Annotated in this window: 52 protein-coding genes, 1 tRNA gene and 1 other RNA gene (1 of these 54 cut by a window edge); 27 read left to right on the forward strand and 27 right to left on the reverse strand. The window is 56.3% G+C overall.

Going from position 1 to position 57,671, the window contains the following annotated elements; all coding sequences use genetic code 11:
- The 10 genes from K227x_RS16630 to K227x_RS16675 all read left to right on the forward strand — a co-directional run bounded on the left by K227x_RS16630 (nt 1) and on the right by K227x_RS16675 (nt 3,265).
- Nucleotides 1-210 carry a hypothetical protein gene (locus K227x_RS16630; protein ID WP_145171181.1) on the forward strand — a complete coding sequence of 70 codons (210 nt, stop codon included), beginning with the start codon at nt 1-3 and terminating at the stop codon, nt 208-210.
- A 273-nt stretch (nt 211-483) separates the two neighbouring features.
- Nucleotides 484-762 carry a hypothetical protein gene (locus K227x_RS16635; RefSeq protein ID WP_145171183.1) on the forward strand — a complete coding sequence of 93 codons (279 nt, stop codon included), beginning with the start codon at nt 484-486 and terminating at the stop codon, nt 760-762.
- A 162-nt stretch (nt 763-924) separates the two neighbouring features.
- Nucleotides 925-1,176, forward strand: a complete 252-nt coding sequence (locus tag K227x_RS16640; protein WP_218933307.1) for a hypothetical protein — start codon at nt 925-927, stop codon at nt 1,174-1,176.
- A 59-nt stretch (nt 1,177-1,235) separates the two neighbouring features.
- Nucleotides 1,236-1,297, forward strand: an RNA gene (locus K227x_RS16645) — hammerhead ribozyme type II.
- Between the two features lie 29 nt (nt 1,298-1,326).
- Nucleotides 1,327-1,806 carry a winged helix-turn-helix domain-containing protein gene (locus K227x_RS16650; protein WP_218933308.1) on the forward strand — a complete coding sequence of 160 codons (480 nt, stop codon included), beginning with the start codon at nt 1,327-1,329 and terminating at the stop codon, nt 1,804-1,806.
- A 9-nt stretch (nt 1,807-1,815) separates the two neighbouring features.
- On the forward strand, nt 1,816-2,049 hold the full coding sequence (locus K227x_RS16655; RefSeq protein ID WP_145171189.1) for a hypothetical protein: 234 nt from the start codon (nt 1,816-1,818) through the stop codon (nt 2,047-2,049).
- 240 nt (nt 2,050-2,289) lie between these two features.
- Complete coding sequence (locus tag K227x_RS16660; protein ID WP_145171191.1) at nt 2,290-2,475, forward strand: hypothetical protein; 186 nt, start codon at nt 2,290-2,292, stop codon at nt 2,473-2,475.
- Nucleotides 2,472-2,705 carry a hypothetical protein gene (locus K227x_RS16665; RefSeq protein WP_145171193.1) on the forward strand — a complete coding sequence of 78 codons (234 nt, stop codon included), beginning with the start codon at nt 2,472-2,474 and terminating at the stop codon, nt 2,703-2,705. The genes K227x_RS16660 and K227x_RS16665 overlap by 4 nt, the downstream gene beginning before the upstream one ends.
- An 11-nt stretch (nt 2,706-2,716) precedes the next feature.
- The gene (locus K227x_RS16670) at nt 2,717-2,932 is read left to right on the forward strand and encodes a DUF4314 domain-containing protein (RefSeq protein WP_145171195.1); all 216 of its coding nucleotides are present in this window, start codon (nt 2,717-2,719) and stop codon (nt 2,930-2,932) included.
- Between the two features lie 12 nt (nt 2,933-2,944).
- On the forward strand, nt 2,945-3,265 hold the full coding sequence (locus K227x_RS16675; protein ID WP_145171197.1) for a hypothetical protein: 321 nt from the start codon (nt 2,945-2,947) through the stop codon (nt 3,263-3,265).
- Here K227x_RS16675 and K227x_RS16680 read toward each other — a convergent pair whose 3' ends face one another.
- From K227x_RS16680 to K227x_RS16750, 15 genes are all read right to left on the reverse strand, one after another.
- A complete protein-coding gene (locus tag K227x_RS16680) occupies nt 3,266-4,576 on the reverse strand; it encodes a DNA modification methylase (protein ID WP_145171199.1) in 1,311 nt (436 codons plus the stop codon).
- A 105-nt stretch (nt 4,577-4,681) separates the two neighbouring features.
- Nucleotides 4,682-5,083, reverse strand: a complete 402-nt coding sequence (locus K227x_RS16685) for an HNH endonuclease (protein WP_145171201.1) — start codon at nt 5,081-5,083, stop codon at nt 4,682-4,684.
- A gap of 288 nt (nt 5,084-5,371) precedes the next feature.
- Nucleotides 5,372-5,668 carry a hypothetical protein gene (locus K227x_RS16690; protein WP_145171203.1) on the reverse strand — a complete coding sequence of 99 codons (297 nt, stop codon included), beginning with the start codon at nt 5,666-5,668 and terminating at the stop codon, nt 5,372-5,374.
- A 217-nt stretch (nt 5,669-5,885) separates the two neighbouring features.
- Nucleotides 5,886-8,153, reverse strand: a complete 2,268-nt coding sequence (locus tag K227x_RS16695) for a bifunctional DNA primase/polymerase (RefSeq protein ID WP_145171205.1) — start codon at nt 8,151-8,153, stop codon at nt 5,886-5,888.
- Complete coding sequence (locus K227x_RS16700; RefSeq protein WP_218933309.1) at nt 8,153-9,814, reverse strand: DEAD/DEAH box helicase; 1,662 nt, start codon at nt 9,812-9,814, stop codon at nt 8,153-8,155. The genes K227x_RS16695 and K227x_RS16700 overlap by 1 nt, the downstream gene beginning before the upstream one ends.
- Nucleotides 9,814-10,332: a RusA family crossover junction endodeoxyribonuclease gene (locus tag K227x_RS16705; RefSeq protein WP_145171209.1), complete on the reverse strand. Its 519-nt coding sequence runs from the start codon at nt 10,330-10,332 to the stop codon at nt 9,814-9,816. The genes K227x_RS16700 and K227x_RS16705 overlap by 1 nt, the downstream gene beginning before the upstream one ends.
- 93 nt (nt 10,333-10,425) lie before the next feature.
- Nucleotides 10,426-10,899: a DUF669 domain-containing protein gene (locus tag K227x_RS16710; protein WP_145171211.1), complete on the reverse strand. Its 474-nt coding sequence runs from the start codon at nt 10,897-10,899 to the stop codon at nt 10,426-10,428.
- Nucleotides 10,900-10,954: 55 nt separating this feature from the next.
- A complete protein-coding gene (locus tag K227x_RS16715) occupies nt 10,955-11,713 on the reverse strand; it encodes an ATP-binding protein (RefSeq protein WP_145171213.1) in 759 nt (252 codons plus the stop codon).
- A 42-nt stretch (nt 11,714-11,755) separates the two neighbouring features.
- Nucleotides 11,756-11,989: a hypothetical protein gene (locus K227x_RS16720; RefSeq protein ID WP_145171215.1), complete on the reverse strand. Its 234-nt coding sequence runs from the start codon at nt 11,987-11,989 to the stop codon at nt 11,756-11,758.
- A 95-nt stretch (nt 11,990-12,084) separates the two neighbouring features.
- On the reverse strand, nt 12,085-12,699 hold the full coding sequence (locus K227x_RS16725; RefSeq protein ID WP_218933310.1) for a sigma factor: 615 nt from the start codon (nt 12,697-12,699) through the stop codon (nt 12,085-12,087).
- Nucleotides 12,700-12,890: 191 nt separating this feature from the next.
- Complete coding sequence (locus tag K227x_RS16730) at nt 12,891-13,595, reverse strand: GNAT family N-acetyltransferase (RefSeq protein WP_145171219.1); 705 nt, start codon at nt 13,593-13,595, stop codon at nt 12,891-12,893.
- Nucleotides 13,596-13,669: 74 nt separating this feature from the next.
- Nucleotides 13,670-14,821, reverse strand: a complete 1,152-nt coding sequence (locus tag K227x_RS16735) for a hypothetical protein (protein ID WP_145171221.1) — start codon at nt 14,819-14,821, stop codon at nt 13,670-13,672.
- Entirely contained in the window at nt 14,787-15,986 is a 1,200-nt protein-coding gene (locus K227x_RS16740) for a hypothetical protein (protein WP_145171223.1), read from the reverse strand. The genes K227x_RS16735 and K227x_RS16740 overlap by 35 nt, the downstream gene beginning before the upstream one ends.
- 106 nt (nt 15,987-16,092) lie before the next feature.
- Nucleotides 16,093-16,830, reverse strand: a complete 738-nt coding sequence (locus K227x_RS16745) for an ImmA/IrrE family metallo-endopeptidase (RefSeq protein ID WP_145171225.1) — start codon at nt 16,828-16,830, stop codon at nt 16,093-16,095.
- On the reverse strand, nt 16,827-17,192 hold the full coding sequence (locus K227x_RS16750) for a helix-turn-helix domain-containing protein (RefSeq protein ID WP_145171227.1): 366 nt from the start codon (nt 17,190-17,192) through the stop codon (nt 16,827-16,829). The genes K227x_RS16745 and K227x_RS16750 overlap by 4 nt, the downstream gene beginning before the upstream one ends.
- 874 nt (nt 17,193-18,066) lie before the next feature.
- Between K227x_RS16750 and K227x_RS16755 the strand changes: the two genes are divergently transcribed.
- From K227x_RS16755 to K227x_RS16810, 12 genes are all read left to right on the forward strand, one after another.
- Nucleotides 18,067-19,053 (forward strand): lipase family protein, encoded by a 987-nt coding sequence (locus tag K227x_RS16755; protein WP_218933311.1) that lies wholly within the window; start codon nt 18,067-18,069, stop codon nt 19,051-19,053.
- A 1-nt stretch (nt 19,054) separates the two neighbouring features.
- Entirely contained in the window at nt 19,055-19,999 is a 945-nt protein-coding gene (locus K227x_RS16760) for a nucleotidyltransferase domain-containing protein (protein WP_145171231.1), read from the forward strand.
- Complete coding sequence (locus K227x_RS31610; protein ID WP_218933312.1) at nt 19,999-20,682, forward strand: Cap15 family cyclic dinucleotide receptor domain-containing protein; 684 nt, start codon at nt 19,999-20,001, stop codon at nt 20,680-20,682. The genes K227x_RS16760 and K227x_RS31610 overlap by 1 nt, the downstream gene beginning before the upstream one ends.
- The gene (locus tag K227x_RS16770; RefSeq protein ID WP_145171233.1) at nt 20,673-21,239 is read left to right on the forward strand and encodes a restriction endonuclease subunit S; all 567 of its coding nucleotides are present in this window, start codon (nt 20,673-20,675) and stop codon (nt 21,237-21,239) included. The genes K227x_RS31610 and K227x_RS16770 overlap by 10 nt, the downstream gene beginning before the upstream one ends.
- Nucleotides 21,240-21,311: 72 nt before the next feature.
- Entirely contained in the window at nt 21,312-22,838 is a 1,527-nt protein-coding gene (locus K227x_RS16775; RefSeq protein WP_145171235.1) for a type I restriction-modification system subunit M, read from the forward strand.
- Entirely contained in the window at nt 22,828-24,051 is a 1,224-nt protein-coding gene (locus K227x_RS16780) for a restriction endonuclease subunit S (RefSeq protein ID WP_145171237.1), read from the forward strand. The genes K227x_RS16775 and K227x_RS16780 overlap by 11 nt, the downstream gene beginning before the upstream one ends.
- On the forward strand, nt 24,051-25,136 hold the full coding sequence (locus K227x_RS16785) for a PDDEXK nuclease domain-containing protein (RefSeq protein ID WP_145171239.1): 1,086 nt from the start codon (nt 24,051-24,053) through the stop codon (nt 25,134-25,136). Before K227x_RS16780 ends, K227x_RS16785 begins: the two co-directional genes overlap by 1 nt.
- Nucleotides 25,133-28,330, forward strand: a complete 3,198-nt coding sequence (locus tag K227x_RS16790) for a type I restriction endonuclease subunit R (RefSeq protein WP_145171241.1) — start codon at nt 25,133-25,135, stop codon at nt 28,328-28,330. The genes K227x_RS16785 and K227x_RS16790 overlap by 4 nt, the downstream gene beginning before the upstream one ends.
- Complete coding sequence (locus K227x_RS16795; protein ID WP_218933313.1) at nt 28,330-29,079, forward strand: M48 family metallopeptidase; 750 nt, start codon at nt 28,330-28,332, stop codon at nt 29,077-29,079. The genes K227x_RS16790 and K227x_RS16795 overlap by 1 nt, the downstream gene beginning before the upstream one ends.
- 61 nt (nt 29,080-29,140) lie before the next feature.
- Nucleotides 29,141-30,859, forward strand: a complete 1,719-nt coding sequence (locus tag K227x_RS16800; protein ID WP_218933314.1) for a hypothetical protein — start codon at nt 29,141-29,143, stop codon at nt 30,857-30,859.
- Nucleotides 30,860-30,890: 31 nt separating this feature from the next.
- Entirely contained in the window at nt 30,891-34,322 is a 3,432-nt protein-coding gene (locus K227x_RS16805) for an SMEK domain-containing protein (protein WP_145171247.1), read from the forward strand.
- Between the two features lie 86 nt (nt 34,323-34,408).
- The gene (locus K227x_RS16810; RefSeq protein WP_145171248.1) at nt 34,409-34,798 is read left to right on the forward strand and encodes a DoxX family protein; all 390 of its coding nucleotides are present in this window, start codon (nt 34,409-34,411) and stop codon (nt 34,796-34,798) included.
- A gap of 405 nt (nt 34,799-35,203) precedes the next feature.
- On the opposite strand, the gene K227x_RS16815 is transcribed toward K227x_RS16810, so the two are convergent.
- Nucleotides 35,204-35,277, reverse strand: a tRNA-Met gene (locus K227x_RS16815).
- A 320-nt stretch (nt 35,278-35,597) separates the two neighbouring features.
- On the opposite strand from K227x_RS16815, the gene K227x_RS16820 reads away from it, so the two are divergent.
- Complete coding sequence (locus K227x_RS16820) at nt 35,598-37,550, forward strand: prenyltransferase/squalene oxidase repeat-containing protein (RefSeq protein ID WP_246145862.1); 1,953 nt, start codon at nt 35,598-35,600, stop codon at nt 37,548-37,550.
- A gap of 208 nt (nt 37,551-37,758) precedes the next feature.
- On the opposite strand, the gene K227x_RS16825 is transcribed toward K227x_RS16820, so the two are convergent.
- Nucleotides 37,759-39,594: an apolipoprotein N-acyltransferase gene (locus K227x_RS16825; protein WP_145171250.1), complete on the reverse strand. Its 1,836-nt coding sequence runs from the start codon at nt 39,592-39,594 to the stop codon at nt 37,759-37,761.
- A gap of 155 nt (nt 39,595-39,749) precedes the next feature.
- On the opposite strand from K227x_RS16825, the gene K227x_RS16830 reads away from it, so the two are divergent.
- Both K227x_RS16830 and K227x_RS16835 read left to right on the forward strand, forming a co-directional pair.
- Complete coding sequence (locus K227x_RS16830; protein WP_218933315.1) at nt 39,750-41,699, forward strand: serine/threonine-protein kinase; 1,950 nt, start codon at nt 39,750-39,752, stop codon at nt 41,697-41,699.
- 1,254 nt (nt 41,700-42,953) lie between these two features.
- The gene (locus K227x_RS16835) at nt 42,954-43,214 is read left to right on the forward strand and encodes a hypothetical protein (protein ID WP_145171254.1); all 261 of its coding nucleotides are present in this window, start codon (nt 42,954-42,956) and stop codon (nt 43,212-43,214) included.
- A 41-nt stretch (nt 43,215-43,255) separates the two neighbouring features.
- Here the strand turns inward: K227x_RS16835 and K227x_RS16840 are convergent, their stop codons facing one another.
- From K227x_RS16840 to K227x_RS16850, 3 genes are all read right to left on the reverse strand, one after another.
- Nucleotides 43,256-44,374, reverse strand: a complete 1,119-nt coding sequence (locus K227x_RS16840; RefSeq protein ID WP_145171256.1) for a hypothetical protein — start codon at nt 44,372-44,374, stop codon at nt 43,256-43,258.
- A 284-nt stretch (nt 44,375-44,658) separates the two neighbouring features.
- Entirely contained in the window at nt 44,659-46,311 is a 1,653-nt protein-coding gene (locus tag K227x_RS16845; RefSeq protein WP_145171258.1) for a serine/threonine-protein kinase, read from the reverse strand.
- A gap of 27 nt (nt 46,312-46,338) precedes the next feature.
- A complete protein-coding gene (locus K227x_RS16850; protein WP_246145863.1) occupies nt 46,339-46,983 on the reverse strand; it encodes an RNA polymerase sigma factor in 645 nt (214 codons plus the stop codon).
- Between the two features lie 388 nt (nt 46,984-47,371).
- On the opposite strand from K227x_RS16850, the gene K227x_RS16855 reads away from it, so the two are divergent.
- Entirely contained in the window at nt 47,372-47,647 is a 276-nt protein-coding gene (locus tag K227x_RS16855; RefSeq protein WP_145171262.1) for a hypothetical protein, read from the forward strand.
- A gap of 413 nt (nt 47,648-48,060) precedes the next feature.
- Here the strand turns inward: K227x_RS16855 and K227x_RS16860 are convergent, their stop codons facing one another.
- From K227x_RS16860 to K227x_RS16890, 7 genes are all read right to left on the reverse strand, one after another.
- Entirely contained in the window at nt 48,061-49,068 is a 1,008-nt protein-coding gene (locus K227x_RS16860) for a hypothetical protein (RefSeq protein WP_145171264.1), read from the reverse strand.
- Between the two features lie 40 nt (nt 49,069-49,108).
- Entirely contained in the window at nt 49,109-50,308 is a 1,200-nt protein-coding gene (locus tag K227x_RS16865; RefSeq protein ID WP_145171266.1) for a hypothetical protein, read from the reverse strand.
- Nucleotides 50,271-51,611: a hypothetical protein gene (locus K227x_RS16870; protein ID WP_145171268.1), complete on the reverse strand. Its 1,341-nt coding sequence runs from the start codon at nt 51,609-51,611 to the stop codon at nt 50,271-50,273. The genes K227x_RS16865 and K227x_RS16870 overlap by 38 nt, the downstream gene beginning before the upstream one ends.
- A 172-nt stretch (nt 51,612-51,783) precedes the next feature.
- Complete coding sequence (gene panC, locus K227x_RS16875) at nt 51,784-52,620, reverse strand: pantoate--beta-alanine ligase (protein ID WP_145171270.1); 837 nt, start codon at nt 52,618-52,620, stop codon at nt 51,784-51,786.
- A 5-nt stretch (nt 52,621-52,625) separates the two neighbouring features.
- Nucleotides 52,626-53,039 carry a bifunctional nuclease family protein gene (locus tag K227x_RS16880; RefSeq protein ID WP_145171272.1) on the reverse strand — a complete coding sequence of 138 codons (414 nt, stop codon included), beginning with the start codon at nt 53,037-53,039 and terminating at the stop codon, nt 52,626-52,628.
- 537 nt (nt 53,040-53,576) lie between these two features.
- On the reverse strand, nt 53,577-55,829 hold the full coding sequence (gene glgB, locus K227x_RS16885; RefSeq protein WP_145171274.1) for a 1,4-alpha-glucan branching protein GlgB: 2,253 nt from the start codon (nt 55,827-55,829) through the stop codon (nt 53,577-53,579).
- A gap of 124 nt (nt 55,830-55,953) precedes the next feature.
- Entirely contained in the window at nt 55,954-56,637 is a 684-nt protein-coding gene (locus K227x_RS16890; protein WP_145171276.1) for a ribonuclease H family protein, read from the reverse strand.
- A 686-nt stretch (nt 56,638-57,323) separates the two neighbouring features.
- On the opposite strand from K227x_RS16890, the gene purE reads away from it, so the two are divergent.
- Nucleotides 57,324-57,671 carry the 5' portion of a 5-(carboxyamino)imidazole ribonucleotide mutase gene (gene purE / locus K227x_RS16895; protein WP_145171278.1) on the forward strand. It continues 162 nt past the right edge of the window, so the window shows 348 of its 510 coding nt (coding positions 1-348); it begins with the start codon at nt 57,324-57,326; its stop codon lies beyond the right edge, outside the window.

Here is a 57,671-nt window from a genome sequence, read left to right on the forward strand (position 1 = left end):
ATGGCAAAGAACACCGCTCGAGTCGAAGACACTTACACCACCGCGCATGTCCGGGCTTTGACCTTGCTCGAAGACCTTCACCAAATCGTCGAAGACATGCCGGCCCCCGATGCCGACCATCCCATCAATTGGGAACACGTCGGTTCGCTTCAACACCTTTCCGAACGGCTCAAGGAATTGAAAGATTTCGTTGCTCCCGCCGGTGAATAGTTTCCTGCTTGCAACCTTTCGGCCGCGCTCGCCAGCGTGGCCGTTTCTCGTTGAAGTGCCGCCGACGTTGGCCCGTGTCGCGCGCTGTTGCCAACAAGCGGCGAACCATGCCGACATCTCTTTACGGCCCACAAACGCGAACGTCGGCAAAGTTGGAAAACATCGAGAAAGACTGCGAATTACTGCCGAACTTCGCTTGAGGTGACTCGAAACCCATGGCTCATGTGTGTCTACGAAACGAATTTCATCCCTTCCGAAACCGGAGACACAAACATGCAGACCATCCGCGAAACCAACGGCCGCCGCCCTCGATTCACCCGGCTCGAAGTCATGCAAAAACGATACGCCGCACGGCAACAACAAGCCGCGAATTGCTGCTTGAAGGCGGCAACGCTCGAGATGCTTTCCGAACTGACCGACTACGTCAACGACTTTGAGCCCGAAGGAATCTACCCGCCCGAAGATACGAATCATGTCTATCCCGCGCTGCAACGGTTCTACGACGGATTGATGGAACTGAACGCGAAAGTTCGCGACGAAATGTCCCGCTGATAGGACGCGGCTTTCGCCGGTTATCGCAGTCTTTTGAAAACATCGCAAAAGACTGCGAATTACTGCCGGACTTCGCTTGAGCTGTTTCCAGATGCATGGCTCATGTGTGTTAACGCCAAACGGCAAAACGATTTCACAACCCTTTTCACGAGAGACAAAACCATGGCCATGAACGAAACGAAAAAAGCGAAAGTTGCCGCCCTTCGCACAGAGATGCGAAAGCTCGACCCCGAAACGTATCAGGAAATTCGCCAGTCGTACTACAAGATCGCCGACGAGCTTCGCCCCTTGGTCGACGCCCTTGAAAAAGCCGACGCGGACCTGGGACCGGACGGCCCGCTTTTGGAAGAGCACTACATCTTTTGCGAGATGCTCGACCGGCTCAACAAGAGCCTTCTCGGCGGGGCTGTTTAACCCGCCGGCCGCACAACAACTGCCGCGGACGGAACCGCGGCGCGACTCGCAAGGATGGAAGCCGAAACGTAAACGGGCGTTGTCGCGGGTGGTCCCCGCGGCCTGACGATGGCAGCCAACCACGAACGAAACCCAAACGGAGAACGAACGATGAAGAAGGCAGACGTAAAGATCGGCGGCGAATACTTCGCAACGGTCACCAACAAGAAGGTGACCGTGCGTATTGACGCGGAGAACCGAAGTGGAGGATGGGACGCGACCAATCTTTCGACGGGAAAGAAAGTGCGAATCAAGACCGCCGGCCGGTTGAAGGGTTCGGCGCGAGCCACTGAGACGCCGGCAACGGAAACGCGGGTCAGGAAACGAGTCGCGAAAAAGACGGATGAATCCATCGCCAGCGAAAAGAAGCTCTCGTGCGTGAAAGCGGCGTTGAAGGTCCTGACCGACAGCGCCGAACCGATGAACGCGCAAGAGATGATCGCCGCGATGACCGACGCTGGTTTGTGGGAAAGCCCTGGCGGCAAGACGCCGCACGCAACGCTTTACTCGGCGATCCTGCGCGACATGAAGCGCGGCGATGAAAGTCGCTTCGTCAAAACGGATCGCGGCCGGTTCACGGCGAGAGCGTAGGGCGTAGCGATGAAGTTCATTTGCAACGTCCGCCAGGTCACCGACTTGGCCGAAGGAGAAACCGCACCGCCGGATCCCGACATGGGTTACGAACTGCGGTCGATCGCCGGCGACAAGTTTGAAGTCGGCGTGGTGGAATATGTGGTCCGCCGTGGAGACGCGATCTTTGCAAGGACGACGGCCGGCGAAGAGTTCGCGGTCACGGGCAAGAACGCCCACGTTTTGGTGCCGCTCGGCTTCTAGGCCGAACTGCGCCGACAACGCCCGACGTTTGTAGCGTGCGGGCGTTTCGTCGTGAGTGGCGTAACCACGCGGCGCACCCGAACAACGCGACACTCGGCAACGTCGCGGGCAACTGCATTCCGGCGAAAAACATTCAGAAGTTTTGGAATGTTTCGCGGACTTCGCTTGATGTGTCGGCAAACCCATGGCTCATGTGTGGTTGTACGAACGGTTTTCAAACAACGCGAACGGAGAAACGAAATGACGAAGATGCAACCGCAGCGAATGCGATCGGCTGTTGTATTCGCCGATGGCCGGCGAATCGAAGTCGAAGAGCTACTACCTGTGCAAACGATCGTCGCCGATGCGAAACGCGCCGGCGCGGCCAAGGTTGAACTCGAGAACGGCACCGAAATCTATCTCAACGAGAAAGGAGACCAGCAATGAATAAGGTTCAAACGCTTAACGCTCAGCCGATCCAACCCGCACCGGCCTACGAGAACGCTCACCAGATTGCCCGCGACCTGCTGCAACACATCGAGTTGCAACTCGACCGAATGATTCGTCCGAATAACAAGGCATTGCGATGGACGCACGTGCGAGCGTTGAACTTGGTCAACGCTCAGCTTTCGGAAGTCGCCGCGCTGGTCGACGAAACCAACAACGCTCGCAACTAGGAAACAAAACGATGAAAACGAATCTCAAGGCGGGCGATCGCGTGCGGTTGCTTTCGATGACCGACGACCCCGATCCGATTCCCGCCGGCACCACCGGAACGGTGGCCGGCGTCTATCCACAAAGCGATTGGACGCAAGTCGACGTCGACTGGGACAACGGCCGGTCGCTGATGCTTTCCATTCCGCCGGACGTCGTCGAGCGACTGCCGGCCGACCAAACGAACTAAGGAGCAACCACCATGTCCACACGAGCGACGATCGCCGTCCGCCGCCCCGACCGAACGTATGCAGCGGTCTACCTTCACTACGACGGTTACCCCGAACACACCGGAGAAATACTGATGCAAAGCTACCAAACTCAAACCGCCGCCGAGGAACTCGTCTCCTATGGCGACCTTCGATGCCTGAACCGCGAGACCGGCGAGGCCGAACGATTCTCAGACGGCGATCCGCCGGCCAAGTTGCCGACGAACGACTCCCTGATTGATTTCGCAAGGAACTGCGGCGCTCGGTTCGTCTATGTCTTTGACGACGGAGCTTGGTCCTACAAGGAACTCTAGTCACCGCATGTTCTCCTCGCGTGCTCCAACTGGGATCGGCGATTCGCCGGTTCGTTCGAGGATTGCTTTCTTGCCGGTGAAGCGTTGGTAACGATCAACGATCACGTCGCAGTACGGCGGGTCGAGTTCCATCAAGAACGCCTTGCGCCCGGTCTGCTCCGCGCCGATCAAGGTCGATCCGCTGCCGCCGAACAAGTCGAGCACGTTCTCGCCTTTCCGTGACGAGTATTGCATCGCCAAAACCGCGAGTTCGGCGGGCTTGCCGGTGAGGTGTTCAAGTTTCTGCGGCGCGATTTTCTTAACGTGCCACAGGTCAGTCGCGTTGTTCGGGCCGAAGTACTTGTGGCCGGCACCTTCTTTCCAGCCGTAGAACGCCCATTCATGTGCCCCCATGAAATCTTTTCTGGTCATCACGGGGTGTTGTTTGTCCCAGATGATGGCCTGCGAAAAATACAAACCGGCCGCGGCGAGGACCGGTGGGTAGTTGGCGATGTTGGAGAAGCCACCCCAGATGTAAAAGCAACGGCCGGGTTCGAGCACGCGAGTGATGTTGCCAAACCACGCTTTCAACAAACGGTCAAACTCTTCGTCCGAGACGAAGTCGTTGGCGAGCGGTCGATCTTTGGCCCTCATCTTCTTCGGGCCTTCTTTCGTCTTGCCCTTGCCGGCCTCGAACGACGAATTGCCGGCCGCGATCGCGTTTTTGCTTCGCGGTTCCACTTTCACGTTGTACGGTGGATCGGTATTGCAAAGGTGGATCTTTGCACCAGCGAGCAACCGATCGAGGTCTTCGACGCTGGTCGAGTCACCACACATCAGTCGATGGTCGCCAAGAATCCAGAGATCACCTAGCTGCGTGATAGCTTCGTCTGGCGGTTCGGGGATGTCGTCTGGATCCGTCAATCCCTGCGTGACACCGGGATCGAGCAGCTTGGCGAGTTCATCACCATCGAAGCCGAGCAATTCAACATCGAAACCTGATTCTTGTAGTCCGCTGATTTCCAAGGGCAACAGGTCGTAGTCCCACTGCGCGTTCTCGCCCGTTCGGTTATCGGCGATCCGGTACGCCTTCACCGCTTCGGGTTCGAGATCCGTCGCGATGTGAACGGGGACTTCGGCGAGCCCGAGTTTCTTGGCGGCCTTGAACCGTGTATGGCCGACGATGATGACACCGTCGGTATCGACCACGATCGGCTGGCGAAACCCGAACTCGTTGATCGAGAGGATGACGGCATCGACGGCGTCGTCATTAATGCGAGGGTTGTTCTCGTAAGGCTTGATTCGATCAAGCGACCACGTTTCGACCTGCATATTTGCCCTTCCAAGGCGAGAGAATGAAACGGGAAGGGGTGGGTCGGTCGTTGGTTTGCTGGGTGGTTGGTTTGGGATCCGATGCGTTCGGACGGACGTTTACGGTTATTCGGCGAACGCGGTAACTTCACGGCACATTTGGATAAAGTCTTCGTTTGACAAAATCGACTTTGCACGATTGATGTCGCGGTGAAGCACTTGCGTGTTCTCGATGACGTGTTCGCCGCCGTCTCGGACGGGAACGATGTGGTCGAGCGACGCGACTTCGGGAGTAAGCGATCGCCCGGTCAAAGTACATTGGTAACCCTGGTGTTCCAAAAGTTGCATCACGTTCTTCACGTTGATCTTGCCGGTTGGTTTTCCGCCTTGCGGTTTCGCTTCGGCACGTACCGCAGGTTGAACTGCGGCAAGTGGTTGGCCCAATAGTTCCACGTCGTTTTGTCGAGCAACCGAGATTGCCGGCGACTGTTGATCCGGCTTCTCATTCGTTCGGCAGCTTGCTTCCATGTTGTTACCTCTGTTTTCTTTCCGAGATTGGGGTTGAGTCTTCCTTGGCTGGCGATGATTCGCCAACTCTGAACAATGATGTGGGCGCGATAGCTCCACGGATCATCAAGGAGAACGTGATTTCGATGGTCTGCGTTCAGTCGGCTACAGAGATTGCCGGCCTGACGTTGCCAGAGATTTTTCATTTGTTTTACGGCCTCAAATCTATTCGGACACTCGAAACCAACTGTACTGGATAAGGCTGCTGTTCCCGTGGCCCTGACCAGAGAACGAGCCGGCCGGGAGTACCTAAACGTCTCGGGTCAGGCCGCACGCGGCGGCGTCGGTCGCGTCCTCGCGGGCTGCCGCATCGAAGGCGGCATTGGCTTCGATGTTGCGGCGGTGGGCCGACGTGTCGCGGCGCGGGACGAACTCGCCACACCAATCCGTTTCCATCACCGCTGGGAAGATGGCGATGTCCGGGCGTGCCCGACGTTGAGAATTTTTCGGTGTAGCCGGCGGATGACGGCGACACTCACCACCAGCCGACTCTTGAAAAGCGGAATGAACGGGACGAAAGAAACGACAACGCGAACATTGGTCCACAAGCAAAGCTCCAAAGAGGGAAAAAAGAGAAACGTCATGAATGAATCCGTCAGACAGCCCCCTCATGCGTGCAAACGTGTATCGCGGGCGAGTGGGACTGACACACTGACGAATTAGGAGAGAGAGTGTTTTTCTTCGTATATGACGAGCTTTTCACGCACCAAAACCGTCAGCGAATCCGTCAGTTTGACCCTCTGACGTTTGCTGACAGATTCGGTCATTCCAAGCCTGAATCGGTCGTTTGGGTCGCCAACACGTCAGAATCGTCGGCAACATCACTGACGGATTCATTGACGGATTTCTTTGGCAGGTCGGGCACCGTGGTGAGTCGATAGCCCGACGCCGGTTTGGTTCGCGTTTCGATCGTGACCGGCTCGATGTCTTCTTGCTGCATCAGCGTTTGAACGATTTGATCGAAGTCGCTCGCCTTCAACGTCATCGAACGCATCATTTCACGACGAGCCATGGTGTGGTTGGGTCGGTCGGCGAGACGTTTCTTGAATTTCAAGCACTCGGCGTGAAACGGATTCTCGGCGACGTGAACCGATGCGAGGTAGAGCTGCCGGCGCGTTTGATGCAACGAGAACTCGCTGGCCCAACGCACGGCATCAATCGCGATCATGGGCTGAAGATGGTCTTCGCTGACCGCGTAGATCAACGCCAGTTTCTTGGCATGCTCGCACGTCCGACTCCATGCGGCACGAGCGACCTCGTCACCGGCGTCATCGGCCTTGTCGTATTCCACCTCGGTTTGTTCACGCAAATGCGTGATCGCGGCTTCGGCTTCCGGAGTGAATGCGACACGCAGCGGTTTGGGATGGAACTTCATGAAGTTGCCGCTGCCCGGCTCGAAGTCCGCCCACCACTTCGCGATCTCCAAAACCTCCTCGGGAACGTCTCGCGCCGATCCGGGCGTTTGCCCTTTACCACGCTTGCCGACGTCGATGATATTCAGCCGGGCAAAGAACCCGTTGGTCAACATTCGCTTCGATAGCGACTCGTAGAAGTATTGAGGCGTCGCGGTGCCGAACAACGTCAGATGCGGCTGATCGACATGCTGTGCCTCTTTCTGGTTCGCTTTCACGCGGATCGGATAGACATCGCCAGCGGAAGTGTAGAGCGTCAGCAGAATGTTCGGAATCGACTCGCGGCTGTTTTCGCGGTCGAGATTGATCTGCCGCAGAACGCCGTCCATCTCATCATTCTGAAACAACATGCGTCCGCTGCGAACGAGGGCGTCTTGGATGCCTTCGCCCGACGCGAACTTGTCACCGATCGAATTCGCCTCGCCAATCTGGAAGAGGACTTGCGAATTGACCTTTCGAGGAAATTCTTTGCCCGTTCCGCTGCCGGCAAGAGCGAGCAAGTAGAGGTTGGTGCGAAGATCACCGGCCGTCGCGACTTTGCGACCGGCCAGGAACGATTGCAGTGCCATCGCGCCACAGAACGCGAGACCGATATTCGGGTAGGGTGCGTTGGCGAGCGAAAAGTCCATGACGCGGCGAACGAATCCGGGAACTTCAAACAACCGCTCGGGCAACATTCCAGGATCCGCCATGCCTGTGAATTTGGACGGCGGTTTATCCTCTTCGGAAACGGCCACCTTTGTCATCGTCATGAAACCAGACAGATCGACGTCGCTTGCCGTTTCGATCGGACCGTCATCGCGGAGCCAACCAAACGGCCGGTCGTGAGATTTGATGGCGGCCTGGTTGATTTTGTGCTGGAGTTCGCGATCGGACCAAGGCGGCAAACATCGTGGGTTGTAGTCCGCAGCGAGAATCGCCAGGGCACGATCCGGTTCGATGCCAAAACCGTGAACCAGCGCTGTCGCGGCGGCGAACGTTTGCGAGTGACCGCTGCTGCCCGCAATCGCTGGCGGCATGGCGTTCAAGTAGGCAATGGCTCGGGCCTCGACATCACCATCCGACGCAGGCCGCGTCGATGAGGTCGGCTGCTTGATTGATACCGGCACACCACGTTTGACGATCACCGCGTCAGCCAGTGCTTTCACGCACGCAGCCAACATTGGTGCAGGAACGGTTGCGGGTTCAGTGTCGAGGACATCGTACGGTTCGCCTTCGGGATGGATGCTGGGGCCGACGACGGTTTGAGTTCCGGTGGATCGCAGCTCGACAATCATCGAACCGTTATTTGGATCGGCGTGTTTCTCGGTCGTCGCGCCAGCCGCGATGTACCAACGATGCGAACGGGGTGCCGACGGCCGGCCAGTTACTGCCACCGTTGGTGGCAGATATTGATCGGCCAGTTCGATTGCTTCGGGACAATCTAGGTCAACATCAACGATCCAACCGGACGGTTCGCCTAGAATGATGCCGATATTGCTGTTCTCGGGAAGCGCTTCGGGCTTCAATCGCAAATTGGTCCAGTCACGGCGCGACGGCGACTTTGACCGAGGGCGCAGCGGCACGCAGTACCAGCCTCGTTGGCGATAGATCCCAACTTGCTCCCGCACATCGGCCATCAAAAGGGTGCCTCTTCCAATGCCGCGTTCGGAATCTCACCAAGGGTCTGCTTGATGATGCGGTCGTATTTCTGGCCTGAGATTGAGCGGACCGAGAGTGTTTCGGTCGCCGCGAGAAGCCCCGAGCCGGCAATATCAACCGCTTCTTCCGCGTTCGATGGGCAGGGATCAAGGCAGCGCTCACTCCACCATGCTTCAGCTTTTCGTCTCGCGTAGCCGGAGTGCTCGATGCAGATGAACTCGCTTTGCCAACGTTCGAGGCCGATCATGTAGTCGACGCGTAAGCATCTTGGCGCGTCTTCGTCCGCGTCACGTTTGCGATGGATACGATAGATGATGTCTTGGACGTCGTACTCGGTGTCGGTCACTTCGCCAGACAACACGCCGGCTTCGCTAGCCTCGGCGTCGTGGGCTTCGCGCTCGGGTGGCGGAAACGGATGACCGCACTCGGGACAATTGGCATAACCACATGCAACGAGTGCATGGCACTTCTCACACTCTTTCGCTGGTGGGCCTTGATCCGGACGCTTGGCTTTGTCCTTCGGCTTGATCTGGTCGATCGGTCCGTGGCGTTCGATGTTGCCGCCAAAGTCGAGGACGAGGCAGTTTTCCTTGTCGGGATGCAAACGAAAGCCGCGGCCGACGCATTGATAAAGCAATCCGGGCGACATCGTGGGACGCAGCATCACGACGCAATCGACTCGTGGTGCGTCGAACCCGGTGGTGAGGACATTCACGTTGCAGAGGAAACGCAGCGGTTCTGTGCCGAGTAGCGAAGTTGGAGCATCGCCACGAAAGCGGGCCAACAATTCGTCTCGTTCGCCAGCTGGTGTCTCGCCAGTCACGAAACCGCACTCGATACCGTGGTTTACCTGCAACACTTCAACGACACGCCGCCCGTGTGCGACGGACGACGCGAAGATCAGCACTGCCCGGCGGTCGGCCGTCAGTTCGACGATCTCGGCACACGCGGCGGACACGAGGGCGTCGTCGTTGACCAGCGATTCGACCTCTTCGCTGACGAACTCGCCGGCGCGGATATGCAGACCACCGAAATCCGCTCGGTGCACGCCGGCTTTGGAAATGAGTGGACTTAGGTATCCGTCACGGATTAGTTCCTTGATTCCGATCTCGTAGCAGACTTCATTCAGGAAATGGTCCGCCGAGCAGATCATGCCGGAATCGAGGCGGAACGGCGTCGCGGTCAATCCGATCACGCGAACGTGCGGATTGATAACCTTGCAGTCGGCCAGGAACTGCCGATACATGCCGTCGCCCTTCTTTGAAATCAGATGGGCTTCGTCGACGACGATCAAATCGAACGGATCAAGGTCACAGGCTCGTTTGTAGATACTCTGAATGCCGGCGACGAGAACGGGGGTGTTCGTGTCGCGTTTCTTGAGTCCGGCGGAATACAGACCGACCTTGATATCGGGGCACAGACGGCGAACCTTGTCGGCGTTCTGTTCGAGTAGCTCTTTAACGTGAGCCAAGATCAATACGCGACCATTCCATTGCCGGACAGCGTCAGACGCGATCTTCGCCAGAACGAGCGATTTCCCGGCACCGGTCGGTAAAACCGCGACGGGATTATCCTCGCGGCTTCGCAGATGATCGTAGACCGCATCGACGGCGGCTTGTTGATAGGATCGCAGTTTCATCACATCAAATCCCCGTTGTGCCGTTTGCAACCTCGCTCGATCGGCATCGCCGGTGGCAGCAAATCGTTGATGAAAGTGCAGCTCTCGCAGATGCGATTGCCAGGCCCGGTGGAAACAAAGGCCTCGTCGCAACGCAAGCATGAACGAAAGCCGGCTTTCCCGATCGGTGCTGGGATGCGTTGAATGACAACTTCGGCGTTGCCCGCTTTCGGTGCCGGCTCCCGTTTCTCAATCGTCAATCGCACAATCTGGCTATCGTCTTCGTACGCGCCGCCCCACTGCATCGAGTCCAACATCGCCTTCAAGCAATTGTCGACATCTCGCCGGCGTCGATCAGGCGGATAGACGACGATGTCGACGATCAAGTCTCCCGTCAGCGTTTCGATGTTCTTGCGATTCAGAAGCGAGCTGACGGCCGCTCGATATTTCCTGCCTTCCTTGCTGATCAACACGCGATTGCCAACGTGTCGCCAGTAATGATTGACCGAAGGCGGATAGGGCAACGTGAGTCGGATCATGGTGGCTTACTTCGATGTTCAACGAGCGAATAAAAACACCCAGCCAACATTCCATTGCTGACTGGGTGCCGTTTCTTGGAAGCTGTCGGACGGTTAACGCTTCCAAGGCGGGGACCCGGACTGGTCGTCCGTGCCGCTCACTTGCGACGCGGCGATCGGCTGGGAAACAGCGTCTTTCTTCGAGTAGCCCTTCACTTCGTTCTGCAACTCGCCGGTGTCGTTGCGGCGTTTGACTCGCACATGAATCACGCATAGCAAGTTGTGTAAGTCCGCCGAGTCGGTTGGCACCAAGACGCCAACCGACCGGCAGATCGCAGACAACTCCCGCCGGGCGATTTCCACCGCGGTCGCGTTGGGGTTGTCGAGGTTGAGACGCACCCAGAGAAGACGGTTTGCGTACTCGCCCTCCACGATCTGAAACGTCAACTGCAGGTAGTTGCCCGTGCCAGATTTCGTGGGTTTCATTTCGCTGTCGGTGATGACGGCGACGTACTTGCCGGAAGGGATCGGTTCGAGATCGTCGGCTGGTTCGACGGTGTTGGCATCAAAGCCGTTGAGATTTGCCATGGTAAGTCTGTGGTCCTTGGTTTGGAGTCTGTAGAAAGAGAATTGGTTGAGTCGTTCAGTTGGCCGACATCGCTGCCACGAACGCCGCCCACGAGAGCGGCAATTCTTCAGCGATGCCGTAACGATTCTTGGCAACGCAACTGGGCGATCCGTAAGCACGCACGACGCGTTCGCCACCGTCTTTGCCGATCGCATGAGCGATGGTGCGTTTGCGGTTGAAACCTCCGTCTTCGCTTTGCGTTCGCATCTTGCGAGTCGCGAACAAAACGGCGTCGCACCATTCCTTGACGAGGGCCGCAGCGTGCTTATGCAGTCGCGGCGAATAGCGGTCGTAGGGTGAGGATTCGGGATCCTCGAACCGTTCGACTTTGGAATGGGCGATCAAGACCGTCACCATGCCACGCGAACGCAGCACATTGAGCAGGTCGAGCACTTCACGCCACAGAGAGAGGGCGTGCATGTAACCGCGAGCGTACCCGCCATCGACCTTTTCGATCGACTCGACGGCATATTGCTGACAGAGCTTGTCCCAGACGAGACGCTCCAGCCAATCGAGCGAGTCGATCACGACGCTTTCGTAATCGTGCTTCTCATTGACGAGCGTTTTCAGGGCTGCAACGACGTCATCGAGTTTTGTCGCCAGCGGAAAGCGATCGCATTCGATTTCGTCGAGGCCGTCTTCGGTTTGGATGAAGATCGGCTTGGGGGCTTCGCTGCCGAATGTTGACTTGCCGATGCCCTCGACACCGTAGAGCAAAACACGAGGCGGCTTCGATTGCCGGCCGGACTGGATGGTTTCGAGTAAGTTGGTCATGGGTGGGATGGTTCCTTCGTTGAATGGTTTGGATGGCTGGAATTACAGGGTTGGGATCGCTTCGATGTCGAAATTGCCATCGCGATCGCTGGTCACGAGGTAGTGCTTGAAATCAATCTGGGCGACGAACCGTTGGTTGGTTCCCAGTTGCTTGCGGAGCGACTTGCACGCCCCGGTAAAATCTTTCGACGCTTCGTTGAAGCGGTCGGCCGATCGCAAGTAACGGCCGACCGCCAATGAAAGTGCCACACGGCGTTCGATGTCCAAATCACTCATTCGCTAACCTGGTGGATGGGAGGTTTGATGTTCCGACGACCCGTTGGCCGCCCCTGGTTACCTATGCCGTGAATTGGTCGCCCTGTACGCCAATCTCAGAAATTGGCCACGCCGTACTTCTTCAAGTGCTTGGCGATCTCGGCACGCACGGTGTTGAAACGCCGACGCGGCAGGCCAAACTTTTCCATCGTGCTGCTCATCGAATGACAACGCAGGTACTCGCACACCCGCCGCAATTCCGCGGGCATCGTCTGCATCGCGACCTCCAAAGCGTCCGCTTCGTCGATCGCGTCCAGCGGATCGCTGTAAGACGACTGGTTTCGTCGGCCCTGGTCCTCGTCACAGATTTCGCCGCCCAGAGTCGCGAAAGTCTCATCTACCGTGTCGACGGGCGTCTCAAACGATTGCATTTGCACGCCATCTTCGATCGGATGCCGTTTGTGGCGTTTCCTCGATCGCAACAGCTCTCGCACACCCGAGTTGATGACTCGATTGATGAACGTATTCACCTTCGATCTCGCCGGGTCGAAACAGTCGGCTTTCTGGATCAAATACATCAGCAACTCTTGAGCGATGTCTTCGGCGTCACAGTCGCTGAATTCCGGTCGCCGATGGAGTTGCTCGGCCTTGATCCGCGCCGTCTTCATGGCGAAATCGTTGAGAATTTCTTCGCCGAGCCGTTTGCCGTCCGCTAGAGTATTCGCACTCATGGTTGTCTCCGGCTGGAGGCATCCCGTGATGCAAGCGATTCGCACAGACCGCAAAGAAGCTGCGTCGCGACAAGCCATGTCACGAGAAAACGCAGGCGGCCGGCGAGGTTCGTTCGTCACGTCCTCACAGCGAAGACGTGCCGCGACTTCTCAAGTCGCCGAGCGACATTTGGAGTCGCTAAGAAAAGTTTTTAGACACCGATACGGTTGTCGCCCTCTTGATCACGGTCCTCACGCGGTGACCGCGTTGACCGGGATCGCTGACGCTTTTCAATGTCGCGAAACGGACTGGGGGCGTCGTTCCACCAATGCTCCATGACAATTCTTCCGCCAGATGATTCAACCGCAGAAAACCCGACCGCTTGAAAAAACAGCAAGAGGCGAAGATTGGATTCCTCGACCGTGACTTTGATTCGCGTCCGACGTTCTCGGGTCAATCTCGATCGCAGCTCGGAAATCAATTGCCGCCCAAATGAACGCAATTGATACTCTGGTTCAATAAAGATCCGTTCCAACTCGACGTGCTGCTTGTGGAGTTGATAGACCATGGAACCGACAACCACGGGCTTACGGCGGCCGGCACGAGGCAACTCAATCACCATGGCGACTACGTTTCGTTGACTCAGACGACTTTGATAGTCTTCTTTGCACCACGGAGAACAGGTTGCCGCGACATCAATCGCCAAAACGTCCTTCAAGTCTTGATGAATCATCCAACGCACGTGCCCTTCGATTGGCGTTTTTGTGGATGACGGCTTGGACCGCCGTGCGATCCTCGGTCGCGTCACCGGGAAATCAATGCGCAAGGCCGAAGCGATTCCTTGTACTTCCGCGGCCGATAGCCGGATTCCGCGTTCTTGCTTTAACGCTTGTTGGATTCGGTTTCTGAGAGTCATCGTTGTCCTAAGGCTTAAAGTGTTGTTCGTTAGCTCTTGTGGCTTCTTTCGCAGCGAACTTGTTTCCAGATAGTTCACACCAACCAGTCGATGGCGGCGGGCGGTGAATAGATCGGACAAACACCGCGACTGAGGTGCGCTCGCAGATGATCGGCCAGCGGTTTCAATTCCGTGTCGAGTACGTTAAGGGTTCGCTTGATGCCAACCGAAACCGATTGGCTCACTTTCTTGATGTCGCCGACCTCGCGAGGTTTGCCACCCTTGCCCAATACCGATGCGAAGTGCAGGGCCAACTGGTCCTGTTCGGACTGCAGCTTTTCCAGCCAACCTAAATCATGGTTCGCTTTTGCTTCGTCGATCTCGCCCATCAGCTCGTGGTACCGACCGCGGCACTCTTCCACTGCCGCTTCATCCGTCAATTCGCCCGACGATCCAATCAGCTGCCGCTCGTCGATCCCGATACGACTGGCCAACAGCGTGACCGCCGGCACCGCTCGGTTCGGCGTCGCCAACAACCGAGCGATGTAGAGTGGGCCGACATTGTTCTCGAGGTAGGTCTCCTGGCCCTCGAACCGCACCACCCACATCTGGCCTTTCCGATAGAACGCATTGCCCAGCGGAACACTCGACAATGGCAAGACCTGTGCAAAACGCTCCGGTCTCGACTTGATCTGTTTTGAGGAAATCGCAAAAGCCTCAGTGATGCTCAGTCTTCCCGCGAAACCCTCGCCGGGAAGCTCATCGCCAATCAAAATCATTCGCGAAGCACCACTTCGATCGGCCAGACGCGATGCTGACCGGGTCGTGGTCAAAACAATCGGAAACGATTCGCCACCAACTTGAACTTCGCCAATTCGCCACGCCACACCCGGCAACAGTGTTTCCGCCGGGCCGCCGTCCGGCATCGCCGAGGCCAACAATTCCGCAATCGCACGACCATCGACCGCCCATTGCCGCAAGCGATTCTTTTCCACCAGGTCTGCGCCGTCGAACGGGCACACTTCGTAAAACTCAACTCCAGTCAGTCGCGAAACACGAACCACATCGTGGACACTGCACTGTCCGCAAGTTGCGTGCAGCGACATCGACGGTTCGGCCGGCACCAACACGCCGGATCGAACCAGCTCGTCGGGATCGCAGCCACCTAGCAAACGAAGCGTGTCGCAATCCACCAGCGGTTCATCGCCTCGGTCAAGCAACCGAAACAGCGTCACAATCGCTCGCAAGGTCGATCCCCCACTGACGAAGATACTTTTCAGCCAACAAGCGATCTCGCGTCGCCAACGATTTGATGGTGCTACGGTTGGGCCGCGTGATTGACAGGGTGAACTCGTGGCCGTTTTCCATCAGGAATCGCAGATCGACACGCTCGATATGCATGATCGACCGCGGCAAGTTGTCTTGCCGGATGTATCGTTCGATCATGCGTTGAAAACTCGATGGTCCGAAGTCGACGTTCGGATTGAAGTGCAACTTCTCTTTCGAGCCGAGAATCAACACACGAGCCGCCGCGATCACGACCGAGCGTACGGCGTCTTCGGGATCGGTCGGAAACCGAAACTTCGGATCCAACAACACTCCCAACGAGAATGGCTCGGCATCGGGATCTTCCGGCGGCAATTCGATCCCCAAGAACTCGCGAGCAAAGATCTTTTGCAGCGGACCGATCGTCGGTTTTCCGCCGAGCGCGTACACGTCAAGAACGTGATTCGCTTCGTCGTAGGCAAACACATTTTCAAACACGTGCGTTTCGCAAACCCGCTTGAACGCGTTGCCGCCGTCGATAAGCTTCATGAACGTTTTGCGATAGTCGTCCAGGCTCGCGAAGACATAGTGCAGGTTCTCGCAGCGCAGCAAGTACTCAGCCACACATTGCCGGCCGCGACCCTGATGAGCCGAATAGAACGCTGACAAGGCACCAGAGAACGACTTCATGTGCTGGGGCGAGGTTCGAGGTTTCGCGGACGGAAGGTTGATTCGCCGCTGGGAGGATCGCCCGCCAATCACGCGTTCGGCTGCCGCGAAACGCGTGGCCACTTGCCAAACCTCCGGCTTCGACAAATAGGTCAGCATCGCGACGTCATACCGGCTATCGAACCGTTCTAATTCCGCAAGGAAATCATCTTCGCCAATTTGAATAGCTTGTTGAAAGATCGAACGTTGTCCCGACTCAGTCACCATCGAATGCAAGTCACGCAGTAGCAACTCGATCTTCTGTCTCGTCGGCTCGTCCAGCGATTGGTAAGCCTGAAAGATTGGTTCCACGTCCGTTTCGATCGCCTCGGACCAATTCACGTCCATCGGAATCTTCAGTCCGGCAAACATTTCCTCCAGCAAACCGTTGGAAGTCTGCCGCAGAACGCTCCGCGGATTAAACCCAGCTAATGACATCGTCTTTCTCCCCCTCTCGCGAAAACGTACCGTACACTACACACTAAACCTTGAATCCAAAACCAATGCCTCCGATCCGGAGGCATGAACGAACCCTCAAAGCCATTTACTCTGCGAACAAACCGAGATACTCCAATTGAATCCGCATCGCCTCGTCCGACACCGCGAACTGATCCGCCAGCGATTCGCAAAACACCTCACGCATCAAACGAATCGGATCCGGCTGGACCTCGATTCCGTCGGCGTCGATCAAGAAACGAATCGGCTCGATCGCCGGCACAAGTTCTCGAAGCCGACCGTCGCAAATCGGCTCGTCACTGCCGGTTAGCATTCGCCACGCCGGCCTGAGCAACCATTCCGGCATCAGCAAACAACCGGCGAACTCATCGGCTTGTCGTTCGATCAATGGACGAGCGTGATCCTTGCGACAAATCACGTCCGGCATTTCATCGTCACCGTACAACACCGCGTGTCCTGCTTCGTCCAGAAACAGGAACCGGTGCAACTGCCAGTGTGCGATTTCATGGCCGAGCGTGAAGTGATAACGGCCAAGCAGATCCGGAAAGCGATCTGGATTCAGTGCGTCGTCGATCAGAATGTGCCGCCGCGAGAACCAGATCGCACCATGAACGCGACCACCAAGTTGGCTCTGTAGATCCGAGAACCCAAACGTCAGCGGCAACACCGAGGTCGTGACGTCTTCGATTTCGATGGGAGGTTTCATGATCGGCCCGAATCGCTTCGCGTACTCCGCCAGCACCGCGTCGGCCTCGGCAGCGATCTGGCGAGACGACAGCGGCGGCACTTCGATTCCCTGTGCCAACAAATCAACGACCATCGTCATTTCCCCCGCTTTTTCATTTTACGAATCTGTTCTTTGATGACTTCAAATTGTTCTGGTGAAAGCCCAGTCGCCAACCGCATCAGCTCGGGCATGTCTTTAGGGTGTTGGCGGACCATGATATCCACGTCATCCGGCACGCGATCCGCCAGCCGAATCCATTCGTCGGAATCCTCGCCCAACAACTCGGCGATCTTCGTGACACGATCCGCCGTCGGCGGCGCGAAGTGATCCTGTTCGACCTGCGACAGATAAGTTGCCGACACGCCAATCATCTCGGCGAACTTGCGCAGCGTGATCTTCTTCGCCATCCGTTTTTCGCGCAGCACCGCGCCAAACGACTTCGCACCACGAGCCTTTTTCATCGCGCAGGCCTCCCCGCCGAAAAGTTGCCCAAAATCCAATGCATCCAAAGCATGGCAATCTCCATCAACCACTTTCTCTCCCGGAAACCCGCAAAAACACGATCCCCCGGCCCTCGATGTTTATCGTGAACTAAACACTGCAATCATCATATCCCGTGTCCACAAACCCGGACAATCCCCCAATCCGAAATTTTGCTAGCAAAGCCAGTGCCTTGGACATTGAATCCACTGGTAGTGACACGTCTGGTCTTTTGAATGAAAGAAAAGCAAGGATCATTTCAGGCAGCCTTTGACTTGGTTGACCGAGATGGAGTGCACACAGACGTTCACTGTTCATTCAAACCGATACGATGAACCACAAAAGGCACACATCACTGAAAAAAATCACTGCCCAAAGAAACGCAAAAGCAAAAAACTATTGGTAATTACCGATTTCAGCGATCGCGTGCGTGTGCAGCAATCTTTTTGCTGAGGGGTTGTGCAGGGCCTGGGCATCCACTAGATTTCCCCTAATGGATGTCATGAGCGCATGAAAAACGGCTCCGTGCTTGAACACGAAGCCGTCTGCGTTCATGCGGGCTTGGGAGCCCGGATGACCTATTGATAACACCATTCTGACTCCCGAATTCCTGCGGTCAAGGACGGCCGCTCCGTCGCTGGCAACTTCGCTCGCGACGTGTTTCGGTTATCGCGACCACGAGTGGTTGCATAGTTAGGAGTCAGTTTAATGAAGAGTTTTGTTGTTTCGGTGGCAATATTGATGAGTTTGGCCTCGCCAGCGCTCTCTCAGTTCGTTCCACCGCCCGATGGTGTCGTAAGCAAATCAATGCAAGCGGCCTCAGCGTTCCCCTTGCCTGAGCATGCAGCGGAGCGCATGACGCGACCATTCCAGTCGACTGACAGAGATCCCGACTGGAAAGTTGTTCGGTTGATGGCGGAGCTTAGCTTCCTCGCCTACGAGGACAGCATTCCAGCAGTGCAGAATCGCCTTCGCCTCTTTGACCTTGTTCTCGGTGAATTTGTCACAATCGACAACCATCACTTCATTACCGCATGGGATGCGAAGCGTGATGTGCTGATTGTTGCATTTCGCGGCACCGACATCGCTCAACTCGCAGATGTCTGGACGGATTTGGACTACGCCAAGATCAAGACCGACACCGGCGAAGTTCACAAGGGATTCTACAAAGCATCAGAGGCGATGATGCGATCGGTGGTTGCCGCGATCGAGCACCGCGGGCGTCCTCAGCACGTTTGGCTTACTGGGCACAGCCTTGGTGGTGCGATTGCAACTCTGACGATGCGACAGCTTGAATCACGTGGCCACCGCGTTGGCGGGCTCGTGACGTTCGGCCAACCTCGCGTGGGCGATCGAGCGTTCACGGAGGAAATGAATCGCAAACTTGGTTCGCGAATCTTGCGAGTCATCAACGAAGACGATGTTGTCGTGTCGCTTCCGCCGCGTATCCCACTGGTCCTGCCAGCGTACTACAGCGGTGGCAACGCCATTCAATTTTTGGATGGCAAGCTCAAGCAGAGCGGTGGCGTTCGGCTGATGGCAAAGCCACCAATCGACGGTGTCATTGGCGACGGCACGACACCCCAAGTTGACCTCGACTTGCTTGCACCACAGACGCCAAGCGGCAAAGTTCCCCCCGATCCGGAACCGCTCACCGCTGAGCAGTTCGAGGAACTGAAGCAAATACTCAATGATCGCGACGGGAGCGTAGCCGACGAGCAAACCTACGGTGGCCCCCTCGGAGGCCCGATGGATCGACTCGATCTAAAACGCCGCGCGGGCAATCACCCGATGCACCTCTACATCCAGAACATCGAGCGTTTCGCTGCGGAGGGCAAGTAAGATGCAAAATCAACTAGCTTCGTCATCCAGCGTCCATCAGCGACGATCCAAAACGGACTGGGAAAATCGGTTTGCTTCCTGGGCTGCATCGCCGTCTGCGACAGAACAGCAGCGAGCAGAAAATGCGGAAAGCATGATTCGGTCTGCAATTCAAAATAGTCCGAAACTTTCGCAGCGCACGATACGGGTTTTTACCCAAGGCTCGTATCGCAATCGGGTGAATGTCCGCAAAGACAGTGACGTCGATATCGGCGTGCTTTGCTTTGACTCTATCTTTCCGGAGTACCCGGATGAAAACGTGAAGCTGGCCCGGAAGAGCCTAGACGTATCAGCCGTCTACGGCTACGCCCAGTTCAAGAACGAACTTGAAGAAGCACTGGTGGCCAAGTTCGGTCGTCCCGCAGTAAGCCGTGGCTCAAAATCATTCGATGTCTCCGAGACCTCCTATCGAGTCGAAGCAGACGTTGCAGCATTTTTCGAGCACCGACGTTACACCACTGTCAACGATTACCTATCTGGCGTGGAGATGATTCCAGACGATCTCAGGCCCCCGATGATTCGGAACTGGCCTGAGCAGCACTACAGCAACGGTGTGACGAAGAACTCGGCTACATCACGGCGGTTTAAGCGTGTCGTTCGGATTCTCAAGTCGTTGAGTAATGAGATGTCTGCGAATGGAATATCCTCGGCGGGACGCACGCCGAGCTTCCTGGTCGAATGTCTCGTCTGGAATGCGCCCAATGCGAATTTCTTGAACGACTCGTACTGGGCGATGACGCGCAGCGTGCTCGCCTGGCTGTTTAACAACACCAGGACAGATCAATCGTGTAAGCATTGGGGAGAAGTAAGCAACTTGAAGTATCTTTTCAATGCATCGCAGCCCTGGACCAGAGCCGAGGCCCATCGCTTCATTTCTGACGCCTGGGATTACGTGGGGTTCGATTGATGCTAACACGAACCCACGTATCTGCGTTTGTAGGTCTAACGATCGTCGCATGGCTGCTAGCACTTTGGTTGCAGGGGCAGCCAGTGTTGTCCCTTTCCTTCATCCGTCCGTTCGGAATTGTGGTTGGTCTCGTATGTGGGATCGCAGCAGTTTTCAATCGGTGGGCGTGGGCCTGGCCAATTTTCCGAGGCTGGTTCGTAGACAGACCCGATCTCCGGGGAACCTGGGAAGCCACCTTGATTTCCGATTGGACCGACCCAACCACTGGGGAAAAGATCGGCCCAATCACTGGCTACGTCGTCGTTCGCCAAACTCTGGCAAGTCTATCGGTACGGCTTATGACGGTGGAGTCTCGGTCTCACTCAATCTCGCACGGAATCACGAAGGAATCCGACGAGATTTTCAGGATGGCTGTGGTCTATCGCAACGAGCCTGAGATTGAATTGCAGGGTACGAGAAGCGAAATCCATCATGGATCTCTTTGGCTAGAAATTCTTGGCGAAGGACCTGAGTGCATGAAGGGGCACTACTGGACAGATCGTGGTACGCGCGGCGGGATGGAACTTCGCGATCGTATGCGACGGTGCTTTGACTGCTATGAGCATGCCCATGATGCGTTCAGTCGACCCGAAACGTCCTCTGAAAGCGAATCGCATGAAGAGGCCGACGCGACATGCCCTTGATCAGCGACATTGCCGAAGTCCGGATGGGCTATCACTTTCGCGGCCGGGTTCAGGAGGAACCCGGTGGCAATGCGTTGGTGCTGCAGATTCGCGATGTGGATGAAGATGGTCGGTTCGATCCGGAAGCATTGACGCCGATGGAGATTCCGAATTTGCCAAATCACGCACTGTCGGCTGGCGATGCTGTGTTCTTGGCTCGCGGTGCCCGCCGGTATGCGTTTCTGTTTGATGCAGTGAGCCACGACAACATCGTGCCGGCTGGATATTTCATGGTGCTTCGTGCCAATCACGAGCGGGTTCGACCGGGGTATTTGGCTTGGGCGATTAACCAGGATCGGTTCCAGGCCCTAATTGACTCGGTGTCGGCGGGCACGGCAGTGCCTCAGATCACGAAGAGCAATTTGACCAGACTTTCCATCGATGTGCCTGACCTACAGACGCAAGATCGTATCGCCGCGATCGACTCGCTGATGAAACGTGAACGAACACTGATGCAACACCTGACAGACCGGCGGTCCGCATTGCTGCGGGCGGCGGCTCGCGGGGCCGACGACTAATCACTCGGCCGCGCCCCAAACCGAAACCAACAATCAATAAACGCTGAGAAAAATCGGAAGACATACAACACCATGAGCAACGAATTCACTCAAGACGAAATCAACTCGATCGTTTGGAAGGCTTGCGATTCGTTTCGCGGGGCCGTCGATCCGTCGGAATACAAGAACTACATCCTGACGATGTTGTTCCTGAAGTACCTGACCGACCTGTGGAAAGACAAACGTGACGAATACACCAAGAAGTACAAGGGTGATAAAAAGCGGATCGAGCGGGCACTGGCTCGTGAGCGGTTTGCGCTACCGCCGAAGTGTGACTTTGACACGCTGTACGAGAACCGCGAAGCGGCTGATATCGGTGACCGGATCAATAAAGCGCTGCAGAAGATCGAAGATGCCAACAAGGCGAAGCTCGAGAACGTTTTCCGAAACATCGACTTCAACTCTGAAGCGGCATTGGGGCAGACGAAGGATCGCAATCGGCGGTTGAAGAATCTGTTGGAGGATTTCTACGGCAGCGACACGCGGCCGTTGGATCTGCGACCGTCGCATCTGAGCAACCGTGACGTGATCGGGGATTGTTACGAGTACCTGATTGAAAAATTTGCGGCGGGAGCTGGGAAGAAGGCTGGCGAGTTTTACACGCCCAAAGAAGTGTCGATGCTGCTGGCTAAGTTGGTCGATCCGCAGCCCGGTGACACAATTTGCGATCCGGCGTGTGGCAGCGGCTCGTTGTTGATTCGCACGGCGAAAGAAATTCAGGAACCCGACGGTTCGCCGAGTCGCAATTTTTCATTGTTCGGGCAAGAGTCCAACGGCAGCACTTGGGCATTGTCGCGGATGAACATGTTCTTGCACGAAATGGACAGTGCGCGGATCGAGTGGTGCGACACGATCACGAACCCGCGGTTGGTCGAAGATGACCAGTTGATGAAGTTCAACGTCGTGGTCGCCAATCCGCCATTCTCGCTGGACAAGTGGGGAGCCGAGACGGCGGACACGGACCAGTACAAACGGTTCTGGCGAGGCATTCCGCCCAAGAGCAAGGGCGACTTCGCGTTCATCACGCACATGATCGAAACGGCGCTAGCTGGTGAAGGTCGCGTGGGCGTGATCGTGCCGCATGGGGTGTTGTTTCGTGGCGGCAGCGAGGGATTGATTCGGCAGAAGCTGGTCGATGAAAACTTGCTTGATGTTGTTGTCGGCTTGCCGGCCGGCTTGTTCTTCGGCACCGGTATCCCGGCTGCGATTCTGGTGTTCCGCAAGGACAAGAAAAAACGCAACGTGATGTTTATCGACGCCAGTCGCGAATTCATTGACGCCAAGGCACGTTCATACTTGGGCGAAGATCACATTGACAAGATTGTGAAGACGTACAAGAAGCGAAAGAATGTCGACAAGTACGCCTGTGTCGCCGACATTGCTGAGATCGAAGAAAACGATTTCAACCTGAACATCCCCCGCTACGTCGACACGTTTGAGGAAGAAGAAGATGTCGACGTACGAGCGGTACAGAAAGAGATTGATGGGTTGGAGAAGGAGTTGGCTGCAGTGCAGAAGGAGATGGCTGGGTATTTGAAGGAGCTGGGATATGGATCATAGAGATTGGAAGTCTCTTACGCTGTCGCAGTTAAGCGAGAAGAGAATCTCCTACGGAATCGTGCAAACCGGCGAAGCTCAGAAAAACGGGGTGAAGTGTCTCCGTGTCGTCGACATAACAAAGCCTCGCATCCAGCTTGACCAATTGATTACCACATCTCAAGAAATCAATCAGTCATATAAACGCACGATTCTTGAGAAAGACGAGTTGGTTTTAGCTTTACGAGGAGAAATTGGTAAAGCAATTCTTGTTTGTGACGAACTCGTTGGTTGCAATCTCACAAGAGGATTGGCCCGCATTTCACCCAACGGCAATGTCACGCCCGCGTTTCTCTTTCAGGTCATGCAGTCTGCGGAGACTCTGCGTCGCCTTGAGCGACGCACAAACGGCTCAGCATTAAAGGAGATTTCAATAGGTGAGCTTCGTCGGATAGCGTTACGTATCCCACCACTTCCTGAACAGCAAAAGATCGCAGCCATTCTTATGTCTTGGGATCGAGCAATTGAATTGACAGAGGAGTTGATTGCCACCAAGCAGAAACGCAAACAATCCGTTATTCAATCGCAAATAACCAAACCGTTGCTTGCACTTAGTGTCGGCAGTGCGAGCCCCGGTTGGAACTTATCGAAACTCGGCAGATTTATCAGGAAGAGAAGCGAGAAAAGTAGCGACCTTAAGGCATTTCCGCTTCATAGTTTTACCATCGAAAATGGCGTTACCGAAAAGACGGAGCGGTACGAACGCTCGTTTCTTTTGAAGGACAGCGACAACAACAAGTACGCAATTGTCCATTTCGGGGATTTCGTAATCAATCCGATGAACCTTCGTTTCGGTGCTATCGGACGGTCTCGATTGCGATCAAGCGTGAGCGTCTCGGCGTACTACGACGTGTTTTCCGTCATCGGTAATGACTGCGACTCCAGCTTTCTTGAATACTTACTGAAGAGCCCCCGACTCATGCACATGTACGAAAGGTATGCGACAGGATCACTTATCGAAAAGAGACGAGTTCATTTCTCGGAGTTTGTCAAAATCCCCATCGCGTTGCCTCCTTTAAGGGAACAGAAACGCATCGCGACGATACTGAACGCGATGAACTGGGAAATTGAGTTACTTGTGAAAAAACTCGCGCTGCTCAAACAGCAAAAGAAGGGCCTGATGCAGCAACTGCTGACCGGCAAGACTCGCGTCAAACTTCCCAAGGGGGCTGCGTGATGGCCAAGAAGAAAAGTGGTGTCGCCGTTCCCGATGATTACGCGGAAGTCTTTGAGGCACTCAAAGCACGAGTGCGGCAATCGCAAACGAAGGCGATGCTGTCGGTCAACCGCGAACTGATCCAGCTCTACTGGGACATAGGACGCCAAATCGCTCAGCGACAGCAGAACGTTGGCTGGGGACGAAGTGTTGTCGATCGGCTATCGAAGGACTTGCGTTCCGCCTTCCCAGACGTGAGCGGGTTTTCGTCTCGGAATATCTGGCGGATGCGAGCTTTTTTCCAAGCTTATTCGCCCGCAAGTGAGAATCTGCCACAGGCTGTGGCAGAATTGGAGACGCTAAAACTGCCACCGGCTGTGGCAGAAATCCCGTGGTCCCATAACACCCTGCTCATCGAAAAGGTCAAAGATCCTGTAGAGCGTCACTGGTATGCCGCGAAAACTCTCGAGCACGGTTGGAGCCGAGCCGTTCTGACGGTGCAGATTGAAAGCGGTTTGTACCAGCGTCAAGGCAAGGCAATCACCAACTTCGTCGCGACCCTGCCTCCGCCGCAGTCGGATCTGGCTCAAGAGTCACTGAAAGATCCGTACCTGTTCGACTTCCTGACGCTCCATGAGGATGCGGTCGAGCGGGATCTCGAACAGGGGCTTACCGACCATGTCCAACGGTTCCTGCTGGAGCTGGGTGCCGGGTTCGCATTTGTCGGGCGGCAAGTGCCGATCTCCGTTGGCGACGAAGACGACTTTCTAGATTTGCTGTTTTACCATCTGAAGCTGCGATGCTTCGTCGTCATTGACTTGAAGATGAAGAAGTTCACGCCAGCCGATGCGGGGCAGATGAACTACTATCTTTCCGCCGTCGATGACCTGATGCGGCACCCGAACGACGAGCCAACCATCGGTCTGATCCTTTGCAAATCAAAGGAACGCATCAAAGCCGAATATGCTCTGCGCGATATCAACAAACCAATTGGCGTCGCCGAATGGCAAACGCAATTAGTGGAATCGTTGCCGGAGCCACTCAAAGGGAGTTTGCCGAGTATCGAGGAGATTGAAGCGGAATTTGAATCGGAGGACTCGCCATGAGCGATGCACTGCCTTCGTTCAAGGAAGATCACATCTCGCAGATTCCGGCGTTGCAGTTGCTGCAACAGCTTGGATGGAAATACTTGTCGCCCGAGGAAGCCGTGGCGGCGCGTGGCGGCAAGCTGTCGAGTGCATTGCTTGACACCGTACTGGTGGACCAACTGAAGAAACTGAACCGGATCGAGTTTAAGGGCGAAACGCATCCATTCAGTGAAACAAATATTCACTCGGCGATCCTGGCGCTGAAGGATGTTGTCTACGACGGTTTGGTCCGGACGAACGAGAAGATTTATGACTTGCTGGTGCTGGGCAAGAGTCTGCCACAGACCATTGCGGGGGACACAAAGAGCTTTCCGCTCAGCTACATCGACTGGAATCCAGAGACGTGGCTCAAGAACAACATCTTTCACGTAACCGAAGAATTTGTGGTCGAGCGAACGGCCAGCCACGAAACTCGCCGGCCCGACATCGTTTTGTTTGTAAATGGCATCCCGCTGTGCGTGATCGAATGCAAACGCCCAGACAAAGATGATTCGTTGACCGAGGCGGTCTCGCAGCATCTTCGCAATCAACGCGATGATGAAATCCCGCATTTGTTCTTGTTCACCCAGCTTTTGCTCGGTGTCTCGAAAAACGGTGCGAGCTATGGGACGACAGGGACGCCGGCGAAATTCTGGTCGGTGTGGAAAGAGAACGTCGACAAACCGTTGGCGAAGATCATGTCAAAGCCGCCCAAGAAGATGGCGGACACGCGTTGGCTGATGGATCGGTTCACCTATGTCAGCGAAGAACAGGCTGCCTACTTCACCGGCCCACGTGCGATCACGGACCAGGACCGTGCCTTGTATTGCCTGTGCCGCCCCGAACGACTTCTGGACTTGGCGTACTCGTTCACCGTCTTTGACGCCGGCGAAAAGAAGGTCGCCCGATATCAGCAATACTTCACCGTGAAGAACACGCTCGGTCGGATCGAACAGCGGGACGACAACGGTGCTCGCAAGGGCGGCGTCGTCTGGCACACTCAGGGGTCGGGCAAGTCGCTGACGATGGTGATGCTGGCGAAAGAGATCGCTCGATTGCGGTTGCCTCAGTACAAGATCGTGTTGGTCACGGATCGCGTCGATCTGGACGACCAGATTTACAAGACGTTTACTCACTGTGACATGCAGCCGCAACAGGCCGCCAGCGGCAAAGACTTGGCTTCGCTGATGCAGGGTTCGGTTGGCCGGGTGATCACGACGGTGATCGACAAATTCGATAACGCGGTGAGCCGTGGCAAACTGCGAAATGAAAGCGACAACATCTTTGTGTTGGTCGACGAGAGCCACCGCGGGCAGTACAAGACGATGCACGCCAAGATGCGAAAAGCGATGCCGCGTGGTTGCTTCATAGGCTTCACTGGAACGCCCGTTCGTAAGAAGGAAAAGGACACGATCAATAAGTTTGGCGGCTTGATTCAGCCGACATACTCAATCCGTGACGCGGTCGAAGACAAAGCCGTTGTGCCACTGTTGTACGAGGCTCGCGATGTAGAGCAACGTGTCGACCGCGAAACGATTGACCGCTGGTTCGAGATCATCACGACGAACCTGTCGAAAGAACAGAAGGCGGACTTAAAGAAGAAGTTTTCGACGACGGACCAGTTGAACAAGGCGGAGCAGAAGGTTCGAGAGATCGCACTCGATATCAGCATGCACTACCGCGACAACTGGCAAGGCACCAAGTACAAGGCCCAGCTTGTCACACAGGACAAGAAGACGGCATTGATGTACCAGCGGTTCTTGGAAGAGTTCGGTATGGTTTCGGCAGAGGTGCTGATATCGGGGCCGGATGACCGTGAGGGTAACGAAGAGGTCGAAATCGACGAAGACGATCTGCCAGAGATCCAGAAGTTCTGGCGGAAGATGATGAACAAGCACGGCAGCGAGGACCAGTACAACAAGAACGTCATCAACGGTTTCAAGGCCGGCGACGACCCTGAGATCATCATCGTGGTCGACAAGTTGCTGACAGGGTTTGACGCGCCGCGAAACACGGTGCTCTACCTGACTCGGTCGCTGAAGGATCACACGTTGTTGCAAGCGATCGCACGCGTGAACCGTTTATGTGAGGGGAAAGACTTCGGATACATCATCGACTACCGCGGCGTGCTGTCGAATTTGCAGAAAGCCTTTGAGTTCTATCGCGAGTTGGAAGAGGCCGACCAGGAGGAACTCGAAGCGGCGATGACCAATGTGGCCGTCGAGATCGAGAAGCTGCCTCGCCGGCACACGGAACTGCTCAACCTGTTCCAGGACATCACCAACAAGCAGGACGAGGAACTGTACGAGCGGAAGCTGGCCGACCAGGAGTTGCGAGACCAGTTCTATGACGCGCTGCGTGATTTTGCCCGTTCGCTGTCGATGGCACTCGGTTCCCTAGCGTTCATGGAGGAAACACCGGACGCCAAGGTCGACCGTTATCGCAAAGACCTGAAGTTTTTCATGAACCTGCGATCTTCGGTTCGGCACCGATACGCCGAAGTCGTCGACTTTAAGGAGTACGAGGAGAAGATTCAAAAGCTGATCGACACCCACGTCGCGACCGGTGAAGTGAAAAAGATGACGTCGCTGGTCAACATCTTCGATCGGGAAGCGTTCGAGAAAGAGTTGGAGCAACTGGAAGGCAAGAGTGCCGGATCGAAAGCAGACACGATCGCGCACCGGACCAAACGTACGATCAATGAACGGATGGATGACGACCCCGCATTCTATGCCAAGTTCTCGAAGATGCTCGAAGATGCGATCGCAGCTTTCCAGCAGAAACGGCTCGCCGACATCGAGTACTTGAACCAAGTCCAAGACATCGCCGAGAAGATCCGTACCCGCAGCGGCGACAACTTGCCAAGCGAATTGCGAGGGCACGAGGTCGCCGGCGCGTTGTACGGCGTGGTGAAAGAGGTTTTTCAGTCGCACTCGGGCGGCGATCTCGATTTGCCAACCATCGGCGCGGCGGCAGCGTTGCGGATCGACGACATCGTCAAGACTCATCGCATTGTGAACTGGACGAACAATCCCGACGTGCAAAACCAGATGCAAACCGCGATCGAGGATTACCTCCATGAACTTGAGGGCACAGGGCTGGACCTATCGTTCGACGAGATCGACATGATCTTGGAGAAATGCCTCGACATTGCACGTCGGAGGTACGCCTGATGTCGGTGGTAACCACAATCGAGAATGGACAGCCCGATGGTGGTTACTTATTGAAGTACGGCCGGCTCGACATTCCGTTCAAGATCGAATTCCAGCCACGATCGCAATTGACGATTCATGTCCATCCTGAAATGCGGCTGGAGGTCTTGGCTCCTGAGCATCGGTCTCGAGAAGCGGTCCTGAATCGAGTCGAAGCGAAGTCCGCATGGATCGCGAAGCAGTGGAGATACTTCGAGCGTTACCAACCCACTCAACCTGCCCGCGAATACAACAGCGGAGAAACACACCGCTACCTCGGTCGTCAATATCGCCTAAGAGTCACGAAGTCATCAGAGCACTCGGCTAAATTATCCGGCAAGTTCCTGCACGTCGGACAATCTGACACCTCCGATCACGACGCGACGAAAAAGCTCGTCATCGACTGGTATCGCCAGCATGCCGACGCCACGTTCGCGCGACGACTGGCGTTGTGCCTACCAAAGTGCAGATCACTCAAACTGAAATCACCGCCGAAAATATCCATTCGCCAGATGACACGGCGCTGGGGCAGTTGCACGAAGGCTGGCAACATCACGCTCAACCTCGACCTGATCCGCGTGCCAATCCACTGCATCGACTACGTCATCATCCACGAACTATGCCACCTAAAAATCCACGACCACAGCCCAAAGTTCTACCGAACACTGACCCGCATCCTCCCCGACTGGGAAACGCGGAAAGAGCGTTTGGAGTCGCAGGATTGGTCGTAGATGTCATCGATAGGGTGAGAATTTAAACTGAGCAAAAACTCTTATGAATAGAAGTGCTTCTTTGACTGATGAAATCCCGAGTCCGAAGTTCGCAAAACCACGAATGATGTTGATCGATATCGATGAGCGCACCGATCAGTGTTTGCGTGCTGAAGGTTTCAACGTGACGACGGCGACCTTGGGAGCGCCCCGTCGTGTGGAACGGTCAGACAACTTGTACCCAGTCGATCACTCGTGGGCGGATTTAAGTGGTCATGAGGAGCAGGAAATCCTGATGATAAACACGGCACTGCCGGATAGCATCGAAAGTGGTTTTATCAAGGTAGCAGATGGTGTCGAGATGCTTTGGCAGACTGCTGAGCAAGGCGAAATCGACGCTCGCCCGCTGGTGTCCTACGGCATCAGTGAAACGTTCGATACGATCATGGAGCACGGTGGCTTGGCCGTCGTGTTCTTAGGATCACGATACGAAAGAACCTATCTCCAGGGTTCAATGTTTTCAAACATCAATTTTCGTGACACGAACAAGTTTGAGTTTTCTAGCTGGAGTTTTTCAAGCCACTTAGAGAGATTTGGGAATCAGAGAGCGAACGGGAGCGAAATTCATTTTCTCAACGAAGGAAATGCGCTGTCGCGACTCCTGCGAAAGGGGGCAGAAGGCTCCCGGTATCAGACCCGTATTTCCCCGAACTACGACCAGCGAGATCACTTTCTGCCGCTCGCGAAGGACAAGTATGACAACACAGTTGCTGGGCTTCTTATTCGCAACGACCCGATGGTAGCGATGTTATTATTGCCTCAGATGCCGGACTTTCATGTAATTGCGGCAGATTTCATTCGCGATTGGTGCGCCCAATGGCGTCCACATCTCTTTCCCTTCCATGACAAACAGGCGTGGTTGCATTCTGACCGTTACGAGCTGGCAAGCATCAACCAAAAGAAGGCTCGAATAGCAATCGTACGTAAGGAAGCTGACGCCGAGATTGAGAAACTGCACTCTGAAATCGAAGCTGATCGGAAAGCAAACGCAGACTGGTATGTTCTTCTCAACGGAACCGGCGACGAATTGGTGGAGGCAGTGATGAACACGCTGCGGCAGCTTGGCTTTCAAGACGTCGTCGACATGGATGAGCAGGCACGACAGGACGGAACAGAAAAGAATCTCCGTGAGGACGTGCAAGTCCGAGATCGGGATCCGATCTTGGTTGTTGATATTAAGGGAATTGTTGGGACACCGGCCGATGACGAGTCAACGCAGGCTCAGAAGCATGCAACGATGCGCACGCGAGAGCTGAATCAATTTGTTAAGCCGCTGACAATCATCAATCACCAACGCAACTTGCCACCGCATGAACGCAGCCCAGAACCCTATCGCCCAGAAATTGTCCAAAACGCTGATGACATTGGATTGGGCCTGATGACGACATGGGATTTGTTCTTGCTTCGGCGCAACCAGGAACGTCTAGGATGGACAAGCGAGCACGTTTTGCCAATTTTCTATCGAGACGGCCGTATCAATCCAATTCCTGAACACTATGAAGAAATCGGCGTGCTTGCTCACGTTTGGAAAAAAGCGTTTGGGATTGTTCCAAGTCGTGCATTCCCAAAGGGCAGTAGGCTTGCAGTACTAGTAGGCGACCTGTTCCACGAATTGCCGGTCAGCGAAATCAAATGTGATGGCGTCTCTTTGGAAATCGCACCGCAAGGAGGCAATTGCGGAATTGCCTGCAATGACACAAGCCAATTCCGCGAAAAGATGCGAGTTTTTGTCGTGAGTTGACGTAGTCAGTTACCCTTTTGGAGTACGGAAATTGGGGCTCAAGCAGACCGATCTAATCAACGAAGCAGAGGCATACTTGACCAGTCTCGCGGCCCATGTCGAGGCCCAAGTGGCAATCAAGCATCAGGATGTCTTGATAGGCATGGAACCGTTCTTTTGCGAGCTTCTAAACATGGTCTTTGGTTGGTCGTTGAAGAATGACAACCTGTCTGTTGGCCCGCAGCAGGATTCATTCGACCTTTCGGACCGTTTGGCTCGCATAGCGGTTCAAGTGACGAATACAACGACTGCGGACAAGATTCGTGGCACGTTGCAATCCTTCATAGGAACCCATGACTCCAAGTTTGATCGTTTGCTTTTTGTTTACCCAGTCACGAGAGCACCCGCATCCCGCGCGAACTTTGACCGCGATCGAGGCCAGTTCGACTTTGACGCTAAGCGTGACCGCTACGACTTCCAGTATATTCTTTTAACTGCCCGTTCGCTGCCGCTAGATCAGTTGATGCAAGTCGTTCGCTTCTTGCGGGAGTCTGCATCGACCACACTCGAAAAGACTATTGAGTCGACTTCTGGTGGGGACTCAGGTCTGGTAGTAACACCACGTTCAGTTCGTGGTTCAGTTTGCAAAACACTATTCGGTCGAGATGAAGTTGTCGCAGAACTTCTGGCGGCGGAGGGTGATCGGCTCGTGGTTGGGCAGCCAGGTACAGGCAAAACATCGGTTCTGTCGACCGCGGTTAATAAGACCCGTGGATATTTTTTGAAGAGTTTCGACGAGAGTGCTCTGACGGCGCAACTGCGTGCAGAGAAGCCTGAGATGATCGCGGTAGAGGATGCACATTTGTATTTGGACCGAGTGACGGCACTTCAGGCAATTCGCCAGGAGCACTCGCTGAAATTTCGTATTGTTGCTGATTGCTGGCCAACCCATCGAGACGCATTGGTCGTTTTGATGGGGTTGCCGGTAGCCTCAGTGATCGAGCTGCAACCGATCTCGAATCGATTGATCATCGCGATGGCGAAGGAGGTAGGCATCGGCGGCCCCGATCGTTTCTTTCACCATTTGGTTCGACAATCAATGGGTTATCCTGGCCGGGCAGCAATGCTGCTGCGATGCTGTCACGAAGGCGACCAGGAAGATATTCAAGAGTTCTTTACGGGTGACTCCATTGCACGCTGGACAAGAAGTCTCGTCGAGCAATCGTCCGATGCAGAGGCGATGGATGTTCTGTCATGCCTCGCTCTCGGACGCGATACGGGGATTGAATTGTCTCGAATTGCGAACTATCTCGACCTTCCGCTTTCCAAGGTCCAACGTATCGTCAGTGAGTTTGCTATTGGCGGTTTAGTTGAAGAAAACGGACCAGGGTTTTTAATCGTTTTCCCCGCAGCAATTCGCCCAGCGTTGATTCGAGACTTTTTCTTCGGTAATGTCCGACGAGACCTGCGACCGTTCGCCTCGGATTGGCGGTTGACTGGCGTAATTGCAATGGCAGCTGTAGATGCGTACTGCGTTGGAGCTAGGATACCCGTTAGCGAACTCTTCCGAATGACGCAAGCTGCTGACAGTTTTGAAGCGTGGGAACGACTTGCTGCCGCAGAGGACACCATTGCCGACCAGGTATTGGACGAAAAGCCCGAGCTGTTTGATGGCCTTGTACATGTCTTTATTCGACGCACGCCCGAAAGAACAATTTGCCGACTGATCGAGACAAAACCGGAGGTCCGGGATCGCTTCAATCGCCAGCCCGATCGCGATGTTCAGACTGTCGAGGACTGGGTGAAGCGGGGATATCCGACCAAGGCTGCGATTCCGAGACGTCGTATTGTATTGGATGCAATCGCAAATCAACTTTCGGAGGGAGTCCCAGCAGAGCAGGCCTTTCGTTTTCTGGGTTGTGTATTCGCACCAGAATACAAGTCTGTCGATCAGTCACCTGAGAACTTCGACACTTTTATTTGGCGAAGTGGCTTGTTGGCACCGGAGGATCTTCAGCAATTGCGAGAGCTTTGGAACGAAGCCCACGACCTGCTCAAACGGTACACACCAATCGACTGGTCGTTGGCTGTGGATGCGATGAGACATTGGCTTTGGCCAGCGGTCAGTGGCACAGTGAACGACGATCAGCGTGAACAACTTCGCCTTGCGGCGACTGAAACTCTTGATCCACTCTGCAAGCTTTTTGCAAATAGCCCCGCTGCCGTATCTGAGCTTCGTCGTTTAGCTGAATATCATCGCATCAAGCTGTCTCAACCTGTACCAGCAGAATACGCAACTCTCTTTCCCAAGGAGTCGGTTCGTGGCAGGACAATCGAAGGCCACACGAAATTCGAAAAACAGTGCTACCAGCGTGCGGTGAAACTGGCCAACCGCTGGGCATCAAGGCCTGCTTCGGATGTGCTTTCGCAGCTCAGGTCATTCAATGAGGACGCAAATCGAACTGGCCATGCGTATCCGAACTACAGCGATGTTGTGTGCAGGACGATTTCTCAGAAGCTGGAACACCAGTCTACTTGGATCAGCGAAGCGATCAGGCTCGAAGTTCCTTGCCATATTTTGCTGCCTTTTCTCCAAACCGCGTGCAAGCGACAAGAGAGTGGATTTGAGTCGATTCTCGACGGATGCCTGAAAAACGCAATATACCGGCCGGCAGCGATCACTCTACTCTTGTGCGTTGACCCGATGCCTGGAGACTTGGTCAAAGAAGCTATTTCCGCAAGCGGTCCGTACGCCCAAATGATTTACGTTGCTGCTTTACGCGACGAAATCGCTTCGCAACACTACAGCCCGCTTCTTTCGCATAGCGATAGCAAATTGCGAGCGAAGGTTGCTGAGGGATTGTGGGGACAGAATAAAACAGTTCCTGCAGACCAAGAAGTTCGAGACAAATGGCGCAAGGCGATTGCTCAGGACTGTCGGCGGGAACATTGCGTTGCAGAAATCTTTTCCGCGGATATAGAAGTCTGTGAGCAATGGATTCGATATTGGTCCCAGGGAATGTCGCCGATAGAACGCGTCGACTTCGATGAAGAGACCGTCGCGGCAGCGTGTGCCGAACTTTCGAGGGAAGCGAGAAAAGCACTCTTGGCGGATCTGCATCGTGATTCACCTATTCGAGATGAGCTTATTCGTAACCTTGTTTCCGACGATCCAGATACATTTCGTCAATTGATTAGGCAAGAATCGCTTGCTAAATATCGCCTATCCCCATTGCGACGTTTGCCAGATTCGGCTTGGGTTCGCTTGGTCAAAGTTGCGATCAGTGAAGGGATCTCCGAAGAGAAGATTGCAAATTCATCCGGCATGGGGTGGAACACGGACTTCAACACCGTAGAGGATCGGTACCGCGCTGAAATTCTCGCATGGGATCAGGTAATTGAAAAAGAAAAGGGGGCAATCAGTCGCATCGCACGTCGCCGTCGTGCCACTAGAATGGAATCGCTGGAAGACTTGGAAGACTAAATGAATTGCATTCGCGTTTTCCAGAGCTTTGGGCAACCTGCATGGCCAAACCCTGTCGCAGATTCAAACGCTCATTTGTGACAGCTATGAATACGGAAGAAAATCGTTCCTTCCTGCGATCAGGTTGCATCGCGTTACTCGCCCTCTCGTTCATCGCCGCCGGCGTCAATCATTTCGTGTCGCCGGGCGTGTACTTGAAGATCATGCCGGACTATTTGCCTTGGCCGTTGGCCTTGGTTTACGTCTCGGGGTTCTTTGAGGTGCTTGGTGGGGTTGGCTTGGCGATCCCACGACTGCGGCGAGCGGCGGGGTGGGGATTGATCGCGCTGCTTGTTGCCGTCTTCCCAGCGAACGTGGACATGCTGATGAACGCGGACCAGTTCCCGGCGATCCCAGTTTGGGCGCTGGTTGCTCGGTTGCCGCTGCAAGGCGTGCTGATCGCCTGGGTTTGGTGGGCGGCAGTGAAATCGCGATGATGTTCGCGTCACCCAGCTATTCTCAGTGTCTCTAAATCAGATGACCCGGCAAACGGTGTTTGGGCTCTGTTTCGGTGGGTCGCTACGAAGTGGGTGACGGGAAACATCGCGATTTGCAGAGTCAAACGCGGTTCTCAACTGGATCGAAAGGGAGGTCGCTACGGCTCCTAACCCAAACCGGCTAAGACACAGAGAACGTAAGAATTCTGGCCCAGAAACCGAAATCCGGCCGCGAGTGCCGGCCAGACCGTTCTCAGGATTCTGAGACGACAGAGAAACCACCGCCACGAACATCGACGCAAGTGGTTGCGGGATAACGGGATAAAACGAAAAAAGCCGACGTGGAGCACACGTCGGCTTTTCGTTTACCGTTGGGTCGGAAAGTGTTCCAACCTTTCAGAGAAGTTGCGGGAGCCGGATTCGAACCGACGACCTCGAGGTTATGAGCCTCGCGAGCTACCGGGCTGCTCCATCCCGCGGTGAAGTTTGTCGTGACTGCCCTGGGGACTGTCTCGACACACGCTTTATCGGATAATCATCTCGGCTTGTCAACGGGCTCTGAGAAGTTCGCGACGGCTTTGTAAATCGACGGTCGGAAAATCGTTTTCATTGGGATATTCGTGCGTTCTGGTGGCAAACGGGGTAGCTAGTTCGCATTCGTGCCGCACTGGCCTTATCCTTTACCTAGCTGAAATTCGAAATGATTCTCTGGGTCCCTCGTTGCTGGCGTTCGATTCGTATTTCATCACAGGCGCCCGAGCGTCTCTTTTCTTTCCATTGATTTTGATAGTTCGCCACGATGTCCCATGCCGACGTTCATCGCGATTCAAACTCGAACCATACCCTCGGTGCGTCGTCGTTGCCTGATCCCGCTATCCCCCGGAACGGCGAGACCGATCCGCCGGCGATCGTTCCCCCCACACCCACACAGCCTCCCACCGCCAATGCGGCTGCGGGCCAGCCACCGGTCGACGCCGCACCGCTTGTGCCACCGGCCAACCGAGGACCTGTCGCACCTCCGCCCACATCCCCTTCACCGGCCCCCCCACCCGCTTCGATTCCACCCGCTGCCATTCCACCCGCAGTGGCCGCTCCACAGCGTCCTCCGGTGGCGTCATCACCGCCGCCCGCCGCGACCGGCCGCGGCTCGGTCGTCCCCCCGCCTCCACCACCTCGCGCCACCTTGCCGCCGGTTCGACCACCGGCTGACCCGAAAGTCGGAACCGGTGTCGGCTCAGCACGTGGTGTCCGATGGCGTGGCGAGATCGATTCGATCGGGAAACCTGCGGCGCAACCTACGGCGAAAACCACTGCCGGTCCCGTGCCCGCAGGCGATCCTGCTGCGGCCGCCAACGGAGACGCGGAATCACTGACCGATCCCGGCGAAGACCGAGTCCGGTTTGTGATTCCGCCCTGGTTGGTCAGCCTAGTGGTGCACCTGATCTTTCTGCTGATTTTGGCACTGATCACGACACCGGCCGGTTCTGGCATCGGTCGCCTGATTTTGACGATCGGTACGGGCCAGTCCGAGCCATCGGTCGAATTGACCGAGTTCGAAATCGCAACGGACGATTCGTTGGTGGAGTCCGAAGCGATGATGGATTCCGAGATCGAAACCGAAATCGACTTGGACCTGAAGAACGTGTTCGAGATCGCGGACACATCGATGGTTCCCGAGCTGACTCAGGTCGACTTTGGCGAAGGCAGTTCGGAAATCTCGCCACCCATGTTCAGTGGACGCACCGGTGCGATGAAGCAATCGTTGCTGGCGATGTACGGTGGAACCGCCGAGACACAAGACGCAGTCAAACGGGGACTGCAATGGCTGAAACGAAACCAGCGTCCTCAGGGCGGTTGGAGTTTGCGGGGCCCGTATCGTGACGGCAACCACAGCGAGAACGAAGCGTCGGCCACTGCGATGGCCATGCTTGCCTTCCTCGGCGACGGACATACCCATCAAAGCGGTGACTACACCGATGAGATGGAAAAGGCGGTGAAGCGTCTGGTGTCGCTGCAGGATCGCCGCGGGTTCATGGCCAAAGACGCTCGAAGTCACGAACAAATGTACGCACAAGCACAGGCCACGATCGCATTGTGCGAGATGTACGGGATGACCAGAGATTCTTGGCTGAGACCGCGAGCCGAGCTGGCCGTTGCTTTTGCCGAAAGCGCCCAATCAGCCCAGGGAGGGTGGCGTTACAACCCGAACGAGGATTCAGACACGTCGGTCACCGGATGGTTCCTGCTGGCACTGAAAAGTGCACAGAGCGCCGGCTTGGAAGTGAGTGATTCGAAGCTTCGTGCAGTGGGAGAGTACCTGGATACCGCACAAGCCTATGAAGGAGCGGCCTATTCGTACCAGCCGCGTGGGCAGCCCACGCCAGCGATGACCGCCGAAGGTCTGCTGTGCCGACAATACCTTGGTTGGAACCGCGATGATCTGCCAATGGTCCGCGGGGTCGAGGCGTTGTCTATCGACTTCCCCTTCGATACCAACGACCAAGACGTTTACTATTGGTACTACGCCACCCAAGTCCTGCACCACTTTGGCGGGTCGCCTTGGCGTGAATGGAACGAGGTGATGCGGACCGAGCTACCGAAGATGCAGTCGAAGAGCGGCCGGGAAGATGGCAGCTGGGCTCCTCAAGGCGACGCCTACGGTTCCTACGGACGGCTGTATACCACTTGCCTGTCGCTCTACTGCCTGGAGGTTTATTACCGGCACCTGCCGCTCTATCAATCGACGGAGTAGGTGGGGGCTGGGTTGGGGGTGAGGCTGGGTTGAGTTGGGGACCGGTTTAAGGACTGGTTCGAGTTCGAGTTCGAGTTCAAGTTCGAGTTCGAGTTCGAGTTCGAGCTCGAGTTCAAGTTCGAGTTCGAGTTCGAGCAGGAGCTTTGGGGGCGGGGTTTCAACCTTCTTGGGATTGAATTTGGGCAGTGGGGAACTCTGGCAACTCCCATTACTTTTGCTTGGGCTTTCGCCGGATGGTAGTTGCTGCGGTCAGCAGGACGCAGATCCATGCTGGGATTGCACCGATCTGGACATAAACGCTGCTGCGGTTATCTCGACGCGGGGTGGCGATCAACGTTTCGTTCGCGCCGATGGGCAGTCGCTTGACGATCGAACCGTTGGAGTCGATCCACGCTGTCGGACCGTTGTTCGCAGCCGATACGATCGGACGACGGCAGGCCACGGCAACCAATTGCGCACACCGCAGGTGATGTTCGATGACGGATGAATCGTCGAACCAGCCATCGTTGGTCACGGTTGCGATCACGTCGGGCATCGTTCCCTCGGCCGCCAATTCTCGCAACTGGTTAACGGCGACTCGCTCGACGGCCGTTTCGATACAGATATTCGGAGCCACGATGGTGTCACCGATCTGCATCGCTTTTCCACCCGCGCCGGTTCGCAGTCCCATCCCGGGCGGAATCAAGGAACGAAGCCCGGGGATCCAGGGCGCGATGGGAACGTATTCGCCAAACATCACCAGATGATTCTTGCCGTACCAGTCCACCACCTTTCCATCGCTGTCGATATGGACAACCGCGCTGTACGATCCAACGGAATCGTCATACTCGACAACTCCACAACCCGCCAAGATCGCTGGCGGCGAAAGCGCGACGACCGAGCGAGAATCTTCCGCGTCGCCGACCTTTGGTTCATCGCCGGCTGGTTCAATCTGATTGGTAGTGGCAGGTTCATCGGACGCCGCGTTCGCCGCGTTCGCCGCGTCCGCCGCGTTTGGTGGTCCGCTGGGCTGATTCGTCGGAGTCGACATCCACTGCAGTTGTTGAGCACGCTGTTGAAAGTAATCGATACGATCGTCGACCGTGCGGCGAAACAGGCTGGGGTCTTGCCGGGCTTCGGGATAGATATCGTAAAACTGTTCTGGCACCTTTGCGTCATCGGCCATGATCATCCATGGCGACGCTCCCGAAAACATTGACTCGGGCCACAGCACGATATCGATCGGGCGACTTGAACTCTGCACCGCCGCGACGGATTGTCGGGCATAGTTCTGGAAAATTTCGATCTCGCGATCAGCCGACTGTTCATACACGACTGCTTCGTCGCGTTGCAAAAGTGCGAACGTGGCAAGTGGATCGCCCGTCGGCGTCTGGCGGCGAACCACCCCATAACCGATCGTGCCGATCAATGCCGACAAGGATATCGCGATCGCCAACGAAGCCGACTGCTGGTGTTCCTGGCCACGGAACCGCAGCCACATCATCGCCATGGATACGTTCACACAAACGATGACCATGCCAACGAGGTAGGTACCGCCGAGATCGGCAATCTGGATCATCAACGGGACGTTTGCGACGGCATGTCCCAACATGGCGACCGAGATTCCGGTCAGCAAATAGTTCCGCACGCACTCCGTCGCCACCCACACGACAGGAACGACCACGGCGATTGGCAGCGATCGCCCCCCAAGGCGGGTGCGAAGCGATCGGCGTGATAGACCGACAAACGCGACATGATAGATCCCCAAGTATCCGGCCAGGGCGACCCAACAGATGTACATTGCGGGGTGTGCGTGTCGCAGCCCCTGCAGAACAAACAACCAGTACAGCGTCGATGCGGCCCAGATCGCGAGGTAGCCTGTGCGCGTGATCGCTGATGGCTGGGCAATCAGCGTTAACCAAGGCACCAACGCAACCATCGCCAGCGGCCACCATCCCAGGGGCGGGCCAGAGAGCCACAGCAGGAAGACCGAAGCCAGGGCGGCAGCGGCCGCGCTGCGGGGGGAGATCGGTTTCGCGGTTTTCAAATTGTTGGTTTCGTCCATCTGCGGATCGTACCAAAGTGACTACGCAGTCCGAAGATCGCTTTACCGCTGCAAATCCGTCTTGCTCGCATCGCGCTTCCCATCGCGATGCGACCGACGTTTGGTTTAGAATGGACGCTTGCCCGCACGAATGCTCCACCAATGGCTTGTCCACGATGCCGATCGACGAATATTTGGGACCCTACAAAATCGGCGAATTGATCGGCCGCGGAGGGATGGGCAACGTCTATTCCGCCGTCCATGCCAAGACTGGCGAACGGGTCGCCGTCAAGTTGATCGCAGCTCACGTGTCCGACGACCCTCGATTCCGACGTCGATTCGACAAAGAGATCCGAGCGCTGCGGATGCTGAAACACCGCAACATTGTGCGAATTCTGGGCGAAGGAGAGGACAACGAAGGGCGTCTGTTCTATTCGATGGAATTGTGCGAAGGCGAAACGCTGCAGGCCCGCATTCGTCGAAACCGGAAATTGTCCTGGCAAGAAACCGTCGACATTTCAATCCAGATAGCCGCTGCGCTTAAGTTGGCGCACGACATCGGAGTGACTCACCGCGACCTGAAGCCGGCCAATCTGATCTTGGCACCTGACGAGACCGTCAAGTTGGTGGATTTTGGCATTCCCAAACTGTTCGGTGACGATGGCGAACAGACGCAGGCTGGTTCGGTGCTGGGAACGCCCGATTACATGGCGCCCGAACAGGCGGTTGGCGGACCGATCACGCCCCGCACCGATCTGTACTCACTAGGCAGCGTGATGTACGCGATGTTGCTGGGCCGGGCACCGTTCAAAGGAAAGAATTCGACCGAGGTGATCGATGCACTGCGAAACGATCGGCCCATCCCGTTGGACTTGGTCGATGCCGATTTGCCGAAGCCATTGACCGAACTTGTGCATCACTTGCTGGAGAAAGATCCTGCTGATCGTCCGCCGACTGCGTTGTCAGTGATGAATCGGTTGAAAGACATTCGGATGCAGTTCAGTTCGGATGTCACCGCAGGCGTAGAGTCATCCACCACCAGCGGTTTGGACGATGAACTATCCGAAACGGATTCCAGCGTCATCGATCCGTTGACGTCGGAGTTGGGTGGACTGGATTCCGCCGCGTTCGGGACCGGCCAGGTTGCGCGGTCCGATGCGGCTACCAGTTTCGGGGATTCCGACAGTCATGTCGCCAACGACAATACTGCGATCGAACAGCCCGGCACCGACAATGCAAAGAAGACTGGTGGTGGGATTTCCGGATTGGGCAGCGCAACTGAACTGGCGTCACGAAGCAAAACGTTGAAACGTTCGGGCACCGGCGGATCCGCCCGCAGCAACGCCCCGGAGACAACCAAAGAACGTGGCCCCGACGGTGCGCCGCAGGAGTCGACGACCAAGCTGCGCGAACGATTCCAGACTGTCGAAGCGGGTTCGATCGACCGCGACGATCCAGCCACGTCGCCACCTCTGACGCACGCGTTTCTACACGGGATGGCGGTCGCCGTGATGGTGACCATCCTGTTCAGTGGTGGCTACCTGTTCTATCGATCGATCCAACCACCATCTGCGGACGAACTGTATACGACACTGGTCGAAAGCGGGAATCAAGCAACGATGGGCGTCTTTCTGCGCCGGTTTCCCGACGACCATCGGGCGACCGAGGTGCGTCAGATGCAGATGGAATCGAAACTGGCTGCCACCCTGCGGCGATTGAACGCGCAAGCCGGCATCGGATTGGTCGAGTTGTCACCGGCCGAAGAGGGATTCATCGCTGCGATGCAGGATCGCCACAGTGACCCGCAGGGAACGACCGAGCGGATCGAGAGTTGGATCGACGCATTCGACACTTCGGACGTCACCAACGATGGCGCGCGCGACGCCGACTTCGCAGCGCTGATGGACTTTGCCGTTTACGAAAAGAAGCGTCTATCCAGTTCGTCGGCTCGCACGACCATCGATGCGCGAGCGGCCCAATTGCTGGAACAGGTCCAAACAGCCGCTGAGTCCGAGGACGCTGATGCGGCAAAAAAGAAGCTCAGTGGAATCGTGGAAACGTTCCAGGAAAAGTCATGGGCGAAACCCGCGGTTGATCGAGCTCGTGAGTTGCTGGAATCGCTGTAAGAGTCGTCTTGGGATTCGCCGTAATTCCTGTTTGTCGGATTGGCGGTGGAGGGGGGGATTCTGGCGAATGAAGAAGGGGATTCCCGGCCGCTTACGCGATCGCGGCTCACCAGATTGGTAGATGCTGGCCGAAAGTCTTGGCGACTTGCGCTACCAATGGGAGCGGACCGCGGCCTCCTTCCGTAGCGAATGTCGCCAAGACTTTCGGTTATCCGATCCTTGGCCGCTTACGCGATCGCGGCTCACGAGATTGGTGGATGCTGGCCGAAAGTCTTGGTGACTTGCGCTACGGATGGGAACGAACCGCGGCCTACTTTCGTAGCGAATGTCGCCAAGACTTTCGGTTATCCGATCCTTGGTCGCTTACGCGATCGCGGCTCACGAGATTGGTGGATGCTGGCCGAAAGTCTTGGCGACTTGCGCTACGGATGGGAACGAACCGCGGCCTACTTTCGTAGCGAATGTCGCCAAGACTTTCGGTTATCCGATCCTTGGTCGCTTACGCGATCGCGGCTCACCAGATTGGTAGATGCTGGCCGAAAGTCTTGGCGACTTGCGCTACGGATGGGAGCGAACCGCGGCCTCCTTTCGTAGCGAATGTCGCCAAGACTTTCGGTTATCCGATCCTTGGCCGCTTACGCGATCGCGGCTCACGAGATTGGTGGATGCTGGCCGAAAGTCTTGGCGACTTGCGCTACCAATGGGAGCGAACCGCGGCCTCCTTCCGTAGCGAATGTCGCCAAGACTTTCGGTTATTCCATTCCCGGTCGCTTACGCGAACGCGGCTCATCAGATTGGTGGATGCTGGCCGAAAGTCTTGGCGACTTGCGCTACCAATGGGAGCGAATGTCGCCAAGACTTTCGGTTATTCCATTCCCGGTCGCTTACGCGATCGCGGCTCACGAGATTGGTAGATGCTGGCCGAAAGTCTTGGCGACTTGCGCTACCAATGGGAGCGGACCGCGGCCTCCTTTCGTAGCGAATGTCGCCGAGACTTTCGGTTATTCCATTCCCGGCCGCTTACGCGATCGCGGCTCACGAGATTGGTGGATGCTGGCCGAAAGTCTTGGCGACTTGCGCTACCAATGGGAGCGGACCGCGGCCTCCTTCCGTAGCGAATGTCGCCAAGACTTTCGGTTATTCCATTCCCGGCCGCTTACGCGATCGCGGCTCACGAGATTGGTGGATGCTGGCCGAAAGTCTTGGCGACTTGCGCTACGAATGGGAGCGAACCGCGGCCTCCTTCCGTAGCGAATGTCGCCAAGACTTTCGGTTATCCGATCCTTGGTCGCTTACGCGATCGCGGCTCACGAGATTGGTGGACCGCTGGCCGAAAGTCTTGGCGACTTGCGCTACGAATGGGAGCGGACCGCGGCCTCCTTCCGTAGCGAATGTCGCCAGACTTTCGGTTATTCCATTCCCGGCCGCTTACGCGATCGCGGCTCACCAGATTGGTGGATGCTGGCCGAAAGTCTTGGCGACTTGCGCTACGAATGGGAGCGGATGTCGCCTTGACGTTTGGGCGTTCTTGGGCTGAAGGGGGCGGATGCAACGCCCTACAATTCGTTGACCCATTGAATCAGCGATTCGAGTTCGCTGTGTTCGGTCTTTTCTTCCTTTGCCTGTTTCAATTGGCTTTCCAGCTTCGAATCGTCGGGCTGCTTCTTCAAGGACTCTTCAAGTTCGGCAATCTTATCATCGAAAGATGCAAGCTTCCGTTCGTACTGTTTGACAAGGTACTCACGTTCCTTTTCCAGCACCGAAAGCTGCTTCGCGTTTCGATTGGCTGCTGCTTTGGCGGCCTCCACTTCGGCGTGTGGCACGGCACCTTGTTCGCGTAGTCGTTCCACTTCGGTCAGCTTCGTTTCAGCTACCTGCAAGTCACTCTTCAACGTTGCCAGTTTACTAGCGAACTCGAACAGATACCGCGCCTGATTTTCCGAACCGACTTCGTCAGCTGAAACTGATCGTGGCGGCAACGATGTTGCCGGTCGTGACAAACTCGGTGGGCCCGTTGGCACGGGCGCGGCCCAGTACGAATGAGGGGGAGCTGCCGTGGGTGAAGAGTTGGCTGGTGAGGGACCGCTGGGGTAACTGCCCTGGCGGGAAAACCGTGTCGTGGTTTGTGCGGGAAGACTCCATGCCGATGAAGGGACGCTTTGGCTGGGCACTACGACCGACTGGCCAACTCGCGAAAATCGCGGATCGTGAGTGGCCGGAGAGTTCACCGTCGGTTCCTGGTAACGGGATGGTGAGAAGCTGCCTAAATTGCGAGAAGATCCATAACCGCCCTGCCCCGCAGATTCGTTCCTGGAGGGATCCCAACTCAGTTCGTCTGGTGTGCCCATCAGTTGATCCATACGCCGATTGACAATCAGCGATTTGTTGTCGGATCGCTGGGCATGCATCGCCTCGGCCTTTTCAAGCCGCTCTTTCAGCTCCGCGATCTTTTGTGCCTGTTGATCGTGCATCGAATCGAACTGGCGTTCCAGTAGTGATCGCAGCTCTGTGCGTTTCAATTCTTTCTGGTCGTCCCGTTGAGAGCGTTTGATCTCGTACGCCAATGCCTGAACTTCGAGTTCACCCTTCATCTGCTCGGATGCAACTTGCCCTCGCGAGTATCGCGCCGGAGCAGGCTGAAAGTATGTCACCCCTGAACCATCTGGTGAATGCACTCGAGTTACTTTCGTACCGAGGCGAGGATCTTGAGAACGGATTCTCTCTGACGGAGTCGTCGGCGAAGCGGGCGCTGGTGGGACAAACGACGGACGTCTTTTCGTATCAGATTCGGTGACATTCTGTGCGGAGGCTAAGGGGACCGAAATCTCCGAATCGTCTGCAGCGATAGCAGGCCCCCCGGGACCGTCGCTGGCGTACGCGATCGCGGACAGCAATATTGCGGACGCGCAAGCGATCCACACGGGACGAGAGGTTGTAGATGTTCGCGACGATCTATTTTTCATCGTTTTTCTCGCAAGAGCTCAGGAATGGATAAACGGGTTCGGTCTGAGGTCGGTTCAGAAGTGTGCTGGACCGATGACGGCCGCGTAGTGAATCGATCTCCGTCGACAGCCTCGGCAGCCATTGAGACAATCGGCCTCGTCTGGCCACCGGCAATCCCCAACTGCTGCTCCAGCAAGAACAGTTCGCCATCGATTGACTGAAGGTCACCCGGAAGCCCTGCTGGGAACGCAGTGGATACGTAAGATCCAGCGCGGACATTTTGAGTCGAAGCATTGTCCAACGACAAATACTGGTCCCCCAAAGACTGCGGAGATAGCTGGTAGGGAAATGGCTGTTGCGACGGCGTGATGTTGCTTGGCCGAGTCGTTACGTCCGAACGATCTCGTTTCTCCAACAACGAATGAATTCGAGGCCCTAGCGAGCTGGATTCCAGCCAGAACCAGCCACCGATCAGTACCAGCACGGTGGCCGCGGTGATTACCGCATAACGAAGAAATTTGGGGATTGGCTTTTCCGCCCGATTGTTGGTCAGCGATGCCGGCAGTGGCTCGGCCGCTGGGTGGCGAACGTGCGCGTGGGCCTGACGCAGCAGGGTTGCCGCTTCCTGGGCGGATCCGATTCGATCGTCTGCGTTGATCGCCATCAGCTGATACACCAGTTCGTCCAGCCAGGCGGGCATGCACTCGTTGATTTCATGGATCGGACGCACCCGTGATTCGGTGATCTTTTTCAACACCGCCAGCGGGTTGTCCGCACGAAACGGCGGTCTTGCGGTCGCCAGCGCGTACAGGACGCTGCCGAGCGAGAACAGATCGCTACGCGGATCCAGCGGTTCGCCGCGTGCCTGTTCGGGACTCATGTATTGGGGCGTGCCGGCGATCATGCCACTGCATGTTAGTGATGCATCGTTCAGAGCGCGGGCCAGACCAAAGTCGCTGATCAGCGTTCGCCCATTGCCTGCTTCGACCAGCAGATTGGCTGGTTTGATGTCTCGGTGGATCACGCCTTGATGATGGGCAGCGGCCAGCCCTTCGGCCACCTCCGCACCGATCCGCAAAACGTCGGCAAGTTCAAGCGGCCCCTCGGCATCGATTCGCTGTTGCAGGTTTCCGCCTTCGACCAACGGCATCACCAGATAGGGCAACCGGGCCGTCGCGACGACGCTATAAATTGGCACGATTGAGGGGTGGACGACGGCAGCGGCGGCTTGCGCTTCGCGCATGAACCGTGCTCGCGCCGCACCGACGCCAGCTAGATGCGGTGCCAGCACCTTCAATGCAACCGGTCGGTTCAATTCGGGTTCGGTGGCATGCAGGACGACGCCCATTCCCCCCTGACCGATCACCGACGATACGCAGTATCGATCCAGTTTGCCCAGTCCCTGATGCACGCCATGGTGTTCGTCGGGCGGCTGCAGCAGTGGCATCAACCAGTCGACCGTCATCGCGGCGGGTTGTTGCGTTGACAGTGTGTCCACGGTTTCGTTCCACCAACTTTCGTCACCCGCTAATCGTTGTAGCGATTGGCGACACTTTTCGCAGCCCGATAGATGGGACTGGACACGATCCGCCTGAGGGTCCGGCAGTGTTTCATCCAACAGGGATGTTAGGGTTCCATCGTCGACGTGGTCGTCCGTACTGGCGATCATAGATTTGACTCGTTTGCGTTCATCGGTCTATTCCGCCCAGCGCTGGTCAACGTGTTGCCGAATACGTTTGATGATTCGACAGCGTGCCACGTAGACCGCTGCCTCGTCCATTTCCAATTCCTTTGCGACCGCCGCAATCGGAAGCCCGTCCATGGAGGATCGCCAAAATGCCATCCAGTTTTTCTCGCCCGTCGAACGCCGTACCTCACTGGCCGCCCAGTGGAACAATTGCCGTCGTCGATCCTGTTCGAACTCTTCTTGCAGACTACGGTCGGTTGCCGCGTGGTCTTGTGCGATCTTATCCATTCGTCGCCGAACTCCACTGGCATCCACCGTTTCGCGGCGTACCGAGACATGCCGCATTCGATCAATGGTTGCGTTGCGAGTGATTCGGCTGAGCCAGCCGCGGAAGGTTCCTTGGGCGCTTGCGTCGAACCGCTGTAGATGGCGGGAGACCGACAGCATGACCTCTTGGACAATCTCGCGAGCGTCAGCGTCTTGCATGCTTCGGCGCCGCGCCATGTTGTAGATAATGGGCTCGTACACCGAATGAAAGTCTTCCCAAGCTTCACGATCCTCTGCGTCCTGCATTCGAACCAACAGACTGGCACGAGTGATCGGTTCGCTGGGGAGGCTAGTCATGCGAGGCGAATCACTTCGTGTGCGATGCATTGTCGTGCTCTGCAATGACAGACGACACTGCGGTCTCGTGCTGCCACGCGATCGATCTTTGCGTGTCCATCTACAAAGTTAACGGTTCCCCCGCACCGAATCTTGCGCCACGAATGAAAAACTTTCTCGTTTCACCTGAGACGCGGGTTTCACGCGATTTGTCAAACACCGCGGCGGGCCGATGTGAGTCCCAAATTTTTCGCGATACCCAGAGTGCATCGCCGGTGTTCCATGGATGTGGGCGGACAAGTTTGCCCATCCCGATCAAGAATGTCGGCGACAAGCACCAATCCAAGGGGGGGATATCGAGATGGAAGCCCGAAGCGAGAAAATTAAGAGTTGCTGCCCCGCTGGACATCCGGTGCGTGGCGACGCTTCGATGGCAGGTATGAAGGTACGTTGCCCCAGATGCAGCGTGTCCTTTGTGTTCGCCGCAAGCGATCGAGCAACCATCGTAACGCCCGAGCCCAAGTCAGTGACGGAGTCCAGCGTGATGCGGATTCTGGGTGACCTGGATCCAACGCCTGCACCGCCGCAAGCATCGCAAATTCGTCTCCGCCCCTGCCCCAAGTGCGCGGCGTCGATCTCGGAAACATTGGCGGTATGCAATCGATGCCAATGCTATATCGGGTCCATGCCATCATTCATGGGACGGTTGGCGTAAGCTGGAAGCCGCCTGAAGGCGGTACTACGAACGGTGCTCGGAAAGTGGTGTGTGGCGCCGTTTGTAGTACCGGCTTCAGCCGGATCGCGATGGCCAGGGCGGATGCCGCCTAATGAGAGCGTTCAGCTTAGCCGCCGAGCGGCGGCAGCTTTTTGACGTGAGGCTGGTCCCACGGCTAGCGATGACTGGCGCAATCTTGATTTTCTTGTCCGGGCCGCCTGAGGGCGGCCCGGACAAGAAGATCATGGGGGGAGGCCATTTCCGGTGGCCAGAGGCCACCGGCAGGATGCTTTCGCCTCTTCGAGGCTGTTGTAGCTGGATGCCGCCTGAAGGCGGTACTACGAACGGTGCGACAGAATCTTGGCTGGGATTTTTGGCAAGATCAACAGCGTCAAAACGGGGAAGTCGCTGGCTCACTCGGCTGGCACCTGGTTTCTGCGGTTGATGCATTGCCATTGAAATCGCCGCAAGATCGTGACGCAAATCGCGAAGGTGCCCATGATCACCAGGGCACCGTAGAGTGACGCCAGTGCAACCAACGCGACATTCTGTAATGCGGCATCCCAGCTGAATAAGCTAGCGGCGTATACCGCATTGATTACCGCCGCGGAACCGAATGCCAAGACCGCAGCCAACACCCATCCGCGTTTGCTCTGATTGCCGCTCTGCAGAGTCCCGACTAAAAGGCTGGTGACCGCTCCGGTCGTAATGATGCCGATACCGCCAAACACCATCATCCCGGCAAGCAAGTCGGCGGTGCCTACGGCGACCAAAATCACGAATCCGATTGCGAAGAACGCCGTCAGTTCAAAGAACGCTCGCAAGCCGGTCGGCGGAATCGGGTCGGCCGTTCTTCCACGATAGTGTGCCAACGTCCAGGGCGTGAAGAACTGAACCAGGATCGCTACTGTCGCCGAGGTCATGAATTGGGTGAACAAACAGATCGCCGGCTCTAGCATCATCGACGGGTCGTACCGCATTTCGGCCAACCAGATCGCCGAACAAAATCCACCAAAGGCAGGCAACACCATCACCAGTCCAAACAGCATTCGCAACAACACGGATGGATACCAAAACAACGCCGCGCCGACCGCAAATGAAAACACAACCAACGGTGGCAGCGCCAACGTTTGGATGTACGTCATCGCGATCAGATAGGCGGGAATTGATACCATCAAATCTTCGGTCAGTTGGATGATCACGACCATCGCGACCGTTAACCCCGTCATCAGGACACTGATCGCCGCCAGCCCGCCATACAGACTCTGGTTCGACGTCAGCGGATTCTCTACACTCGCCGCCGCACGACGATACGCACGTGTGTCCATGTATCGACGTACCGCGATCTGATCGTCCGTCACTTGGGAATCCAGGTTACTGGAATCGTCATACGATACGGCATTCGCTATGCGATCAGGCATTGGCAATGCTTTCGATGGTGAGTGGATCGGTGGCAGTGGATCATGACGCGACCGTCCGCTGTATCGGATCGGTGTCAGAGACGGGAAACGCAAAGTCGACTTCGAGTGCGCCGCTGTGCTGTGCCCGATGGGGTGAAATGCATTGCCATCCGCATCCTCGCAACCACCACTGCCCGACCATCGCCGTTGCCATGAACAAACAGGTGCCCAAAATCGAAATGATCACGATCACGGTGTATTGCGCGTTCTGATTGAACCAGACGATCGATTCGTCGTAACTGGCGAAGACACAGATGCTAGTCAGCGTCATTGCGGCATACGCGAATCCCGAACTAACGAGGATCGCCAACCACCGCCCTGTCCGTGGACGCAACAGGTGGGAAACAACGATCAAGGTAATCGCGATCGTACTGACCAACGCGATCGCCGCGACGATCAAAATTTGGTACCACAGTTCGCTGCCGCGGACGAACATAAAGATCGCAAACACCAAGGACGCGATCATCGTTAGTTCCATGATCGAGCGGGTGCCCAGCTTGGGGAGTACGCCGGGTGATTCGCGCGCGTGCGAGAGCGACCACCGGCCCCACATCTGAATCGGCAACACAAGGCTGCTGCTGACGACGGTATAGGCGAGAATTTGATACAGCGTTTGTGCAAAGGCCTCGGCAAGATCCAGCCAACCAAGCTGAGCCAACCCGAACGCTAACATCGCGGTCCCCGGCATCAGCACCGCGACCGCCAACAAAAATCGCCGCAGCAATGAAACGCACCACAGCGCCGACGTCACGGAGATCAACGTCAGGCAAGCGAGCGGCGCGGCAAAGGTCAGCTGAATGAAGATCACCCAGATCGGAAACAACTGTCCGTCAAATCCGCTTAGAATCCAAACGCCGTAGGGGATGCCCATCGACATCAGCATCCAGCAAACCGCTAGACCATAGAACGCGACCCCGATGCTTAGTCCGCGTTCATCCGACAACTCCATCGTCCACGATCGAACAAAGCCAGCGTGGCGGGATCGAGCGGCCGATCGAATCTTGCGATCATCTTCGCTGAGCCGACGAACTTTTGTTTCGGCAAATTGTGGGGACCGAAAGTAGTCAGCAATGGCCGCCTGGTCCGGTGACGGTGACGGTGACACAGCGGTCGCACAGTCGGAGTCGGCCGGACACTGGAAATGTCCGGCGTTGTCACGGAGGTTACGGTTCGGTGGGATCGATCGACTCGAGTTCGCCATTAGGATTTCTACCTGTCACGGTTGCGAGAATCTTGTCTCGAGTATCCCGGCTACGAATGCGGCTTTCAATCTCCGCCACCGGATCTTGAGCGATTTTCACTAAACAACCGCTGAGCGCATCGATCGCTTCGCTGTCCCCAAATCGAACGGCCAGTTCCGCTTGACGACAAATCGCGGGCGATAGCGACGCAAACGACTGCGGGTGCTGGTTCACAAGATCCAACACGGGGCCCCATTCCATGTGCGGGTCCATCAACAGCTTTTCGATGCGTTTTTGGTAGGGCGAAACCGGTAACCCGCGTGTGCTGGCCGCATGCATAGCGGCAAGCGCGACCGCCCCGGACCGATGACGGGCGAGTCGATTGATTTTGCCGTCGACATCTGGGTGATCGGATGACGCGATGGCCAGCAACCGGGTTGCCAAGACGACCAATTCCAAATCTTTTGATTCGGTCAGTTCCATCGCCGCATCGGTAGCCACCGAGGGGAGGGACGTCGATTTCGCGAGCGCGTACGCGGACGCCATCGCAAAGGCAGGATCCGGTCCGGACAACCATTTGGAAAGTTCTGCAGAATCACAGTGCGAGCTCGGGATTCGCTGCGAATCGAACAGCAACGGTCGCCCCAGCGATTGCTGTCGATCAAAATACCGCGCCGCCGAGTCAAACGTCTTCTTCGCATCCAGACGCAATGAATCGTACCACTTCGGTCGTGCCTCGCCCCGCAGGCGCGCCAGCAGTGCCAAGGCGTAGCCGATTTCGATGGCGCTGTAATAGCCTGAACGTGACATCGACCAGCCGGAATATCCAGCCGCGGTCCAGTGCGATTCTTGCAGCGACGCCTTGGCAGCCAAGACTCCAAACCCCTGCACGATCGGCAGCAGGGTGGTCGTGCGGGGATGGTGGTCCAAGGGCCGCGGCGATGGCTGACGGAGCCAAAAGTGATGAGCAAACTGGTTCGCTAGTTCCGTGACGGTCCGCAGTTCGTCGCCAACCACATCGGGGTGCAGAAAAATCCGCCCATCGTCATAGAGAGATGTGTACGCAAACTCGGGATCATCGCTTTGAATGACCTGCACATCATCAATGTTCATCTGCATCTGACCAGCGACGCTGGACGCAGCGGACTGAATCCATTGCTCCGCCGCACCGTCGCCAAAATCCAAAGACTTTGCGTCGGTCAGATATTCCATTTTCAGAACATCGTCACGTCCGCAAACTTCGACATTCCTGCGCAACAGCAGTTCGATGTCGACGCGGGCGAAGGTGGAAAGCGGCGGCCGTTTTTGAAATAAATGGAACATCGATGTGAGTGTAGCGGATTGGCAGCCAATGCGATGTGCACCGATCAGAGGCAAAAATGGCCACGGCCACGCATTGCAGTACCGCAGTGGGATTCGCCAGACTTCCCTTGCTTCGACGCCGGATGCAGTGGTTAGGCCCTTGGTTGGGGTAGCGCACGAACGGTTCGCGGGGCTAGCCGATGCGTTGGTTATCGATCAGCCGCGTCTGCCCGACGAATGCGGCAACGAGAGCCACCACCGGACGATCGATCTGGGTCATGGTTTCTAGCGATTGGGCGTCGACGACGCGGGCGTAATCGATTCGTGTCGTTTCCGCCAATTGTTCCCGCATCGCCGACTCGATCGCATCGACGCTGGTTTCGCCGTCGCTGGCCATCTGCTTGGCTTGTCGCAGCGCCGCTGATAGCGACAGGGCGATTCGTCGCTGATCCGACGACAAGTACCGGTTCCGACTGCTCATCGCCAACCCATCCGGATCGCGGATCGTTTCACCGGCCACGATCTGGATGCCAATGTTCAGGTCGCGTACCATCGCTTCGATGACCTTCCACTGCTGATAGTCCTTCGATCCGAAGATCGCATGCGTGGCCGGAACGCACTGAAACAACTTCAACACCACAGTTGCGACGCCGCGAAAATGATCGGGGCGACAGACGCCTTCTAGCGGCACGGCGACTGCGGGCGGATCGACTGCGGTGCTAAATCCAGCCGGGTACATCTCACCGACTTCGGGAGCGAACACGTAGTCGGCCCCCACCGACTGAACCGCGGCACAATCAGCGTCCAGAGTCCGCGGATACTTGTCCAAGTCCTCGTGCGGCGCGAACTGCGTCGGATTGACGAAGATCGATACGAACGTCTGATCGCATCGCCGGACGCTTTCGCGAACAAGCGATACATGCCCGTCATGCAGCGCGCCCATCGTCGGAACCAAGCCAACGGTTTTTCCGCTCGCTCGCGCAGCCGCGACGATGGATTGTGCTTCGGCAACGTGATGAATGATCTTCATTCGAATCAAATCGCCGAGGTGGCTTCATCTAGAACATGTTCGCTGACATAGATTGGCAGCGGAGGCGAAAACGTTACCGCGACCGCGATGGCATCGCTGGGGCGAGAATCGATTTCTAGCGTTTCACCATTGGACTTTTTCAGCACCAACCGTGCAAAGTAGGTGCTCTTGTTCAGGTCGCTAATCACGACACTTTCGATCGTGGCATCCAAGGCTTTGGCAACTTCGACGATCAAGTCATGCGTCAAAGGCCGTGGCGGTTGGTAGTCCTCTTTGACCCGGCGATCGATATTGGTCGCTTCGAAAATGCCGATCAGAATCGGGAACTCGCGATGCCCGTCGACTTCCTGAAGGTAGATGACTTGGTTCTCTGTCAGTTCGGAAATGATGATCCGAGCCAGTTGCATCTTGACGGTCATGGTGGGCAGTTTGCCGAAAGGGAATAAGAAAACCGTTGTTCACTGTCGTCAAATATTATAACGCGAGTGCACGGAGCCTCGGGGAGAAACTTTGGAAGGACGTCGTCACCGAAGCCCCGAGGCGATCGAGCGTGTCGAATAAGTGAGCGGCGACGCGTGACGGTTTGTCGATCGAGTTCGCCGTTTGGGCGCTAGCCTCGGTCTGGTCATCGAAGAACCGGGGCTGGCGGCCAAACGGCTAGCGGTGAACTTGGGAACTGGTTGGAATCGAAAGGCCGATGATCGGCCGGGGATTCTGAACTGCTTGTCGGTGGATCGGGTTTGTGGTTCTGCGCGGGGATTGCAGGCGATTGGGGGGAATCCCGGTTGGGTAGTGGTACTTGCGAGGGAATTCTGGCGAATCCCACTACCGAGTTTTGGTCGCCCGTCGTGGACTTCGCCAGGAATCGCGTCCGCGTCGAAACGCGGGGGAAATCTGGCGAATCCCACTACGGGTGGTTAGGAGGGATACTGGGGAATCCCGGTCTGGGTGGTGACTTATGATTCTAGGCGGAAGATCGAGACGCCCAGCGGTGGCATGGTGATCTCGATGCTGTCCGGTCGATCATGTTGGCCGACACCGATGGTTGCCAATCCAGGCGAATTGGTCACGTCCGAACCGCCATAGGCTTTCGAATCGCTATTGAAAATCTCTTTCCAATAACCGGCCTTGGGGACACCGACTCGGTACAACTGGCGGACCACGGGAGTGAAATTGCAACACACCAAGATTGGCGGAGAATCATCACTGGCTTTCCGTAGATAGACCAGCACGCTGTCTTGGCCGTTCATGCAATCGACCCACTCGAACCCATCGCCCGAGAAATCCAAGTCATGCAGCGCCTTGTTTTCGATGACCACTTGGTTCAGATCGGAAACGCATTGTTGGATCCCACGGTGCGTTTCGAAATCCAGCAGTTCCCACTGGGGCCCGTCGTCTGCATTCCATTCGTTCCACATCGCCAGTTCGCCGCCCATGAACAACAGGTTCTTGCCTGGGTGCGTCCACATGTACGAATACAGCAACCGCAGATTGGCGAACTTTTGCCACATGTCGCCCGGCATCTGGCTTAGCAAGGATCCCTTGCCGTGCACCACTTCGTCGTGCGACAGCGGCAGCATGAAGTTTTCGGTGAACGCGTAGATCAGACTGAACGTCAGTTCGTTCTGGTGGAATTGGCGATGGATCGGTTCGTTGTGGAAGTAACGAAGCGAATCGTTCATCCACCCCATGTTCCACTTGTAAGTGAATCCGAGTCCACCTTCGTGAACAGGTCGCGAAACGCCGGGCCATGCCGTCGATTCTTCGGCAGCGGTGACCACGCCCGGGAACTTCTCGTGGACGGCGACATTGAATTCACGTAGGAAGTCGATCGCGCCCAGGTTTTCTCGTCCGCCGTACTCGTTGGGGACCCACTCGCCATCTTCGCGGCTGTAGTCCAAATACAACATCGATGCGACCGCGTCGACCCGAAGCCCGTCGATGTGGTATTTATCCAACCAGAACAATGCGTTGGCGACAAAGAAGTTTCGCACTTCGTTGCGAGCATAGTTCGGGATCAACGTTCCCCAGTCGGGGTGTTCGCCCTGTCGAACGTCGGCGTGTTCGTACAGCGGTGTGCCATCGAACTTGGCCAACCCGTGAGCGTCTTTGGGGAAGTGAGCGGGAACCCAGTCGACGATAACGCCGATGCCGTTTTGGTGCATGTGATCGACAAAGAACATAAAGTCCTCTGGCGAACCGTGCCGGCTGGTGGGCGCGAAGTATCCGACTGCCTGATAGCCCCACGATCCCGTGAACGGGTGTTCGTTGATCGGCATCAGTTCGACGTGAGTGAAGTTCATGCGATGGCAATAGTCGGCCAATCGTTTCGCCAGGCTGCGATAGTCCATCCAACCGTGGGTGCGACCTGCTGCTTTCTGCCAACTGCCCAAGTGGACTTCGTAAACGTTCATCGCCTCGTGCATTGGATTCCAATCGCGACGATTCGACATCCACTCGTCATCGGACCAGGAATGCAATTTTAGGTCGGCGACGACGGACGCAGTCAACGGTGGAAGCTCGGCCGCAAACCCACAGGGGTCGGCTTTGTCAGTCCACTGGCCATGGGCATCCAGAATCCGGAACTTGTAGCGGTCGCCGACTTTGGCACCCGGCACGAACATTTCCCAAATGCCGGCGTCGCTTCCGCGAGCGGCGTGGGATCGGCCATCCCAGCCATTGAAATCGCCAACCAATTGGACGGATCGGGCGTTCGGCGCCCAAACGGCAAAGTTGACACCCTTGGTCCCGTCGATCGTGCGAAGCTGAGCGCCCAGCCGTTCGTAGAGTTGGTGGTGACGACCTTCGCCAATCAGGTAGCGATCGAAGTCGGTCAAAATGGATGGGGCTGCATAGGGGTCAGGCATTTCAATCATCTCGCCGCTCTGGTTGGACATCTGGATGCGATACGAAGAACTCGACTTTACTTTATCTTCACGTGACAAACCGGCTGCGTCGACCGGTTGGCCGGCTGAGGGGGAATAAATCGCCTCAAAGAAGCCACCTGGGTGCAAGCGCCGCATGGGACGTCGGCTTCCATTGGCGCTATCGACGATCCAGGCTGCCTGTGCTTCTGGCAGAAAACTGCGCACAGCGATTGCCGATTGACCGCGGTAATCAACCGGATGAGGGCCCAGGACGCTGCTGGGATTCTCGTGAGTTCCGTTGATGAGGTGCCCAATGCTGGACAGCGAAACTTGAGTTTGCATGTGTATTAGCCAGGAAACCGATGCCGTCAGACATTGGATGCGAGGGATAAATGGTGGATGAAGGATTGGGGATGGGCAGCATCGGGGGTACTGCCCATCGTGTGGGTCGATCGCCGGCCAGCGATCACGATGCTCTTAGGTCGGCCGCCGTAAAACGACGACGTGCGGTCTGTGATTCCGGTGCGGCGGCTGTACCGAGCAACCATTGACGCAGTTGGTCCTTGGATCCCGACTTGGACGCCGCGGACGATGCGGGACGATTCGGGCCGGCATGACCAGCGTCGAAACGAAGGTTGGACGTCCCGCGATCGGTTTGGATCGTTCGGGCGGTGGCGGCTGCCACCGGCGAATCGGTGCTGACCAATTTCGATGACACCAAACACGCTTCGACACGATGGATCGAAAGTGCCCGATCCACCCGCCGCCACAAATCGGCATGCTGGACATCAATGCGACGACCGAAGTGTTCCCAAACGAAATTGTTCGAACGCCAACGGGGAAGCGAATCGGATAACGATCGAATCATGTAACGATTCGTACTCAGCAGCGTCACTCGCGACGCACCTTCGATCGATTCCAACCCGCGAACAGCCGCTAACAGCGTCAACCGGTTCAAGTCGCCAACCTCTTCGTCGGTGGCTTCGAGTACCAATTCGCCGTCCGAAGCTTCGAGGGAGAACTGCCAAGTGCCGCGATTGATTTCGCTGCACCTGGCTTGGCAAACCAACAGGTATTCCGAACATGTCGTGGGCGACCCGGGATCATCCGATCGATGATCTGTCGCCTCAGGCGTGGATAATGCGTTCACAGAAATTCAATTCCGGTTCGATGGGTCTGGTGCATTGGCAACGACTCGCCTTTGTCGTTCGCAACGCAAAATTTTGGGAAGCTCCGATCCATCGGATGTTCAACGACCGAAACCAGACGCCGTGATAGCGAAACATTGGCCGTGTGAAGTTCCTGTTCGGTAAACTCTACCCCTTGCCCAAAGTTTGACTGGAAGAAAAAGCTTTCCTTGCTTGACATGCCCCGGATCGAAACCTACAGCCGCTACGACCCGGCACAGCACGCGTATCCCGCCGGTTAGATATGACGGTTGCGTCAATGCGATCGGCAAGCACGCAGCTCTGGCAACCATGGCAAACCGAACCATCGTTGGCCCCGATCTTCGAAGATCCAGGGGTGCGGTTTTGGGGTGGCGTCGAAACGGCCCGGTTCGACAACGTTGATCGGGGAACGAACGTTGATCGGGGAACGAACGTTGATCGGGAAATACAGGACGGAAGATTCAGCGCCGCCAGTTTCAAGTCGCCAATTTCGGGCGGCGAAGTTCCGCCTGGGTCTTCGGCGCGGGCACGCAATCCGGGTAGTGCGACGGCAGTGCCCAAGCGTCTTGGGTGCCGACGCCTTCTTTGACGACGGGCGATCAATTAAAACGTGAGCCGATGCCCGTGCCTCCGACGCCCCCCCGATGACTTGGAAAGATCCACCGCTATGTCTGGAACCGATTTCGCAGATACCGATGCCACCGTCGGTGTGATCATGGGCAGCCGAAATGACTGGGAAACCATGAAGCACGCCTCCGATGTGCTGAAAGAACTGGGGATCGCCCACGAATCGCTTGTCGTTTCCGCACACCGCACGCCCGCCCGAATGGTCGCCTACGCCGCCAAGGCTGATTCACGAGGGCTGAAAGTGATCATCGCCGGTGCTGGTGGGGCAGCCCATTTGCCCGGCATGGTCGCATCAGAAACCAACCTGCCGGTGATCGGTGTGCCAGTGCAAAGTCGAGCTCTGCAGGGCATGGACTCGCTACTGTCGATCGTCCAGATGCCGGGCGGA

The sequence above is a fragment of the Rubripirellula lacrimiformis genome, from assembly GCF_007741535.1.
Lineage (GTDB): Bacteria > Planctomycetota > Planctomycetia > Pirellulales > Pirellulaceae > Rubripirellula > Rubripirellula lacrimiformis.

What these genes read in the sequence shown, in the direction of transcription:
- K227x_RS16740 (WP_145171223.1), bottom strand. Translation starts at nt 15,986, where the DNA reads ATGTCATTAGCTGGGTTTAATCCGCGGAGCGTTCTGCGGCAGACTTCC.
- K227x_RS16710 (WP_145171211.1), bottom strand. Translation starts at nt 10,899, where the DNA reads ATGGCAAATCTCAACGGCTTTGATGCCAACACCGTCGAACCAGCCGAC.
- K227x_RS16695 (WP_145171205.1), bottom strand. Translation starts at nt 8,153, where the DNA reads ATGGCCGATGTGCGGGAGCAAGTTGGGATCTATCGCCAACGAGGCTGG.
- K227x_RS16715 (WP_145171213.1), bottom strand. Translation starts at nt 11,713, where the DNA reads ATGACCAACTTACTCGAAACCATCCAGTCCGGCCGGCAATCGAAGCCG.
- K227x_RS31610 (WP_218933312.1), top strand. Translation starts at nt 19,999, where the DNA reads ATGCTAACACGAACCCACGTATCTGCGTTTGTAGGTCTAACGATCGTC.
- K227x_RS16870 (WP_145171268.1), bottom strand. Translation starts at nt 51,611, where the DNA reads ATGTTCCATTTATTTCAAAAACGGCCGCCGCTTTCCACCTTCGCCCGC.
- K227x_RS16720 (WP_145171215.1), bottom strand. Translation starts at nt 11,989, where the DNA reads ATGAGTGATTTGGACATCGAACGCCGTGTGGCACTTTCATTGGCGGTC.
- K227x_RS16665 (WP_145171193.1), top strand. Translation starts at nt 2,472, where the DNA reads ATGAATAAGGTTCAAACGCTTAACGCTCAGCCGATCCAACCCGCACCG.
- K227x_RS16635 (WP_145171183.1), top strand. Translation starts at nt 484, where the DNA reads ATGCAGACCATCCGCGAAACCAACGGCCGCCGCCCTCGATTCACCCGG.
- K227x_RS16785 (WP_145171239.1), top strand. Translation starts at nt 24,051, where the DNA reads ATGGCCAAGAAGAAAAGTGGTGTCGCCGTTCCCGATGATTACGCGGAA.
- K227x_RS16725 (WP_218933310.1), bottom strand. Translation starts at nt 12,699, where the DNA reads ATGAGTGCGAATACTCTAGCGGACGGCAAACGGCTCGGCGAAGAAATT.
- K227x_RS16750 (WP_145171227.1), bottom strand. Translation starts at nt 17,192, where the DNA reads ATGAAAAAGGCTCGTGGTGCGAAGTCGTTTGGCGCGGTGCTGCGCGAA.
- K227x_RS16845 (WP_145171258.1), bottom strand. Translation starts at nt 46,311, where the DNA reads ATGATCGCCAGTACGGACGACCACGTCGACGATGGAACCCTAACATCC.
- K227x_RS16860 (WP_145171264.1), bottom strand. Translation starts at nt 49,068, where the DNA reads ATGCCTGATCGCATAGCGAATGCCGTATCGTATGACGATTCCAGTAAC.
- K227x_RS16755 (WP_218933311.1), top strand. Translation starts at nt 18,067, where the DNA reads ATGACGCGACCATTCCAGTCGACTGACAGAGATCCCGACTGGAAAGTT.
- K227x_RS16680 (WP_145171199.1), bottom strand. Translation starts at nt 4,576, where the DNA reads ATGCAGGTCGAAACGTGGTCGCTTGATCGAATCAAGCCTTACGAGAAC.
- K227x_RS16760 (WP_145171231.1), top strand. Translation starts at nt 19,055, where the DNA reads ATGCAAAATCAACTAGCTTCGTCATCCAGCGTCCATCAGCGACGATCC.
- K227x_RS16775 (WP_145171235.1), top strand. Translation starts at nt 21,312, where the DNA reads ATGAGCAACGAATTCACTCAAGACGAAATCAACTCGATCGTTTGGAAG.
- K227x_RS16855 (WP_145171262.1), top strand. Translation starts at nt 47,372, where the DNA reads ATGAAGGTACGTTGCCCCAGATGCAGCGTGTCCTTTGTGTTCGCCGCA.
- K227x_RS16660 (WP_145171191.1), top strand. Translation starts at nt 2,290, where the DNA reads ATGACGAAGATGCAACCGCAGCGAATGCGATCGGCTGTTGTATTCGCC.
- K227x_RS16640 (WP_218933307.1), top strand. Translation starts at nt 925, where the DNA reads ATGGCCATGAACGAAACGAAAAAAGCGAAAGTTGCCGCCCTTCGCACA.
- K227x_RS16835 (WP_145171254.1), top strand. Translation starts at nt 42,954, where the DNA reads ATGTCGCCAAGACTTTCGGTTATCCGATCCTTGGTCGCTTACGCGATC.
- K227x_RS16655 (WP_145171189.1), top strand. Translation starts at nt 1,816, where the DNA reads ATGAAGTTCATTTGCAACGTCCGCCAGGTCACCGACTTGGCCGAAGGA.
- K227x_RS16830 (WP_218933315.1), top strand. Translation starts at nt 39,750, where the DNA reads ATGCCGATCGACGAATATTTGGGACCCTACAAAATCGGCGAATTGATC.
- K227x_RS16795 (WP_218933313.1), top strand. Translation starts at nt 28,330, where the DNA reads ATGTCGGTGGTAACCACAATCGAGAATGGACAGCCCGATGGTGGTTAC.
- K227x_RS16850 (WP_246145863.1), bottom strand. Translation starts at nt 46,983, where the DNA reads ATGCATCGCACACGAAGTGATTCGCCTCGCATGACTAGCCTCCCCAGC.
- K227x_RS16790 (WP_145171241.1), top strand. Translation starts at nt 25,133, where the DNA reads ATGAGCGATGCACTGCCTTCGTTCAAGGAAGATCACATCTCGCAGATT.
- K227x_RS16865 (WP_145171266.1), bottom strand. Translation starts at nt 50,308, where the DNA reads ATGGCGAACTCGAGTCGATCGATCCCACCGAACCGTAACCTCCGTGAC.
- K227x_RS16770 (WP_145171233.1), top strand. Translation starts at nt 20,673, where the DNA reads ATGCCCTTGATCAGCGACATTGCCGAAGTCCGGATGGGCTATCACTTT.
- K227x_RS16630 (WP_145171181.1), top strand. Translation starts at nt 1, where the DNA reads ATGGCAAAGAACACCGCTCGAGTCGAAGACACTTACACCACCGCGCAT.
- K227x_RS16685 (WP_145171201.1), bottom strand. Translation starts at nt 5,083, where the DNA reads ATGGAAGCAAGCTGCCGAACGAATGAGAAGCCGGATCAACAGTCGCCG.
- K227x_RS16650 (WP_218933308.1), top strand. Translation starts at nt 1,327, where the DNA reads ATGAAGAAGGCAGACGTAAAGATCGGCGGCGAATACTTCGCAACGGTC.
- glgB (WP_145171274.1), bottom strand. Translation starts at nt 55,829, where the DNA reads ATGCAAACTCAAGTTTCGCTGTCCAGCATTGGGCACCTCATCAACGGA.
- K227x_RS16745 (WP_145171225.1), bottom strand. Translation starts at nt 16,830, where the DNA reads ATGACGATGGTCGTTGATTTGTTGGCACAGGGAATCGAAGTGCCGCCG.
- K227x_RS16880 (WP_145171272.1), bottom strand. Translation starts at nt 53,039, where the DNA reads ATGACCGTCAAGATGCAACTGGCTCGGATCATCATTTCCGAACTGACA.
- K227x_RS16825 (WP_145171250.1), bottom strand. Translation starts at nt 39,594, where the DNA reads ATGGACGAAACCAACAATTTGAAAACCGCGAAACCGATCTCCCCCCGC.
- K227x_RS16820 (WP_246145862.1), top strand. Translation starts at nt 35,598, where the DNA reads ATGTCCCATGCCGACGTTCATCGCGATTCAAACTCGAACCATACCCTC.
- K227x_RS16730 (WP_145171219.1), bottom strand. Translation starts at nt 13,595, where the DNA reads ATGACTCTCAGAAACCGAATCCAACAAGCGTTAAAGCAAGAACGCGGA.
- K227x_RS16670 (WP_145171195.1), top strand. Translation starts at nt 2,717, where the DNA reads ATGAAAACGAATCTCAAGGCGGGCGATCGCGTGCGGTTGCTTTCGATG.
- K227x_RS16675 (WP_145171197.1), top strand. Translation starts at nt 2,945, where the DNA reads ATGTCCACACGAGCGACGATCGCCGTCCGCCGCCCCGACCGAACGTAT.
- panC (WP_145171270.1), bottom strand. Translation starts at nt 52,620, where the DNA reads ATGAAGATCATTCATCACGTTGCCGAAGCACAATCCATCGTCGCGGCT.
- K227x_RS16705 (WP_145171209.1), bottom strand. Translation starts at nt 10,332, where the DNA reads ATGATCCGACTCACGTTGCCCTATCCGCCTTCGGTCAATCATTACTGG.
- K227x_RS16700 (WP_218933309.1), bottom strand. Translation starts at nt 9,814, where the DNA reads ATGAAACTGCGATCCTATCAACAAGCCGCCGTCGATGCGGTCTACGAT.
- K227x_RS16780 (WP_145171237.1), top strand. Translation starts at nt 22,828, where the DNA reads ATGGATCATAGAGATTGGAAGTCTCTTACGCTGTCGCAGTTAAGCGAG.
- K227x_RS16810 (WP_145171248.1), top strand. Translation starts at nt 34,409, where the DNA reads ATGAATACGGAAGAAAATCGTTCCTTCCTGCGATCAGGTTGCATCGCG.